The following is a 55,480-nucleotide window of genomic DNA, read 5'->3' on the forward strand; positions in this document are numbered from 1 at the left end:
AACTGCGCGAGCTGCACATCAAGCTGCGCAATGTGACACCCGCCGCGCAGTGACGCACTGAGCCGCTGTCAGCAGAAAACGGTATAACGCCAAGGTCTTCGGACTTTGGCGTTTTTCATTTTCGGGAGCCTGTAAGTTGCGTTGAGATTTTGTGAGGAAATGATTGCATGATGATTTCAAGCGATATGCGCAGCCTGCCGCGTAGCGCGCTGGCGGCGGGCCTCTGCGTAGCAGCGCTGTTTGCCTTGTCGGGCTGCGGCGAGAAGAAGACCGAGCTCGGCGAGGGCAGTTCGGAGGTGACCGGTTCTGCCGGCCCTGCGGGCGCGCGCAATCCCAATCCGACGCTGGAGCGCTGCGAACAGCCCATCGCCACCGTCGCGCTTCTGGAAAATCCGCGCGGCTACCTCATGCCGTCCACGGTGAATCTGCCGCCCACGCCGGTGCCGCTCGTGAAGCTGCTGATGCAGCAAAGCGGGTGCTTTCGCGTGGTGGATCGCGCGGGCGGCCTGCAAGGCACGATCCGCGAAGGCGAGTTGCGCGATTCGGGCGTGCTTCGTCCCAACGGCACGGTCCAAAAGGGCAAGGGCTACGAGGCGCAGTACACGATGACGCCCAGCCTTACCTTCAGCGAGCAGGACGCTGGCCGGGGCTCGCGGGCATCATCGCGATGATCCCGGTGCTGCGCGACATCGCGGGTCTCGCGGGTGTTGCCGAGCAGGTCAAGTTCAAGGAGGCGCAGACGGCGCTGTTCCTGACCGACAACGAGACGACGGAGCAGGTGGCAGCGTCCACCGGCTCCGCGCGCGCGACCGATCTGGGCATGGGCGGCTTCGTGCTCGGCAAGATCGGAGGAGGCGCGGGCATGGGCTGGAGCAACACCAACGAAGGCAAGGTCATTGCGGCCGCATTCCTGCACTCGCACAACCAGTTGGTGCACCAGTTGCGACTGCTTCAGGAAAAGCAGATGCCGCCGCCCGTGCCGACCAAGGCGGGGGCCAAGGGATGAGTGCCCGGTCTACGTGGCAATTGTCCCGCGATGGCATCGACTGACGACATGCAGCCGCGCTGGAAAATCCCGCAATCGGTGCTGGTGGTGATTCACACCGCGCAATTGCAGGTGCTCCTGCTGCGGCGCACGCAGGGCACGGGCGAAACCGGCGAAGGCGCGCGCACCGATTTCTGGCAGTCGGTCACGGGCAGCAAGGACGCGCTCGATGAGCCGTTCGAGGTCACGGCCCGGCGCGAGGTGCTGGAGGAGACCGGCATCGATGCCAGCGCCCCGGCCTGCAGCCTGCTCGACTGGAACCTGGAGAACACCTACAGTATCTATCCGCAATGGCTTCATCGCTACGAGCCCGGTGTGCGAGAGAATACCGAGAGGATTTTCAGTCTCCGGGTGCCCGACGGCACTGCCGTAGCCTTGAATCCCAGGGAACATACTGCATATGAATGGTGGGACTGGCGAGAGGCCGCGGACCGGTGCTATTCGCCGTCGAACACCGAAGCCATTCTTTGGCTGCCAAGATTTGTCGGAAGATGACTACAAACATTCACATCGATACCGAAGACGAACATTCAGGCATCCTGCGTGTTGCCACCTACAACATCCACAAGGGCGTGCAGGGCCTGGGCCCGACGCGGCGCCTTGAGATTCACAACCTGGGCCATGCCGTCGAGCAGCTCGATGCCGACATCGTTTGCTTGCAGGAAGTGCGCAAGATGAATCGGCGCGAGGCGCAGTACTTCAACCGCTGGCCCGAGGTGTCGCAGGCCGAATATCTGTCGCCGGAAGGTTACGAGGCGGTCTACCGCACCAATGCCGTCACGCGTGATGGCGAGCATGGCAACGCGCTGCTCACACGCTGGCCGGTGGTCGGCCACGGTCACGAGGACATCTCGGATCACCGCTTCGAGCAGCGCGGGTTGCTGCACGTGGAGATCGACTTTCAGGGCAAGCGCGTGCACGCCATCGTCGTGCATCTGGGCCTGATCCACGAGAGCCGTATGCGGCAGGTGGCGAAGATCCAGCGTTTCATCGAACGCGAGGTGCCTGCGGACGCGCCGCTCGTGATCGCGGGTGACTTCAACGACTGGGGCTTTCAGATCAAGCGCATGCTCGCGGGATTCGGGCTGTTCGAATATGACGATGGCCCGCGCTCGTTCACCTACCCGGCACGGCTGCCGATTGCCCAGCTCGACCACGTCTACGTGCGTGGCCTCCAGCCCACGAGTCTCTACGTGCCGAACGGGCGCATCTGGTGGCGCATGTCGGACCATCTTCCGCTGATTGCGGAGTTCAGGCTTTGAGCCCCGAAGCGGTCGGCGGTGGCAAACGTGTGGTGTTCCACTCCGGACATGAGGTCCGGTTGCTGCAGGGCACGCAGGAGTTTTTCCCCGCCCTGATCGCCGACATGAACGCCGCCACGCGCAGCATCCAGTTCGAGACCTACATCTTCGATTGCACCGCGAGCGGCGAGCAGATCGCCGAGGCGTTCATCAATGCGGCCAGACGCGGCGTGGACGTGCGCGTGGCGGTCGACGGATTCGGCACCGGCCTGATTCCCGCGCCGTTGCGCGAACGCTTCGAGGCGGCGGGCGTGCAGTTGCAGGTGTTCTCCGCCGTTCGCCAGTTCGCATTGCTGCTGCCCCGGCATTGGCGCAGGCTGCACCGGAAACTGTGCGTCATCGACGACGAGGTGATGTACTGTGGCGGCATCAACGTGCTCGACGATTTCTGGGATCCTAACCACGGCAAGCTCGAAGCGCCACGCTTCGACTTTGCCGTGCGCGCCAAGGGCGCACTGGTCGATCAGGCGTCCGACAACATGGACAAGCTCTGGTGGCGAATGCGCGCGGTGCATGACGCAAGCAAGCGCAAGATTTCCCGCGCCGTAGCCGATCTGCGCGCGGCGCGTGTGGCGCAGAGTGCGGCCAAGCGCTCGGCGGCCAAGGCCAAGGGCATGCGCGCGGCCCTGCTGTTTCGCGACAACCTGCGCAATCGCAGCCGGATCGAGAAGGCGTACCTGCGCGCCATCGGCAGTGCGCGGGAAGAGGTCATCATCGCCAATGCCTACTTCATGCCCGGACGCAAGCTGCGCCGTGCGCTGATTCTGGCGGCCGAGCGCGGCGTGCGCGTGCAGTTGCTGCTGCAGGGGCGCTATGAGTACTTCATGCAGTTTCATGCGTCGCGCCCGGTGTATGGCGCGCTGCTCAAGGCGGGCGTGCAGATTTTTGAATACTCGCCGAGCTTTCTGCACGCGAAGGTGGCCGTCGTGGATGCCTACGGCGACCGGCCCTGGGCGACCGTGGGTTCATCGAATCTGGAGCCCTTGTCGCTGCTGCTCGCGCGCGAGGCCAATGTGGTGGTGGAAGACGCTGCGTTCGCGCAGGACCTGCAGCAGCGCCTCAAGGAGGCCATGGAGCACGCAGGCCGGCAGATGGACCCGGACGTGTTCGCGCGCCGTCCGCTGCGCGAGCGGGTGCTGGATCACGTGGCTGCGGCGATCATGCGGTCGCTGATCTGGGTGACCGGCAACCGGTACTGAATCCGCGTCTGAATGCTATTTGTTTTGTAGCTCGCAAGGGTTGCCCGGCAAGCCATGCGAGAACAAGAGCCGTACCGCACTACGGACTCCAATCGCTGGTACCATGCCGGCATGTCACAAAATCCTGACACCGACTCCCAGAAGGCCGGACAGCCCGACGCCGACGAGGGCACTCCCGTATCCGTGAAGATCCGCGAGCGTCTGGCGGCTGCCCGCAAGCGCTTCAACGCCAACGACAACATCTCCGAGTTCATCGAACCGGGCGAGCTGGAATTGCTGCTCGACGAGGTCGAAGAGAAGATGCAGACCGTGCTCGACAGCATGGTCATCGATACCGTGGGCGATCACAACACCAACAACACCGCGCGCCGGGTGGCGAAGATGTACATCAACGAGGTGTTCCGTGGCCGCTACGTTGCGCCTCCCGCAATCACGGAGTTTCCGAATGCGGAACATCTCAATGAGCTGATGATCGTCGGCCCGATCACAGTGCGCAGCGCATGCAGCCACCATTTCTGTCCGGTCATCGGCAAGATCTGGATCGGCGTGCTGCCCAACGAGCACACGAACGTGATCGGCCTCTCGAAATACGCGCGGCTGGTGGACTGGGTCATGGGCCGTCCGCAGATTCAGGAAGAGGCCGTGGTGCAACTGGCCGACCTCATCATGGAGAAGACCCAGCCCGACGGTCTGGCCGTGGTGATGGAGGCGTCGCACTTCTGCATGTCCTGGCGTGGCGTGCGCGAGATGGACAGCAAGATGATCAACTCGGTGATGCGTGGCGTGTTCCTCACCAACCCCACGCTGCGCCGCGAATTCCTGTCACTGATACCCGGAAGGAACTGAGCCATGCTGGTGCGTTTGCTGTATGTGAGCCGCGCGGTGGACACGTCGCCCGCGGCAATTGAAGCCATCCTCACGCAATCGCGATCGCACAACCCGGCGAGCGGCATCACGGGCGTGCTGTGCTATGGCGGCGGAATCTTTCTTCAGGCCATCGAGGGCGGCCGCTCCACCGTGAGCGCGCTGTTCGGCAGCATTCAGGCCGACGTGCGCCACAAGAACGTCGAGCTGCTGTCGTTCGAGGAGATTTCCGAGCGCCGCTTCGGTGGCTGGACCATGGGGCATGTCAATCTCGCCAAGCTCAATCATTCGATCGTGCTCAAGTATTCGGAGCGCCCCGAATTCGATCCGTACTCGACCTCGGGCAAGGTCTCGTTCGCACTGCTCGAAGAGCTGATGGCCACGGCCTCGGTCATTGGCCGGGCCTGATTCCCGTTTTTTATTGCTCCTGCGCTCCCCGGCGCTCGCCTTGAAGAGCATGCAGACAGTCCTACAACCACACGCAGACCACGCATGTCGCTGACGGCCTTTGGCCTGATCATTCTTGCGGGGCTGATCCATGCGGGCTGGAACATCGCGGCCAAGCGCGCGGGCGGCGATTCGCGGTTCGCGTTCTTCAGTTCAATGCTCAATATGCTGGTCTGGGCACCGCTGGGCTGGTGGCTGGGGCGCGACGTCGTGCCGCTGTGGGGCGTGCGCGAATGGACCTTCGTCGCGCTGAGCGGCCTGCTGCACGTGCTGTATTACGTGGTGCTGCTGCGCGGCTACCGCAAGGCCGATCTCACCGTGGTCTATCCGCTGGCGCGCGGCACGGGGCCGTTGCTGTCCTCGCTGGTGGCGATTCTCTTTCTGGGCGAACACCTGTCCGCGCTCGGCGCACTCGGCATTGCGGGCGTGGTCGGCGGCGTATTCCTGATCGCGGGCGGACCCGGCCTGTTGCGCGCAGCCAAGGAGCCGCTGGCGCGCAAGCGGGTGCACAAGGGCATGCTCTATGGCGTGCTGACGGGCGTGTTCATCGCGTCGTACACTGTGGTCGATGGGTATGCGGTGAAGGTCATGCTGCTGTCACCGATTCTGCTGGACTACATGGGCAATTTCGTGCGCGTCGTGCTGTTGTCGCCCGTGGCCTTGCGCAAGCCCCGCGAGTTGCTGCCACTGTGGAAGGCGCAGTGGAAGTACGCCTTGCTCGTTGCCATGGTCAGCCCCATCGCCTACGTGCTGGTGCTGTATGCCATGCAGCACGCGCCGATGTCGCACGTCGCGCCCGCGCGCGAGGTGTCGATGCTGTTCGCGGCGCTGATCGGCGGGCATCTGCTCAAGGAGGGCGACCGCAAGGCGCGCATTCTGGGTGCCGTGCTGATCGCTGCGGGTGTGACAGCACTGGCGCTTGGCTGACGAAAATGAACCAGCCGCTGCTACAACTCATAGGCTGCGATTTTTCGAGCCGCCCGAGCCGCCGCAAACCCATCGTGCTGGCGCTCGGTGAGTGGCTGGTGCAACGGCAAGGCCGTGATCCGTGGGTGGTCGGGCTTGCGGACATCGAGACGCTGCCAAGCCTCGCCGAATTCGGCGCGTGGCTCGCCGAGCCGCGAGTCTGGGTCGGCGGTTTCGATCTGCCGTTCGGACTGCCTCGCGAGCTGGTCGCGACATTGGCGTGGCCTGAGCGCTGGGATGAGTGCATGGCGCACTACGCATCGCTTGGCCGCGGCCAGATTCGTGAACTATTCGCCGCGTTCTGTGCGGCGCGGCCTGTGGGGCCAAGTTCGCGCATCGCGCCACCGATGGCCCGGCGGGCTCTAGTCCGTCGATGAAGTGGGTCAACCCGCCTGTGGCCTACATGATGCATGCCGGTGTTCCCCTGCTCAGGAACGCGGGCGTTCATCTGCCGGGCCTGCACGCCGGAGACCGCAATCGCGTGGCGCTCGAAGCCTACCCGGGCTGGTTGGCGCGGCAACTCATTGGCCGCGTGAGCTACAAGAGCGATGACAAGGCCAAGCAGACCGCAGAACGCGCAATCGCCAGAAGCCAACTTGTGAGCCGGATTGCAAGGCCGCTTCCCATGCTGGATGGAGTGTGCGTGCGCTTGAGCCGATCACAATGCGAACGGCTTGTCGCGGACGCCAGCGGCGACACCGTTGACGCGGTGCTGTGCATGCTCGTGGCCGCATGGGCGCACCGTCAGCATCTCGCAGGGCACGCCAACTACGGTCTGCCGCCACAGATCGATGGTCTGGAAGGCTGGATCGCAGGCGTTTAGGGCTATTCCGAAACGTGATCTGCGTGCGCTGTGTGAACAGCCTTAGTCGAAGTAGACGATCACGGAGCGCGGCGTCGGGAATTCAATGCGGCTTTGCAGTTGCTCTGCCAGGCATTGCAGGCCATTGCGGTCGATGGGGGCGTGTGGACAGGGCTGGGTGCGCCTGCGAAGTCGGGCAGGCCCAGGGGCGGCGCCTGGCCTTCGCTCAGGATGCGGATGCGATGCGCGTCGGGTTCGGCGATGATGCGCTGCGGTGTGGTATCTGCGCCTTCGGCCAGGTGGTAGATCGCTGCAAGCGCCACATACATCAGCGGCTGCGGCTTGAGTGCCAGCGCCGACCAGACTGCGCTTTCCTGCGGTAGCGGTGTCTGCTCGATGTTGCGAAGCAGCAGGAACGGTCGCGACAGTTCCCAGATTTCGCCCAGCAACACCGGAGCCACGATCCGCTCGTCGGTCGGCTTGTCCCAGTGCCGGAGACGGCGCAAGCCATTGCTCAGATCGGTGATGCCGGTTTCCAGCGACGAAGTGCGCTGCAGGATGGCCTGGCAATCGACCGTGTCGCCGCTGGTTTCGAGCTTGCGCGTGATCACCGCGAGCGCCATGCGCAGCACCGACACGGATCCGGCCAGATCATGGCGCAATGCGGGCATGGTGCGCGCAAGGACTGCGTGTTGGATGCCTGCTGCGATCCAGGCGGAGGGGTTGCTCGGGCGGTCTGACTCATCGGATGGAAATGCGGAAAGGAAAGGCGGGCTTGTTGCCGCATGTAACATGCACCGCGGTATTTTGCGGGATGGCTTCGCCCGGGGCAATAGCTCGAGCCGAATGCCCGCGCTTGTCCTACATGGCGCGCCGCGCGCGATTCAACCGATGAGCGCCAGATAGGCCGAGCGAGTTTCGGGCGAGACCGATTGCACGAGTTGCTCATGCGGTGTCTTGTTGCGCGACAGCATGCGCGCCGACGCGACCGACCTCGACTTGCAGTACCAGTGGCAGGTGTGCTGCATGAGCAGGATTTCGGCGGTCATCATGAAGGCCTTGTCGCGCGGCGTGCGGCCCGCGTCATTGCGTGCGACGCGCTCGAACCCCTGTGCGTGGATCTGCATTGCGCGCCGCATGTCGAAGGTGCTTGCGGGCATGAGCTGCGTGGCAAACGGCAGGCTTACCGGCAGCTTGGTCACGCGTGCCATGGGCTCGCTGACCTTCTGGATCGATGCCGCGAAACGGCCGAACTGGCTGACCAGCGATTGCTCACTGTCCGAGAGCAGCGCGAGCACCTGAAGGCGGCGCTCGTCGTCCTTCTCGCCCATGGCGCGCAGATAACCCTGCGTGAGCGCTTCGATGTGCTTCTCGATCTGGAACGGCTGCAGATGCTCGGCGAGCACGGCGATGCGCTGGCGTTGCTGTTTGGCGTTGATGAAGAAAGTGGCCGTTGCTGCGAGCAGCACCAGAAGTATCGGATCCATGGGCGAGAGATGTGTGAGGTGACTTGCGCTGCGGTTGCGCTTGCCGGGATGCCGGCTCGGCGCAGGGGTCTATTGTGCGACGTTTGGCGGCGCCTCTGTCCACCGGATCGGTGCAGAATGTGGGATTATTGCCTGCGCCTTCTCCGCGCGCCATCGACCTCTGCCATGCCGTCCCTCGAAACATTGTTCACCTTCTTCGGCGTTGCCGTTTTGCTGGGGCTGAGTCCGGGGCCGGACAATCTTTTCGTGCTGCTGCAATCGGCGCAACGCGGCTGGCGCATGGGCATCGCGGCGGTCGTGGGCCTGTGCCTGGGCATCATCGTTCACACCACCGCCGTCGCGCTGGGACTGGCGGCGGTGTTTGCCGCATCCGAGACGGCGTTCACGGCGCTCAAGTGGTGCGGCGCGGCCTATCTGGTCTACCTTGCGTGGGGTGCGTGGCGCGCACCGGTGGGCGTGAGCGCTCATGGAGCGGTGAATTCGGCGGGCAGCCCGTGGCGGCGACGGCGGGCGATTTTCTGCGCATGGTCATGCGCGGCGTGGTGATGAACCTCACCAACCCCAAGGTGCTGATCTTTTTTCTGGCGTTTCTGCCGCAGTTCGCCAATCCGGCGCTCGGCCCCGTCGCGCCGCAGATTTTCGCGTTCGGCGCGGTGTTCATCGTCGCCACGTTTCTGGTCTTCGGCTCGATAGCGGTGTTCTCCGGCGTGTTCGGCAGGCTGCTGCTTCAATCCGTGAAGGGCCGCTGGTGGCTCAACAAGATCACCGCCGTGGTCTTCGTGGGACTGGCGGTCAAACTCGCGACGTCGCAGCGCTGAGGATGGCGATCAATGCGCCGCTGGCGGCTCGGGCCAGGCGCGCTGCGCGCCGCGCATCTGCTCGAACGCACGCGACGCCTTGAGCACGCCCAGATCGTCAAAGCGCGCACCTACGATCTGCAGGCCGATCGGCAGGCCATCGCGCGTGTAGCCACAATTCACGGACGCTGCCGGTTGCTCCGACATGTTGAACGGCACCGTATAGCCGATGTGTTCCAGCGCCGTGTCCGGATCGTTGGTGGGCGAGGGCCACTCCGCCTTGAACGCCACATGCGGCGCGACCGGCGAGATCACGAAGTCGTAGGGATTGCAGGCACGCACCGTTGCCACGCGCGTGAGGTGAAACTGCTGGCTTGCATCGAACACCTGTCTGCCCGACAGATCCGCCGCGCCCTCTGCCCACGCGCGGATATAGGGCAGCACCTTTGCGCGACGCTCCGCAGGCAGCGACTGCATGTCGGCAAACGAGCGCATGCGCCAGAAGAAATCCATGCCCTGCAGCATCTCGCGCGTCATGAACGGCCTCATCGGGCTGACCTCGGCCCCTGCGTTTTCGAGCAACGCGGCGGCGGCGTTTGTGGCCGCGCGCACCTCGTCGTCCAAGGGCAGGCCGCAGCCGGTATCAAGCAGCAGTCCTATGCGTTTGCCCTTGAAGAAATCGGGCGTTGCCGACGGTGCCTCGTGCCAGGCGATGCTCTGCGCAGGCAGACTCATGCTGTCCCGCGCATCGGGTTGTGACAGCACCTGCATCATGAGCGCGGCGTCGGCCACGCTGCGTGTCATTGGCCCGGCAGCGCGACCGGTGTAGGGCGGGTCGATGGGCACGCGTCCGAGGCTGGGCTTCAGGCCGAAAACGCCGCACCAGCTTGCGGGCAGACGGATCGAGCCGCCGATATCGGTGCCGATGTGCAGCGGCCCGTAGCCCGCAGCCGCTGCCGCTCCCGCCCCGGCGCTCGATCCGCCCGGCCCGGTGCTCAGATCCCACGGGTTGCGCGTCAGTGCGTGAAAGCTCGACAACCCGAAGACAACATGCCGTAGTCGGGCATCGTGGTCTTGGAGTACAGCACCGCGCCCGACTCGCGCAGACGCGCTGCGGCGGGTGAATCCGTCATCGACGGAAACAGTTCCGTTGCGGCCGTTCCGAGCGGCGTGGGTTCACCCCGGGTGGCGATGTTTTCCTTGATGGTGACGGGCACGCCGTCAAGCAGACCGGCGGGCGCATTCCTCAGCCACCGGGCCTCGCTCGCACGCGCCTGCGCGAGACCGCCCTGGGGATTGAGCAGATAGGTGGCGCGCAGTTGCGGCTCCCATTGCGCAACGCGGTCAAGCACGGATTGCATGACCTCGACGGGCGAGAGCTGGCGCGAGCGGTAGGCGGCCAGCATGTCGCTGGCGCTGAGTTCGTGGAGGGCGGCAGACATCAACCAGATCTATTCAAATGGGTACGTCGAAACGACGCGGAACAAAACACGTCGCAACAGGGCGGGGAGCGAGTGATGCGCCCCATCAGATTGTCGCGAACATCTCATGCCCACGACAACGCGGACAGGTCGTTCACGAACACCGGCATGTCCTTCCACAGACCGCGCAGGTTCTTGCTGGCGACGGTGACCCACTGCGGCTGGTAAAGGTAGACGCTCGGCACATCTTCGGCGAGCATGCGCTGCGCATCACCGAGCAGGCGCGCGCGGTCGGCGGGGCGCTCGGCGGTCTGGATCTTTTCGTAGAGCGCATTGAACTTCTCCGACTTGTAGCCCCAGTAGTAGTCGGGTTTGGTGTGGTTGTTCAGATCGAAGGGCTCGACGTGGGAGACGATGGAGAGGTCGTAGTTCTTGTTGGTGTAGGTGCCCGAGAGCCACTGCGCCCATTCGACGTTCTGCGTCTTCACGACGATGCCGATCTTTGCAAGTTCGGAGGTGATGACCTCGCCGCCCTGACGCGCGTACGGCGTGGGCGGTAGTGTCATGGTGAGTTGCAGCGGCGTCTTCACGCCCGCTTCGGCCAGCAGCTTCCTGGCCTTTTCGACGTCATACGGATTGATGCCCGTGGTGTCGATATAGCCGAACGCGCCAGGCACGTAGTAGCTGCCGATGGGCGCGCCGAGCCCATCCGCCGCACCCTGGATCACCGCCTTGCGGTCGATGGCGGCGGCGATGGCGCGCCGCACGCGCACGTCGTCGAGTGGCTTGCGCGCGTTGTTCATTGCGAGAATGGTCTTGGCCCGTGAACCGCTGATCACCACCTGAAAGCGCGGGTTGCTCTTGAACTGCGCGACGCTGCGCGGCGTGATGCGCGGGAACGCATCGACGTCTCCGGCAAGCATGGCAGCGACCTGCGCCGCCGGATCGGGAATGAAGCGGAACGTCGCGCGCTTGATCTTCAGCGCCGATGGCTGGCGGAACGTGGGCGCCGCGCCGAGCGTGATCGATGAGCCACGCGCCCACGCATCGAGCTTGTAGGGACCGGTGCCGACGGGCTTGGTGGCATTCGTTGCGGCGCTCTTGGGCTCGACGATGATGGACGTGGCCTGGCCCAGCACGAACAGCAGGTCGGGATCGATCTCGCTGTTGATCAGCACGACGGTGGTGTCATCGATCACCTTGGTGGACAGGCCTGCAAACGTGCGCTTGTCCTTGTTGGTGCTCTTGTCGCCGCCCGCACGGTCGAACGAGAACTTCACCGCATTGGCGTTGAAGGGCTCGCCGTTCTGGAACTTCACGTTCTTGCGCAGCTTGAAGGTATAGGTCTTGAGGTCGGGAGACACGTCCCAGCTCTCGGCAAGCAGCGGCGAAACGCTGCCGTCGGTGTTGATCTTGGTGAGCGTCTCGTAGATGTTGTAGAGGGTGATCTCGGCAATCGACGAAGCCGCGCCAGCCGTCGGGTCGAGGCCCGGCGGTTCGAGCACGAGTGCCAGCGTGACCGAGTCCTTTCTCGCCTGCGCGAGTGCGGACAGCGGGGTCATCAAGGGCACGGCGGCCACGGCGCCGGAGGCCAGAACGGAGCGACGATTGAGCATAGAAGGAGGTCTCCAGAAGGTTGCACGCAGATGCGGGGCACGCGCGCGCTGCGTATCAACCGTGTTTTACTACATAGTGGTACTGCGCATATCTTGCCACGGCAGCGCGACGGTGGCGCGGCGACTCTACGCGCTGCCTCGGGCCGCACGCCGCGCGCGTGCCATGCCGGGCGCGATGCGCGGAACGGCGGCTATCAGGCTCTGCGTGTACGGGTGCTGCGCGTTCGTGAACAGCTCGGAAGGCGTGCCGCGCTCGACGATCCGGCCCTGATGCATCACGACCACCTCGTCGCACAGATGACTTACGACCGCGAGGTCGTGGCTGATGAGCAGATAGCTCAGGCCCGATTGCTGCTGCAGGTCCTGCATGAGGTTCAGCACCTGCGCCTGCACGGACACGTCGAGCGCACTGACCGGCTCGTCGGCGACGATCAGGCGCGGGCGCGTGATCAGTGCACGCGCGATCGCAATGCGCTGACGCTGCCCGCCCGAGAATTCGTGCGGAAACTTTTCTGCGTCGGTTCCGCGAAGCCCGACCTGCGCGAGCACGTCGGCGGCCCGTGCCTTCATCTCCGAGCGGCTCGAGCGCTCGAGTGCGGCCAGCGGTTCGGTGATGATGCGCTCGACGCTCTGGCGCGGATCGAGCGAGCCGTATGGATCCTGAAACACCATCTGAAAATCGCGCCGCGCCGCGCGCAATTCTGCGGGAGCCAGGCGATGCAGATCGCGACCCTGCAATCGCACGCTGCCGGACGTCGGCGTATCGAGGGCCATGACGAGGCGCGCCAGCGTCGACTTGCCCGAGCCCGATTCGCCGACCACGCCCAGGCTTTTACCCGCTTGCAGCGCGAAGCTGACGCCACGCAGCGCGTGCACCTGATCACGTGGACCGAAGAGCTTCGCGCGCGGCAGGTCATAGCTGCGCGTGAGCTCGTCCACCTGCAGCAGCGGTGTGTCGCTGGCGACGTGGTTCCGGTGTGCGCTCTGGTTCATGCGGGAACCGGATCTGCGGCTGCCAATGCCACGTCGCGCAGGCAGCGCACTTCATGATGGGGCTCGATCTCGCGCGCCTGCGGACGCTGGCTCCAGCAGGCGTCGGCGGTGAACTCGCAGCGCCCCGCAAACGGACAGCCCGGCGGCAGATCGACGAGTTCGGGCACGGTGCCGCGAATGGTCCTGAGGTGTGTCCTTGCCGCGTTCGCCACACCGGCGATCTGCGGGCGCGCTGCGAGCAGGCCGCGCGTATACGGATGCGCCATGTGGTCGAACACCTGCTGCGTCGATCCGCTTTCGACGACCGTGCCGCCATACATGACCAGCATGCGATCCACGTTCTGCGAGATCACGCCGAGATCGTGCGAGATCAGGATCAGCGACATGCCGCGTTCGTCCACCAGATCGGCAATCAGATCGAGAATCTGCTGCTGCACGGTCACGTCGAGCGCCGTGGTCGGCTCGTCGGCGATCAGCAGTTCGGGATTGCACGCAAGCGCCATTGCAATCGTGATGCGCTGCCGCTGGCCGCCCGAAAACTGGTGCGGATACGCGTCAAAGCGTTGGGCGGCCTGAGGAATGCCGACGCGATCAAGCAGCGCCAGCGCGGCCTCGCGCGCCTGCCCTGGCGACAGCCTTTGATGCAGGCGCAGCGGCTCGGCAACCTGCCTGCCGATGCTGTGCACCGGGTTCAGCGCCGTCATCGGTTCCTGAAACACCATGGCCATGCGGTGACCGCGAAGTGCGCACATCTGTTGATCGCTCAGACCGAGCAGGTCCTGACCATCGAAGCGCACGCTGCCCTGTGTTTGCGCGCTCTCCGGCAACAGGCCCATGATGGCGAGGGCGGTAATGGATTTGCCGCTGCCCGATTCGCCGATCAGGCCCAGGGTCTCGCCGCGTGCGAGTGTGAAGCCCACGTCGCGCACCGCCTGCGCGGGCCCGCGATGCGTGTCGAGCGTGATGCCGAGGCCCGAGACTTCCAGCAGTGGTCTTGCGTCGTGATTTTTCATGAAGACGTGCCTCAACGTTGGCGCGCAAGACGCGGATCGAGCAGATCACGCAAACCGTCGCCAAGCAGGTTCAGACCCAGCACGGTGAGCGCAATGGCCGCCCCGGGCCAGACGGAGAGCAGCGGGTTCTGGAACATCAGCGTCTGCGCTTCGGCCAGCATGCGGCCCCATGAGGGCTCGGGTGCCTGCGTGCCAAGCCCCAGATAGGACAGGGCCGCCTCGGCCAGAATCGCGAGAGCGAACTGGATCGTGGCCTGCACGATCAGCGAGGGCAGCATGTTGGGCAGCACGTGTTCGATCGTGATGCGCGAGGAACCCTTGCCGCATGCACGCGCGGCGAGCACGTAGTCGCGCGACCAGATCTGGTTGGCCGCTGCGCGGGTCACGCGCGCGAACGTGGGGATGTAGAAGATGCCGATGGCGATGATGGCGTTGCGAATACTCGCTCCGTACACCGCCGTGAGCATGATGGCGAGCAGCAGCGCCGGAAACGCGAAGGTGAAGTCGGCAATCCGCATGACCAGTTCCTCGATCCAACCACGGCGCGCGGCGGCAAGCAAACCGAGCGCCGTGCCGACGAGCAGACCGATGCCGACGGCGATCACGCCGACCATGATGGAACTGCGTGCGCCCACGAGCAGCAGCGAGACGATGTCGCGGCCATAGGCATCGGTGCCAAGCCAGTGCGTGGCGTCTGGCGGCTGGAGCGCGGCATTCATGTCCACGTCGTAGGCGGAGTGCGGGGTCCAGAGAAATGACAGCGCCGCCATGCACAGCACCAAGAGCGTGAGCGCGGCACCGATCACGAATGCGTGACTGCGCCTCGCGCGGTTCCAGAATCCGGGCGCGGCGCGGGCGGCGGTGGTGGGGGCGGGATGGCCGTGTCGTTCATGCTCATGATTCACCGGCCTTCACGCGGGGATCGATGACGGCGTAGAGCACGTCGACCACGAAGTTCACGAGCACCACCATCGCGGCCAACAGCAGCACGCAGTTGCGCACGACGATGAGGTCGCGGTTGGCGATCGACTGGAAAATCAGCCGGCCAAGGCCCGGAAGGTAGAAAACGCTCTCGACCACGATGGTGCCCGCAAGCAGATTGGCGAACTGCAGGCCCATCACGGTGATCACCGGAATCATGGCGTTGCGCAGCACATGTTTCCAGAGCGCCGCGCGCTGCGAGAGCCCCTTGGCACGCGCCGTGCGCACGAAATCTTCCCGCGACACGTCAAGCACCGCCGAGCGCGTGATGCGCGCGAGAATCGCCGCCTGCACGACCGCCAGCGCTATCGCGGGCAACAGCAGCGCCTGTAGCGCGGGGAAAAAACCGCCGCCACTGTCGGCGTGCCAGCCGGGAATCCGCCCGCAGAGAACCATTGCAGCTTGACCGAGAAGACGAGGATCAGCAGGATCGCGAACCAGAAATTCGGAATGGCGATGCCGATCTGAGCGAGCCCCATGACGCCCACGTCGCCAAGGCGGTTATGGCGCGATGCAGCGTAGATACCGGCAGCGAGCGCGATCAGCGTGGTGATGATCATCGCGACGATGGCGAGCGGCACGGTGAGCGCGAGCCGCTCAAGAATCAACTCGCGCACCGGCGAGCCGTAGGCATAGCTTGTACCCATGTCACCATGCAGCAGCAGCCCGCCTATCCATTGGAAGTAGCGTGTGATCGCCGGCTGGTTCAGTCCCATCTGGTTGGCCAGCTCGGCCACGGCTTCGGGTGACGCGTCCGGCCCGAGCGCCACCTGCGCGGCATTGCCCGGAAGGATTTCAAGCACGACAAACACCACGACCGACGCGGCAAGCAGCGTCGCAGCCAATGTCAACAGGCGCTTGAGGAGAAAGAAAGCCATGGGGTGCGAGCATAGCGGCAAAAACCGCAACCCGCCTCAGGCCATGCGGGCGGGATGCGTGCGTTGCGCCACGGCATTGGATAATCGGCGCATGGTCAAGCCCGGATTGTTTGTTCGCTGCTCTCGTGATTGTTGCTCTGTCGTCGCCCTTGCAGCGGCAGTGGTGGAGGCCTTGCCATGGCTTTGATGATTACGGATGAGTGCATCAACTGCGATGTCTGCGAGCCCGAGTGCCCTAACCACGCGATCTATCTCGGAGAAGTGCATTACGACATTCATCCGGACAAGTGCACCGAATGTGTGGGGCACTTTGAAGAGGCGCAGTGCGTGGCGATCTGTCCTGTGGCTTGCATTCCCGTGAATCCGGGGCATGTGGAGAGTCGGGAGACCTTGATGCAGAAGTATCTGCGGCTCCAGGAGTCCGATGCATCGGAGCCTTGACGCGTTCGGACAACCATGGCGGGTCGGTTACGCCGCGTCTGGTGCCGTTGGCCTTGGCGGTTTGGGGCGTTGGGGTTTGTTGGTGTGGACCTGCATCGTGGCTTTTTCCATGTCGCCTTCGACCATGGCGGGCCATGATTTGAGCGAGTGAATGATGCTGTCGTCGATGAGCTTGCGCTGATCGGGCGATGGTTTCTTGAGCACCCAGTTCACGACTTCGGATTTCACGCCGGGTGACCGATGCCGACGCGCAGGCGCCAGTAGTCGGATGAGCCGAGCTGGGCGTGTATATCGCGCAGGCCGTTGTGGCCGGCGTGGCTGCCGCCGCGTTTGAGTTTGACCTGGCCGGGGGAATGTCGAGTTCGTCATGCACCACCAGAATTTCCTCGGGGCTATCTTGAAGAAGCGGGCGAGGGCGGCGACCGATTTACCCGAGACGTTCATGAAGGTCTGCGGCTCGAGCAACCAGATGGTGTTGCCGGATACGTTGGCACGCGCCATCAGTCCGAAATAGCCGCGCTCGGGAACCAGATTCACCTTGAGATCGCGCGCGAACTCGTCAATCCACCAAAAGCCGGCGTTGTGCCGTGTGGCTTCGTATTCGGGGCCGGGGTTGCCGAGGCCGACAAACAGTTTGATCATGGGTTGGATTATCCGGTCAATGGGCGCGGCACAAAGCAGAACGGCCCACCGAGGTGAGCCGTTCGTTGGCTGCGGACCTGGGGCCAGTCTCGCGATCTGCCCCAAGCCTGCATCGTGAAGAAAAAAGAGTGCTTACTTCTTCTTCTTGGCGTCAGCGGCAGGAGCGGCGGCGGCAGCAGCAGCATCGCCTTCGGCGGCCGGAGCAACTTCTTCAACTTCTTCCTCTGGCGGCAGGTTGACGGACAGCAGAGCGGGATCGCTCTTGTTGCCACGCTGGACCAGCGTCACACCCTTGGGCAGCTTGACGTCGCTGATGTGCAGAGGGGCGTTCTTTTGCAGGCCGCTCAGGTCCACTTCCACGAATTCGGGCAGGTCCTTGGGCAGGCAGGTGACTTCGAGTTCGTTCACCAGAATGGTCACGAGGCACTTGTCGACCTTGACTGCATCCGATTCTTCTGCGCCGTTGAAGTGCAGTGGCACCTTCATGTGCAGCTTGGTCTTGGCGTCCACGCGTTGGAAGTCAACGTGCAGAACCAGTTGCTTGTAGGGGTGGAATTGCACGTCACGCAGCAGCACCTTGCCAGCCTTGCCGTCGACTTCCATGTCCAGCACGGACGCGTGGAAGGCTTCCTTCTTCAGGGCGTGCCACAGGTTGTTGTGGTCCAGCTCGACCAGTTGAGGCTGGCCTTCACCACCGTAGACGATACCGGGCGTGCGGCCCGAAATACGCAGACGGCGGCTCGCACCCGTGCCTTGCTTTGCGCGCTCAAAAGCGACGAATTTCATAACAGACTCCTATTTGGATCGGCCGCGACCAGCCTGATCCGATTACAAAGAACCGTTGCCGGTTCGCCAGATTGTCCGTCTCCGGACAACACACAAGCCTCCCGAAGGAGGCTTGGTGGTTTTGATGCGCGGCCTTGTGGGCCGCAGGCATCAGAAATTGTTGTTCTGTTCCGAGAACAGGCTCATCACCGACTCGCCCGTGTTGATGCGCTGGATCGTCTCGGCGATCAGCGGTGCCACGGATAGTTGGCGAATCTTGCTACAGCCCTTGGCGGCATCGCTCAGGGGGATGGTGTTGGTCACGACCACTTCGTCGAGCGCCGAGCCCTTGGCGATGCGCTCGATGGCGGGGCCGGAGAAGATCGGGTGCGTGCAGTAGGCGTAGACGTTCGTCGCGCCGCGCTCCTTGAGCACCTCGGCGGCCTTCACCAGCGTGCCGGCGGTGTCGATCATGTCGTCCATGACCACGCAGTTGCGGCCTTCGATGTCGCCGATCACGTGCATCACCTCGGAGACGTTCGCCTTCGGGCGGCGCTTGTCGATGATCGCGAGGTCGGTGCCGAGTTGCTTGGCCAGGGCGCGGGCACGCACCACGCCGCCAACGTCGGGACTGACAACGATGAGGTTCTCGTACTTCTGCTGGTTCAGATCACGCAGCAGAACGGGCGATGCGTAGATGTTGTCGACCGGAATGTCGAAGAACCCCTGAATCTGGTCGGCGTGCAGGTCCATGGTGAGAACGCGGGCGACACCCACGGTCTGCAGCAGGTCCGCAACCACCTTGGCCGAAATCGGCACACGCGAGGAGCGCGGGCGGCGATCCTGGCGGGCGTAGCCGAAATACGGAATCACGGCGCTGATGCGTTCGGCAGAAGCGCGCTTGAGCGCATCCACCATGATCAGCAGTTCCATGAGGTTTTCGTTCGTGGGCGCGCAGGTCGACTGAACGACGAACACGTCGCGGGCGCGAACGTTCTGTTTGATTTCGACGGTGACTTCACCATCGGAGAAGCGACCCACATCCATCGCACCAAGATTGGTGCCAAGATGCTTGACGATTTCTGAAGCCAGGCCAGGATTGGCATTGCCCGTGAAAACCATGAAGTCGGGGTTGTTGGCGTGCATGAGATGCTCAGCGGTCTGACTTAAATCCCGTGGGGACAATTTAATTGGCAGGGGAAGAAGGATTCGAACCTTCGCATGCCGGAATCAAAATCCGGTGCCTTAACCAGCTTGGCGACTCCCCTACACGGGTCGACTGCCGAAGGCAATCAACCTGGATTCTTGTCTGAAGCCCACCCCGTCAGAGGATGAACGTTCAGATTGCTGCATACCTTGATCTGCCAGGCGCCGGGCGCATCGGTCAGATCTACTGCATACGGCATCTGTGCAAACACTGCACTTCCTGAGCCCGTCATTCTAGCATGCAAACCCTTCGATTCCAAAAAGTCGATGACTTTTTTCACATCGGGGCAGAGCGCCTGAGCGACCGGCTGCAAGTCGTTACTTCCAAATTGGTAGTGTGCTGCAGCAAAGTCTTCGATTGTAGCATGCTTTGAATCACGTCTCAGAAGAGGACTCGAGAAAATTCCCTTGGTATCCAGTCCTGCTTCCGGCTTGATCACGACAAACCGGGTTTGCGGTGGTAGCTGCTGCGAATCGAGAGGTTGGATTATGTCACCGATTCCACTCACAAAAGCCGTTCTTCCGGACAAAAAGAACGGAACGTCGGCACCCAGTTTCAGGCCGATGGCCAGCAGTTGTGATAGCGGAAGATGCAGGTCCCACAAGCGATTGAGCGCCAAAAGAGTGCTTGCAGCGTCCGAGGAGCCGCCGCCCATGCCCGCCTGCGCCGGCACGCGCTTGGCGATGCCGATGTGCGCGCCCAAAGACCTGCCGCCAGCCTGTTGCAGTGCATGTGCGGCGCGGGTGCACAGGTCGTCGGGCGGCAGCGCGACGGTAAGGTCTTCGCGCGTGATCCGGCCATCGCTGCGGACTTCGAAATGCAGCGTATCGTGCCAGTCGATGAGCGTGAACACCGACTCGAGCAGGTGGTAGCCGTCGTCGCGGCGTCCCGTGATGTGCAGAAAGAGATTGAGCTTGGCCGGGCCGGCACGTCGTAGATGGCCTGCATGGCGCTTCTCTAGCGATTGAGGACAATCCGCAGCACGGCTACCGGTTGCGGCGAGAAGCGCGTGGCGACGAGGCGCCCGCTGTCGATGCGGCTCAGATCGGCCGTCCAGCCGGTGGCCTTCACGTCGACGCCCCGCAGCCAGCCGAACAAGGCCTGGATCGGTAGATCGTTGCCTGTGAGCTGGATGAGCAACTCACCCAACGAGTCGGATACGAGCCGCTGGTCCGGTGAATCCAGCGTGGCCGTTCCTGGCGACCACTTCAGCTTGGCAAGCACGTTGCCCAGCGGGTTGTAGAGCGTGAGGTCGCCGCGCTGCGCATCGCCCGACAAATCAAACGCGGCGCTGAAGTTCTTCTCGGCACCTTCCTCGATCTGCAGGCCGAGACGGCCACTCCAGAAGTCTTCCCCATTGATGGATTGATCGGGTTTGAGCCTGGGCCGGGTGCACGCGCTGAGCAGCGCAGCCGTGCCCAGCACCATGATCGAGCGGCGATGCAGGCCCTGCCTCAAGGCTTGACCCCCAGACGCTTGAGCGTCTCGAGCAGCGTCTCGTTGTCGGGTTCGCTTTTCAGGCCCTTGCGCCAGACGTCCTTCGCCTTGGCCTGATCGCCCATGCTCCACAGCACTTCGCCGTAGTGAGCAGCGATTTCCGCGTCCTGCTGGCGGGCGAAAATCTTCTCGAAGATGCGTGCGGATTCTTCCTTGTTGCCGAGGCGGAACTCGACCCAGGCCTTGCTGTCCATGATGAATGGATCGTCGGGCGCGTATTTGAGCGCCGAATCGATCAGCGACCGGGCCTCTTCGAGATTCACGCCGCGCTCCGCGAACGAGTATCCGAGCGCATTGCGTGCGTGGTAATAGTCGGGCTGGCGGTCGATGATCTTGCGCAGCAGTTGCTCCATCTGCGTGATGTTGCCGGCCTTCTCGGCCAGCATGGCCTGTTCGTAGAGCAGATCGTTGTCTTTGGGCATCAGGGCCGCGGCCTCGCCCACGATTTTGGCGGCTTCGTCGTATTGCTTGGCTTCCTTGAGCAGTTGCGCATCGGCCAGCATCTTGCGCTGGCGCTCCTCATCGGTATTGGCGGGCAGGGCCTGCACGAGCGCGCGCGCTCCGGACAGGTTGCCTTGCTTGGCCAAGAGCGTGGCACGCTGGTTGCTCACCGAAAAATCGCCGGGCGAGACCTTGTCGGCCTTGACGAGCCATTCCTCGGCCTTCGCATACTGGCCGCGATCCATGGCGATCTGGGAGACCATCAGGTAGGCGCGCGACAGCGCCTTCGCGACCGTGGGGCTGCTCGCATTGGGTTCAGACAGCGCGATATAGCGTTGCAGCGCGACATCGGCCTCGTCGATGCGTTTGCCCTGCACGTCGAGCGACGCGAGCACCAGCCAGGCGTCCGCCAGTTCGGGGTTGCTCTTGGTGAGCGCAGCGAGTTGCTCTCGTGCCTCGTCCGAGCGACGCTCCTGCAACAGGTAGCGCGCATAGTTCATGCGTACCTCGGGGCTGGGGTTGCCCGCCAGATAGGTCTTGAGCAAATTCTGGGCACCCGGCACTCCGGCATCCACAAGTTGCAGCGCCAGCGTGCCGGCGCCGTCGTCCGAGGGATCGAGCTTCATGGCCTGCTGCATCGCCTCCAGCGCGCCGCTTGGATTGTCCGCCGCCAGACGCATGCGCCCGATGGTGGTCCACGCGGTGGGTCCGGTGGCCGGATTGCTGAGTTCGCCTGCGGTCGCGTTCTCGACCACCTTGGCAGCCAGCGCCTTGTCACTGACCCGGCCATAGACCTGCGGCAATGCCTTGAGCGTGAGCAGCTTCACGCGCTGATTGGACAGCGCAAGTTCCTGCTTGAGCGGGCCCGCGGTGTCTTCGACGCGGTTGAGAATCACCAGAATCTGCAACAGATAGCGGTTGGCATCGCGCGAATTGGGGAAGGCGTCCTTCCAGGCATGCGCGGCGATCAGCGCGCTCTCGGCCGAGCGCGATTGCAGCGCGATCTGCGTCGCACGCTGATAAAGCTGCTCCTGGCCACTGCGGCGCGCGGCGTCCAGCATCAGCGCGTAGCCCGATGCCGGATCCCCTTGACCGGTGGTCATCTCGCCGATGAGAAGTTCGTAGAACAGCTCCGCGTCGACCGCCGCCTTGTCGTCGCTGGACGACTCCTCGTCTGCGGGCAGGGCCGTGTCGGAATCGGGCACGGCCGGTGCCTGCGCCCAGGAAATGTGGGCGTGCATGACCATGGCCGCAGCCAAGGCAACTGCCCGTAAACGATGAATTTGCACCATCAGATCATAATAATCCATGCTTGGGCCTGTTCGAGAATCCTCTGTGCGAATCAGGCGTCGGGCAGATGGCGCGGAACGGGATGAACGCAAGGGAAGGTGATTGTCGATATGCCAGAGTTGCCGGAAGTGGAAGTCACGCGGCGCAGCTTTGCTGAACAGATCAGCGGCGCGCAGATAAGTTCGGTGTTTCTTGGCAAGCCGCTGCGCTGGCCGCTGGGCGTGATGCCGCAAACGCTCGTCGGGCGGTCGGTGCTCGAGGTGCGTCGGCGTGGCAAGTATCTGCTCGTCGATTTGGATCGCGGCATGCTGATGATGCACCTCGGGATGTCGGGCAGTCTGCGGTTTGCCGCCGAATTGCCGCCGCTGGGATCGCACGACCATTTCCAGCTCACCACCACCCACGGACTGCTGCGCCTGCATGACCCGCGCCGCTTCGGGGCAGTGCTTGCCGTGGAAGGCGAGGATGCCCCGCTCGCCGTCAAGCTGCTCGCGAGGCTCGGCCCCGAGCCACTGGCCGAAGATTTCAGGCTCGATGCGTTCAAGCTGGGGCTGAAGGCGAGCCGCCTGCCGATCAAGCAGTTGCTGCTCAGCGGAAAGATCGTCGTGGGAGTGGGCAACATCTACGCGTCGGAGGTGCTTTTTCTCTCAGGCATACGGCCGACGACACCGGCCCACAAGATCGGGCCGATGCGTGCGCAGAAGCTGCACACCGCGATCCGCGAGGTGCTTGCGCGCGCGGTGGCCACGGGTGGCAGCACGCTGCGCGATTTTTCTGCGGCCGACGGAAACGCCGGACATTTTCAACTCGAGGCCAACGTCTACGGTCGCGAGGGACAGCCCTGCAAGGTGTGCGGCACCGCGATCAGGATGCTTCGCCAGGGCCAGCGCAGCACGTTTTTCTGCCCGCACTGCCAGAAGCCGTGACAAGCCAGGCTCCCGGGCGCGCCAGGTTGCGATGTCGCGACAAGATGGTCTCATTGCTTTGACGACTGACTATTGGGCGATGCTATATTGCGTAAGTCACACAACCTTCGCAGCAACCGTCCACCAATGGTTGACGCGATATAACGAACAATAAGCAGATCTACCGTGGGCCCTTCATTCAACGAACAGTTTGATCAGCATGGCGTGTGGAAGCGCGCGTTTGCCCAACAGCTCAAGCAGTTGGCTGAATGGATGAACGCGCACGAGCTGATGGATGCGTCCATCGAAGAGCGGCTCAAACGTCTCGAAGAACAGGTGCGCAGCGACAAGGTGATGGTCGCGTTCGTGGCCGAGTTCTCGCGCGGCAAGTCGGAGCTGATCAACGCCATCTTCTTTGCCGACTATGGCCGCCGCATCATGCCGGCCAGCGCCGGTCGCACGACGATGTGCCCGACCGAGCTGTCCTACGAGGCCGACACCGTCGCCTGCCTGCGCCTGTTGCCCATCGAGACGCGCCTGCAACCCCAGGGGCTGGCCGAATGGCGGCTGAAGCAGCAGCAATGGACCGAGATCGCGCTGGAAATCGAAGATGCCGACCAGATGGCCGCGTCGCTCGCCAAGGTGTCCGAAGTGCGCACCGTGTCGATCGACGAGGCACGCGCGCTGGGCTTCTGGCACGACGAATCGCCCGATGACAATCCGCTGGTCGATGCCAAGGGCATGGTCGAGGTGCCCATGTGGCGCCACGCGCTCATCAACGTGCCGCATCCGCTGCTCAAGCAGGGTCTGGTGATCCTGGACACGCCGGGTCTGAATGCCGTGGGCGCAGAGCCCGAATTGACGATCAACCTGATTCCGCAGGCGCACGCGGTGGTCTTCATCCTCGGCGCCGATACGGGTGTGACGCGCTCGGATCTGTCGATCTGGCGCGAGCATCTCGGCGCGACTGCCGAAACCAACGAGACGCGACTGGTCGTGCTCAACAAGATCGACACGCTGTGGGATTCCCTGAGCACGCCCACGCAGGTTCAGGAGCAGCTTGACCAGCAGTGCCGCAACTCGGCCGATATTCTGGGCGTGTCGCTGAGCCAGGTGGTGCCGGTGTCGGCGCAAAAGGGGCTGGTTGCGAAGATCACCGCCGACGACATGCTGCTTGAGGCGAGTGGCCTGCCGCATCTTGAAGAGGCGCTGGGCGAGGGCATTCTCGGCCGCCGCCAGTCGATTCTGCGCGGCGTGGTCGCCAACGGTGTTCATGGCCTGCACGCCGAGACGCGAAGAGTGCTCAATATTCGCCGCCGGGACCTCGACGACCAGATGTCCGAGCTCAACAGCCTGCGCGGCAAGAACGCCAACGTCATTCAGGCGATGCGTGGCCGCATCGAGCTTGAGCAGCGCGATTTCGATTCCAGCGCGGCCAAGGTGCAGGCGCTGCGCGCGGTGCATCTGAAAATGATGCGCGATCTGTTCCATCGGCTCGGCTCGCGAGCGCTCAAGGCCGAGATGGCGCCGTTCGCCGACGCATTGCAGGGCAGCGTCTTGAAGCTCGGCCTGCGCAAGGTCTATGCGGACACGATGATGCGCGTGCGCGGGCTGCTGGAGCAGGCGCAGGCTTCGGGAGCCGAGATCCGGGACATGCTCGGTGGAACCTTCCGCCAGCTCAACGCGGAGTTCGGCTTTTCGCTCCAGGCACCGGCTGCGCCGCAGTTCGAAGCCTATGTGGCCGACATGCTCGAGATCGAGCGCCGCCATGAACAGTACATCGGCATGGGCAATACCTTGCGCCTCGCGCAGCCGGAGTTTGCCCAGCGCCTGCTGCGCGGCCTCACGCTGCGACTGCGTGCCGTGCTCGACAGCGCATCCAACGAACTGGAACTGTGGAGCAAGTCCGCCACCGCGCAACTCGATGCCCAACTGCGCGAGCGCAAGCGCAGCTTCGCACGCCGCATTGAAGCAGTCGATCGCATACAGACAGCCGCGAATGGTCTGGCCGAGCGCATCACGGAAATCGAGTCGGCGGAGGATCACCTCAAGGAGCTTGAGCAGCGCCTGACCAGTCTCACCGACCGTCTCGTGCACACACCGCTCGCGCCACAGGAGCGCATGGCGCAGCATCGGGAAGTCGATCTGCTGTTTGAATGAGCCCGACGGACTTGCGAATGACGACGATGCGGACCGGGCCGGCGTGGCGCAATCCGGTTGTCGGTGTGAACAGACTCTGGTGATCGCGCACCGATGACAAGCGCAATTCCGGAAATTGCCACGCGCGTCGTGCGATGGCAGAAGGAGCATGGCCGCAACCACCTGCCATGGCAGAACACGCGGGACGCCTACCGCGTGTGGCTCTCCGAGATCATGCTGCAGCAGACCCAGGTCGCCACGGTGCTGGACTACTACGCGCGCTTTCTCGAACGATTTCCCGACGTGAAGGCGCTCGCCGCCGCGCCGCAGGACGAGGTCCTGGCGCTGTGGAGCGGACTGGGCTACTACAGCCGCGCGCGCAATCTGCACAAGGCCGCGCAGCAGGTGGTGAGCGAATTCGGCGGCGAGTTTCCGCATACCGTCGAGCTACTGTCTTCACTGCCGGGCATCGGTCGTTCAACGGCCGGTGCGATTGCCTCGTTCTGCTTTGGTGAACGGTCCGCGATTCTGGACGCCAACGTGCGGCGCGTGCTCACGCGTGTGCTGGGTTTTGACGCGGACCTTGCCGTTGCCAGCAACGAGCGCAGGCTCTGGGCGCTGGCCGATCAGCTTCTGCCGGTTGACGATCTGCAGAACAATATGCCGCGCTATACCCAGGGCATGATGGATCTGGGCGCGGGCATATGCACGCCCCGGTCGCCCGCATGCCTGCTGTGCCCGCTGGAGTCCGTGTGCGTGGCCCGGCGAAACGGCCACCCGGAAAATTACCCCGTTCGTACGCGCACGCTCAAGCGCAGTGCGCATTCGTGGTGGCTGCTGCTTGCGCGCGACGAAGCGGGGCGGCTCTGGCTGGAGCGCAGGCCGCAGACCGGCATCTGGGCGGGACTGTATTGCCCGCCGGTCTTCGACGAGCGGGCATTGCTCGAGCATGCTGCGGGAAGCGCAGCGCAGCTTGTGGACCTGCCGGTGGTCACGCATGTGCTCACGCACCGCGATCTGTATCTGCATCCCGTCGTGGCCGAGGCGTCGGCGCGCCCGCCGCGCGTTGGCGAAGCGGTCGAAGGTGCCGGTTTCTTTGCGCCTTCGGCATGGGCCGACCTCGGTCTTCCGGCTCCCGTGCGCAAGCTGCTCGCAACGCTCTGACCAAGGGCGCGAGGAACGCCCGCGAATCTTATCGGCCGCTTGCGCGTGCATCCATTTCGCGGTGGCGGCGCAGCGTGTTCCACTTCGGGCTGAAGTGCTTGGCGAGCCGCTCGACCAGATAGACCGAGCGGTGTTGGCCGCCCGTGCATCCAATCGCAACCGTCACATAGCTGCGATGGTTTTCGGCCAGCGCATCGAGCCAGCTTTCAAGGAATTGCGAGATCTGCTCTTCCATCTGGTTGACGGCCGGTTGCTGCTCGAGAAACTCGGCCACGGGCGCGTCTTTTCCGGTCAGCTCGCGCAGCTCGGGTTCGTAGTGTGGATTGGGCAGCATGCGCACGTCGAACACATAGTCCGCATCGACCGGCACGCCGCGCTTGAAGGCGAACGACTGGAACACCAGAATCATGCGGCTCGGAGGCACGGCCATCAGGCTTTTCACATAGCCCTGCAACTGCGAGGCGCGGATGGCGCTGGTGTCGATCACATGCGACTGCTCCCGCAGATCGGCCAGCAATTCGCGCTCCAGTTCAATGGTCTGCAAAAGCGCGCTCTGGCCCTCGCGCAGTTCGTCCTTGGAAAGAGGGTGACGGCGGCGTGTCTCCGAGAATCGGCGCACCAGCGTTTCGGTGGAGGCGTCCAGAAACAGGTATTGCACGCGAATGCCTTCGCCGCGGATTCGCTCGAGTTGCAGCGGCACCAGCGGCAGGGCCGTGGCGCTGCGCACGTCCATGGCAATCGCGAGCCGGTTGCCATGATTCACGTGCTCCAGCGCGATGAACGCCGACAGCAGTTCCGGCGGCAGATTGTCCACGCAGTAAAAACCTGCATCTTCGAGAGCATGCAGTGCCACCGATTTACCTGAGCCGGACATCCCGGTGATCAGCACAACTTCGAGCGCCATGACTACTTATCCTCTGCCTCAATTTCCTGAGCAGGCATTCATTGAACCGGTTGCGGTTGTTCCAGCATTTCGCGCGCGTGGGCCAGCGTGGTCGCCGAGAGCTTCTCGCCACCGAGCATGCGTGCGATTTCCTGAACCCGTGCATCATCTTCTGCGGGCTTGACCGAGCTGCTCGTGCCACGTGCGCTCTTGTGTTTGGCCACCACCAGATGATGATCGGCGCAGGCCGCCACCTGCGGCAGGTGCGTGACGGTCAGCACCTGACGAGCGCGGCCCAGTTGCTGCATGAGCCTCCCGACGGTCTCGGCGACTGCGCCGCCCACACCCGAATCGACCTCATCGAAGATCAGCGTCGGCGCTTCGCCCAGCTCGCTCGTCGTGACCGAAATCGCCAGAGAAATGCGCGATAGCTCCCCGCCCGAAGCCACCTTGCCAATCGGCTTGGGCGTCATGCCGGGGTGGCTGCTGACGAGAAAACTCACGTGGTCCACACCTGCCGGGCCGGGTTCGGCTCCGGCGTCGATCTCGACCACAAATTGCCCACCGGCCATGCCCAAAGTCTGCATGGCCTGGGTGACGGCAGCCGCCAATTGCGGGGCGGCCTTCGAGCGCTTTTGCGACAACGCCCGCGCGGCCTTTTCATAGGCCGCGCGGCTGGTGCTTTCGGTCGCCGCCAGAGTATCCATGTCGGCCGCCGTGTCGAGGGCCTTGAGTTCCGTCTTCCAGCCGTCCCACAGCGCCGGTAAATCCTCGGGCTGGCGCTTGTAGCGGCGCGCGAGCGAAATCCATTGCGACAGGCGCGCGTCCAGTTCGGCCAGGCGCTGTGGCTCAAGCTCGGTATGGCGCAAAAAACCCTGTAGCGAACGCACCACGTCTTCGGCCTGCGCGAGGCTCGCCGAAAGCACTTCGCCCATCGAGCGAAAGGCATCATCTACATGTTCGTAGCTTTGCAGCAGATGCTGCGCCTGCGAGAGCCGGGCGAGCGCGCCCGTGTCCTGATCCTCGTCCTCGAGCGCGCGCAGTGCTTCGTGCGCATTGTCGAGCAGCGATTGCGCGTTCGACAGCTTGGCATGCTGGGCGTTGAGGTCGTCCCACTCGTCGGCGCGCGGCGAGAGCTTCTGCAATTCGGCGATCTGCCATTGCAGGCGCTCGCGTTCCTGCTGCAGCGTGTCCTGCGCGGCGCGCGCGGTTTCCAGCGCCTTGAGCTTTTCCCGCCAGTCGCTCCACAGTGCGCCGAGCGTCTGAGTCTGCACGCCCGCGTAGGCATCGAGCAGTGCGCGCACGCTGTCGTGGCGCGTGAGACTTTGCCAGGCATGCTGACCGTGGATGTCCAGCAGATGCTCGCCGAGCACGCGCAACTGCGCGGCGGTGACGGGCGTGCCGTTGATCCATGCACGGCTCTTGCCCTGGCTGTCGATGGTACGGCGAATCAGCAGCACATCCTCCTGCTCGATGCCTGCATCCTCAAACCAGGCGGCGAGCTGCTTTGGTGGATCGAACTCCGCGCACAGCTCGGCGCGCTCCGTGCCTTCGCGGATCACGCCGGTGTCGGCGCGCGCGCCCAGCAGCAGTTGAAGTGCGTCGATCAGAATCGACTTGCCCGCGCCGGTCTCGCCGGTGAGCGCGGTAAAACCGGTTTGCAGGTCCAGATCCAGCGACTGCACGATCACGAAGTCGCGCAATGCAATGCGCTTGAGCGCCATATCAGGAACCTCCCTCGTTCCAGCGCAACTTCTTGCGCAGCGTCGCGAAATAACTCCAGCCTCGCGGATGCAGAAAGCGCACCGAGTGCTCTGCCCGCGTCACCAGAATGCGGTCGCCATGCAGAAGCCTGGCAATCGACTGCATGTCGAAATTGGCGGAAACATCGCGACCGCCGACCACCACGATGGCAATCTCGGCAGAATCCGACAATACGATGGGGCGGTTGGACAGGGTGTGCGGCGCAATCGGCACCATCACCCAGCCACGCAGCGACGGATGCAGCATCGGCCCCCTGCGGAAAGCGCGTAGGCGGTCGATCCCGTAGGCGACGCGACAATGAGCCCGTCGGCACGCTGGTTCGAGACGAACACGCCGCCGACTTCGACGCGCAGCTCCACCATGCCGGAGGTCGATCCACGATTGACCACCACGTCGTTGAGCGCCAGCGCCTCGAACATGCATTCCTCGCCGCGAATGACGCGTGCGCGCATCATCGGGCGCTCGTCTTCCTCGTAGTCGCCATGCAGGATAGGCGCAAGCGCGCTGCGGTAGTCCTCGAGCGCAATATCGGTCACGAAGCCCAGGCGGCCGCCGTTGATGCCGACCAGCGGCGTCCGGTAGCGCGCCAGTTCGCGGCCCGCGCCGAGCATGGTGCCGTCGCCGCCCACCACCAGTGCCAGTTCGGCATGCATGCCGATCTCTTCGGTGGTCGCCACCTCGTAGCCGGTCAGTCCGGTGTTCTCGTAGCTCTCGTCCTCCAGCAGCACCTCGCAGCCCTGTTCGATGAGGAACTGCCCGATGTCCTGTAGCGCCAGCCGAGACTTCTCGCGCGCCGCGGCGTCGGATGCCAGACGCTGGTACTTGCCAATGAGGGCTACTTTGCGGAAGGTGGGATTCATTAGGAAATTACATCATGAACTGATGTGACTCGAGTGACTCCGCGTGTTCGCGAAAGGCGCATGCATGCGGGAAGTCAGGGCAATCGTCACACCGAAAATGCTTCAGATGCTTGTATATCATGCCCGCGAGTCGTGCCAGCGCATTAGCACCAAGTGTCGGCACGCGGTTCGAGGGTTAAGGGCCACGCGGGCCACGCGCTGCGCATACCGGCGCGCCGCACCTTAGAATGGCCCAATGCTTGATGACCGTGCCAAGTTACTGTTGAAAGCGCTTGTCGAGCGATACATCGCCGACGGCCAGCCCGTGGGCTCGCGAACGCTTTCGCGCGCTTCGGGACTGGAGCTGTCGCCCGCGACCATCCGCAACGTCATGGCCGACCTTGAGGAACTGGGCCTGATCGCGAGCCCGCACACTTCGGCCGGCCGCATCCCGACCGCGCGCGGCTACCGGCTGTTCGTGGACACCATGCTCACCGTGCAGCGCGATGAACTGCCCGCGATGCTGATCATGCCCGAGCAACCGCAGAAGGTGATCGCCAACGCGGCCAATCTGCTGTCCAATCTCTCGCAGTTCGTCGGTGTGGTGATGTCGCCGCGCCGCCAGTCGGTGTTCAGGCACATCGAATTTCTCAGGCTTTCCGAAAAGCGCTTGCTGGTCATCATCGTCTCGCCCGATGGCGACGTGCAGAACCGCGTGATCTTCACGCAGGCCGATTACTCGCAATCCCAGCTCGTCGAAGCAGCGAATTTTCTCAACGCCAACTACTCGGGACTCGCGATGGAGCAGGTGCGCGAACGGCTGCAATCCGAGGTCGAGGCGCTGCAAAGCGAAATCGGCGCGCTGATGCAGGCAGCGGTCAACGTCGGCACGGAAGCCTTGTCCGACACGGCGGACAGCGTCGTGATCTCCGGCGAGCGCAACCTGTTGTCGGTGAGCGACTTCTCAAGCGACATGGGCAACCTGCGCCGCGCCTTCGATCTGTTCGAGCAGAAAACACAGATCCTGCGCCTGCTCGAAAACTCCAGCAAGGCCGAGGGTGTGCGCATCTTCATCGGCGGCGAAAGCCAGGTCGTCCCGTTCGAGGAACTCTCCGTCGTGAGCGCGCCCTACGAGGTCGACGGCCAGATCGTCGGCACGCTGGGCGTCATCGGCCCGACACGCATGCCCTACGACAAGATGATCCAGATCGTCGACATCACTTCAAAATTGGTCTCGAACGCCCTGAGCCATAGAAGTTGAGGGGCTTGAAGCCATTACAATGCTCTCTTTTTGCCGCCTGACGCGCGGCAAACGAGCAAAAGAAATTTCCCCGGGGCCTTAGCTCATGCTTGGTTAGAGCAGTGGACTCATAATCCATTGGTGCCCAGTTCGACTCTGGGAGGCCCTACCAGATGCAAAGCGCCACAGGTACTTTCAACGTGCCTGTGGCGCTTTTGTTTGCCGACGATGCCGACCCCTGCGCTTCAATCGTTTTTTGCCGGGGAACTCAAGGGAAGGCGCAGTTGCATGCGCAGTCCGCCCAGTGGGGAGGGGAGCGCGGTGATCTCGCCGCCGTAGGTTTGCGCGAGGTCGCGCACGATGTCGAGGCCGAGGCCCGATCCGGGGCGCTGTTCGTCGAGTCGTACTCCGCGTTGGAACGCCAGCCCGCGCTGCTCGGCGCTGAGTCCGGGGCCGTCATCGTCGACGTTCAATTCAAGCCGCTGCGCATCGATGGCGCGCGCGCTGATTTCGACCTGGCTGCGCGCCCATTTGCCTGAGTTGTCGACGAGATTGCCCATGAGTTCGTAGAAGTCCTGCTCCTCGCCGCGAAATGCGAGTTGCGCAGGCACCTCGCCGAGCGTGAATTGGAGATGCCGGTCTGCGTGCAGCTTTTCCATCGTGCGCAGCAGCGCCAGCAGGTGCTCGCGAACCGGCGTGCGCAGGCCCGTGGCGCGCGCAGCCGATGCGGCGCGGGCGCGTGCGAGGTGATGGTCGATCTGCCTGCGCGCGACAGCCGATTGATCGCGCACCAGTTGGGCGAAAGCGGTGTTCTCGCACTCAGCCGCGTTGCTCATGATGGTCAGCGGCGTGTGCACCGCGTGCGCGAGATTGCCTGCCTGCGTGCGCGCACGCTGCACGATCTCGGCATTGGTGTTGAGCACCTTGTTGAATTCGCTGACCAGTGGTTGTAGCTCCCGGGGAAACCGCCCTTCGAGCGTTCGCGTGTCTCCACTGCGCACGGCGGCAAGGCGTTGGCGCAGCGACTGTAGCGGCCTGAGCGCCAATTGCAACTGAATCAGCACCGCAATCGCGAGTCCGACCGCAAGCGCGGCCAGCGTGAGCACCAGCATGGACGTGAAGTGCTGCAATGGTTCTGCCGTCAGCATCTGATCGGCCGCTACCGTCAGGCGCAGCGGCGGTGCCTGGGTTTCGGGCAATTGCAGATTGCGGGTCACGGCGAGCAAGGTGCGGCCCTCGCCATCGCTGAGTGTCGTGGTGCGGTAGTTCCGGCCAGTCTCGGCGGACTCTGCGACGCGCGTCAGCGCCAATGCCTGATCCCACAGCGAACGTGATCGCGCGACGGCCTCGCGTTTAACCTCGGGCTGCTTTTGCGCGTTGATCTCCAGTTCGTCGACCTGCCAGTACATGCCGGAAAGAGGCTTGTCGAACAATGGCTCGCCGCCCAGCATGGCAACGGCGAGCGTGCCGTCCGGCCCAACATTCACAGCCACGCTGAGCTGATTGAGATGCAGCAGCAGACGCGCTTCGAGTTGCTGATGGACATGTTCCTTGAACAGGTTGCGCAGACCCCAGCCCGTCAGCGCGAGTGCGGCAATGATCCATGCGAGCGAGGCGATCAGCAGACGTGCACGCAGCGAACCCGATGAAGGCGCCGTTGCGGCCGATGCCTGTGGGTCTAGAGGCTCGCTCATTCGGCTTGGCGCGTCGGATCGACGATTCGGTAGCCGAGCCCACGCACGGTTTCGATGCTGGCGGGCGGCAGCTTCTTGCGCAGGCGGCCTATGAAAACCTCGATGGTATTGGAGTCGCGGTCGCTATCCTGCGGGTAGATGTGTTCGGAGAGTTCGGTGCGTGACAGCACTTCGCCCACGCGCTGCATCAGCAGCGACAAAATCTTGAACTCATGGCTGGTGACCGCGAGCGGCTGTCCGTCGATCAGCACGCGTGCCTGTCGCGTATCGAGCCGGATCGGCCCACACTGCCATTCGGCGCTCGACTGATTGCCGAGCCGCCTGAGCAGCGCGCGCAGACGGGCCAGCAACTCCTCCATGTGAAACGGCTTGGCGAGATAGTCGTCCGCACCTGCGTCCATGCCCGCAACCTTTTCGTGCCACGCGCTGCGGGCCGTGAGAATCATCACCGGCATGGTGCGTCCGGCCGAGCGCCAGGCGCGCAGCACGGTCAGGCCATCGATGACCGGCAGGCCGAGATCGAGAATCGCCGCGTCGAAATCTTCGACCTCGCCGAGATGTCTGGCGTTCAAGCCATCACTTGCCGTCTCGACCGTGTGACTGACCTGGGTAAGCGCCTGGACCAACTGCGCCTGTAGCGTGGGCTCGTCTTCGACCACCAGAATGCGCATCAATGCCGCCCCTTTTGTTTGCTGCGAAGCACCTTGCCGGTGGCCGCATCAATCTCCAGTTTCATGAGCCGTCCGTCCGTTCCAAGCAGCTTGATTTCGTAGAGGAACATGCCGTCGTCGCGTTCGAGTTCGACCTCCAGCACCTGCCCCTGGTAGTCGCGCTCCACCTGTTCGAGCACCGCGCGCAGCGGCAGTACCTTGCCCTCGCGCAGCGCTTTGCGGGCCAGTTCGTGATCGTGTTCGCCTGCCTCGGCGATCCTCGCCAACGTGCCCGGCGACGCGCATAGCGCAAGCACCAGCGCGAACCGGCTCACCGCGCCGAGCGCGCGGCGCGGCAAGCGTTTGTGTCGTGCTTGGATGTTCATTTTTTGTCTGTGCCTGCGAAAAACGCGTTGAACGAGTCGCCTTGTTTTAGCCCCTTCGCGATGAACGCTCGATGAACGCACGGTTCAGATTGGCTTCATGGGCGGTTTTCAACAATGCAGTCAGGCACCGAATGCACCACGGCGATCAGCAGGTGTCTGCCAACGATCCAATCCATCAACCAACTCGCCTGTTCAAGGAGTCTCTTATGTCTTTCACTGCTCATCGTACCGTCGTTCGCAAAATGGCCGTACGTGTTGCCGCACCCTTTGCCGTAGTGCTTGCCGTTGGTGGCGTGGCGTCTCTGGCGTCAGCGCAGGGCAGCGCCAACCAGGGCGCACCGGCAGCCTCCGCCGCATCGACGACGGCCCGCGCGGGGCTGAACATCCGGCAGATATATGACCGCATCGAGGCCGCCGGTTACCGCGATATCGTGGAAATCGAGTGGGACGACGGGCGCTACGAAGCGAAGGCCCACAACGCGCAGGGACAGCGCGTCAAGCTCTACATCAACGCAACCTCCGGCGCGGTGGAAAGCACCCAACAGAATCGCTGAAATACGGGGAGTACGTCAGCACATGAACGCAGAATCAGAATCACGCAGAGGGCAGCATGCGCAAGCACATCACACTGGGTTTCCTTCTTACCGCCATCACGGTTTTGTGGATGGCGGCCGCGCCGCCATCGTGGCGGATTCTTCCGCTTGAAGCGCAAGGCGCTGCGCCCGGCTGGTGGGCGTTGCGTCAGCATGCGCTGCATCTGAGTGGATTTCTCGCAGTCGGGCTCATGACGCTGTGCATGGTGCTGGCATTGCGCCAGCCATGGATGGAGCGTCCGCTGGGTGGCATGGATCAGGTCTACCGCCTGCACAAGTGGGCGGGCATTGGCGCGGGCGTGGCTTCCATTGCGCATTGGCTCGCGAAGGAGTCCGGCGGCTGGATCAAGGACCTGTGGGGCATCGCTGGACGACCGGCGCGGGTTGCCGCGCTGCCCTGGGCCGAGGGGCTGCGCTCGTCCGCCAAGGACATCGGCGAAATCGCCTTCTATATTCTGCTCGTCCTGCTGGTCGTGACGCTCTGGCAGCAACTGCTCAACTATCGCAACTGGCGCTGGACGCATCGCGTCATGCCGTTGATCTATCTGGCGCTCGTCTGTCATTCCGTGGTGCTGATGCCTGCGCCGTTCTGGGCCACACCGCTCGGATGGATGTCGGCGCTGCTGTATGGCGTGGGCAGTGTGGCGGCGGTGGTCTCGCTGTCAGGGCGTGTTGGGCGGTCCCGCACGCATGAGGCGCGCGTGCAGGGCCTGCGGGTTCTGGGCGCCGAGCGCGACGTGAATGCGGACGACGTGCGGCCACTCGAAATGATCTGCGCGATGCCACCGAGCTGGCCTGGACACAGGCCCGGTCAGTTCGTTTTTCTGACGATCAACCGCGCGGAGGGCGCGCATCCGTTCACCATTGCAAGCGCGCCCGAGGCGCTCGGTCGCGGTCCGGGCGGCGAGCCTTTGCTGCGCCTCGTGATCAAGCCGCTCGGTGATTGCACGAGCGCGTTGCCATCGCTGTTGAAGGCGGGGCAGCGAGTGTGGATCGAGGGGCCCTATGGTCGCTTCGACGCAAACGCAAACGCAAACGCAGGCCGCAGTCAGGTATGGATTGCGGGCGGCGTGGGCATCACGCCGTTTCTTGCCTTTCTCGAATCGCGCCAGTCTGCCGCAAGCCATGCGCAAGCCGGGATGGAAAGCGATCCGGTGCACATGCACTACTGCACGCGCAATGCCGCGACGGATCCTCTGCTTGCGCGCGTGCGCCAGCTTTGCGAACACGCGTCTCCGCCGGTGCAGCTCACCGTCCATGACGCGGCGTCCGGCAACTATTTCGAACCCGGTGCGCTGGCGCGGCATGGCACGCGTCCGCTCGATATCTGGCTCTGCGGGCCGAGCGGACTCGCTGATGCCGTGCGCGCTGCGCGCTGGCGAATCGGTGCAGGGCGGTGGCGGCTGCACAGCGAGCAGTTTGCGATGCGTTGAATGACTCGATGCGCGATGCTGCCATGGTTACGGTTGATCACTCCGCTGGTGTCCGCATCGGTTAAGGTCTGGCCCTGATTTCCACGGAACCCTGATCTAAGGAGTGTCGGCAATGCGTTCGTTCTCATCGATTTTTCTCGCGCTCGGTACGGCCTTGGTGGTGGCCGGATGCTCGAATCTCGCGCCGCAACAGACGGCGCCTGCGGCACCCGCTGCGACGACCACCGCGCCGCCGCCATCGGCACCGGAGCCGATTGGCAAATCGACCGCGCCTCCAGGTGACATCTGCAATACACAGGCCGCGCAATGGGCCGTCGGCAAGACACCGACCGTGAAGGTGACCGAGGATGCGCGCGTGCGCTCGGGAGCGCGCATGGCGCGCGTGCTGAGGCCGGGGCAGGTGGTGACCAAGGAGTTCGATCAGCAGCGCCTGAATCTCGAGATCGACGCGGGCGGAAAAATCATCGCGGCGCGTTGCGGCTGAGCTTCCGCCGCCAGCGCGCTGCTGCGATCACGACGATCACGGCGCGAGAAACAGCGCCTGTAGATCGCTCAGGAAATCAAAGCCGCGCTCGGTCGGTTGCACCATGAGACCCTTGCGCGTGATGAGCCCGCGCGCCTCGGCTTCCTTCAGGCCCGCATCAATCGTGGATAGCGGCGTGCCGGTGCGTTCGACATAGTCCTCAAGCGAGAAGCCGTCGCGCAGGCGCAGGGCGTTGAGCATGTATTCGAAGGGCAGGTCGGCGCGCCGTACGTCATCGTCCTGCGCCACGGCCAGGCCCGCAAGCGCAGCGTCCATGTAGCGTTGGGGATCCCGCAAACGCACCTGGCGCACGACACGATGCGCAAAGCTCAGCTTGCTGTGCGCGCCCGCTCCGATGCCGAGATAGTCGCCAAACTGCCAGTAGTTGGTGTTGTGATGGCACTCATGGTGAGGACGCGCGTAGGCCGATATTTCGTAGCGCTGCATGCCGGCCGCGCCCGTCAATTCGGTGATGCGATCCAGCATTTCATAGGCCGTGTCGTCGTCCGGAATTACGGGCGGGTATTTTGCGAAATAGGTGTTCGGCTCGATCGTCAGGTGGTAGACCGAAAGATGCGGCGGCGCGAACGACAGCGCGGTCTGCAGGTCACGCTCGAGATCCAGCAGGCTCTGGCCCGGCAGCGCGTACATGATGTCGAGATTGAAGGTGTCGAACGATGCGGCGGCCTCCTGCACGGCCGCCAGCGCCTGGGCTCGGTCGTGCACGCGGCCAAGCGCCTTGAGGTGGCGGTCGTCAAAGCTCTGCACGCCAATCGAAAGGCGCGTGATGCCTGCCGCACGATAGGCGCGAAAGCGGTCCTTCTCGAACGTGCCGGGATTGGCCTCCATGGTGATTTCGCAGTCGGCCTCGAGGCGCAGGCGCGCGCGCACGTCGCTCAAAAGCTGATCGATGGAACCGGGCGAGAACAGGCTCGGCGTGCCACCGCCGATGAAGATGCTGTGCACCGGACGACCCCAGATCAGCGGCAGCGCGGCTTCGAGGTCGGCCATCAACGCGGCGAGGTATTGTTTCTCTGGCGCGTTGCCGTTCGATGAAAATTCACTTCGCACTTCATGTGAATTGAAGTCGCAATAGGGACACTTTTTGAGGCACCACGGCAGGTGGATGTACAGCGACAGCGGTGGCAGGCTTTTGAATTGCAGCACACCGGGGCGCATGTAGTCCTGAATGCCACGAAGCGGCTTGCCGACCGCAGGGCTCGCGGTGTCGGCGGAAACGATGGGGATGCTCATGGTCGAATGAATCTTGAGCCGTGCTCAGAACCAGTTTTCACGTAGCATGTCGAGCATTTGCTGGGTGGCGCGGCCCCGGTGGCTGTATGAATTCTTCACCACGGGCGGCAATTGAGCGAAGGTGTTTCCAAGCTCCGGAATGAACATGATCGGATCGAAGCCGAATCCGTTCGTGCCCTTGGGCTCGCGCAGAATCTCGCCGCGCACGCGGCCCACGGCAATCAGTGGCTCGGGGTCGAGCGCGCTGCGAACGGCGACCAGCGTGCTCACCATCGTGGCGCGGCGGTTGTCGATGTCCTGCATTTGTTCGAGCAGCGCGCGCACGTTGTTGGCATCGCTTTTTTCGTAGCCGAACTGTGTGCAGTAATACGCGGTCTGCACGCCCGGCAGGCCGCCGAACGCCTCCACGCACATGCCGGCGTCATCGGCAATTGCAGGCAGGCCGGTTCTTTCTGCGGCGAAGCGGGCCTTGGCGAGCGCGTTTTCGACGAAGGTGTGGTACGGCTCTTCGGCCTCGCCCGCGAAGAGTTGCGACTGCGCAATCAACTCGACGCCAAGCGGCTCGAGCATGGATTGCAGCTCGGCCAGCTTGCCCTTGTTGTTCGACGCAAGAACGATTTTCATGGTCTGCCCCGATCAAGCCAGAGACTGCTTCTGCAAGGCAATCAGCTCACGGATGCCTTTGTCCGCTAGGTCGAGCAGTTGCTCCATTTCATTGCGCGAGAAAGCCGCGCCTTCGGCCGTGCCCTGGATTTCGATGAAATGGCCCGCGCCGGTCATCACCACGTTCATGTCGGTGTCGCAGGCGACGTCTTCGCGATATTCGAGATCGAGCATCGGCTGTGCGCCCACGATGCCCACCGAGATCGCCGCTACTTCCGCGATGATCGGGGACTCGGTGATCTTGCCCGTAGCCAGCAGTTGCGTGACTGCGTCATGTGTCGCCACCCATGCGCCCGTGATCGCCGCCGTGCGCGTGCCGCCGTCGGCCTGGATCACATCGCAATCGAGCTGGAGGGTGCGCTCGCCGAGCCGCGAGAGATCGAACGCGGCGCGCAGGCTGCGGCCGATGAGGCGCTGGATTTCCTGCGTGCGGCCCGTTTGTTTGCCCCGGGCGGCTTCGCGGTCGGAACGTGAATGCGTGGCGCGCGGCAGCATGCCGTATTCCGCGGTGAGCCAGCCTTCGCCGCTGCCGCGTTTGTGGGCGGCACGCGATCTTCCACCGATGCGGTGCAAAGAACCTTGGTGTTGCCGAACTCGATCAGCACCGAACCCTCGGCATGCATGGTGTAGTGGCGGCTGATGCGCACCGGACGCAGCGCGTCATTGGCGCGGCCGATGCGGGTGAACTCACTGGTGGTATTGGTGTTGGTGGTCATTGCGTAGTGCTCCGGCGGTCCGGTCCCTGTGCAGGCAGGAATGGCGAACCGCTTCGGGTTGAATGCTTTGTGCAGTACCGACGCGGCACCGCGAGCGGGCTCCGGGGCGGGCGCCCGCGTCCGTAGAACCGTCGATTGTCCGCTTTTCAGGCCTTGCGCGCTGCGGAGCTGCGGCGAATGGCCTCGTTGATCTCGGCAATCGAACGCTCGATGGCTTCGTCGTCCAGATCGTCGATGTCGTCGTGAAAGCCCGCGCCGTCCATCAGCCCGGCCTGTATGGTGGAGGCGAACACGTCTTCGTTGATGTCGTCGGTGGAGATGCCCATCGTCGATGCGAATTGATCCGGTGTTTCCCATTCCATCGCCACCACGGTGACGTTGTCGCTCGATGAACCTGCCTCGCGCAAAGCCTCCTCGACCAGATTGGGAACGGATTCGGCAACCGCATGCCGACCGAGTTCGTCGGCAATGCGCTCGTCGCTAAGCGATCCCCAGAGACCGTCGGAGCACAGCAGCAGCCGGTCGCCTTGCTCCAGCATCACCGGGTCGCTGATGTCGTAGACCGGCTTGGAAGGCGAGCCAAGGCAGGTGAACAGCACATTGCGGTTGATGTTCTCAAGACCCTGGAACGACGCATTGCGCAGTTCAAGGTACGAGTGATCTCGGGTGCGCGTGACCAACTGGCCCTCGCGCACCATGTACAGGCGCGAGTCGCCGCAGTGAATCCACCGCGCCCGCCCATCCTGCACGACGGCCGCGACGATGGTGGTGCGTGGCGAGTCGCCCAGCGACTTGTCGCTGGTGTAGCGAAGGATCTGGTGGTGCGCGGTCAGCAGGGCTGCGGTCAGAAAGGTCGGTACGTCGGCGAGCGCCGGTTTGGCCTCGCGCTGAAAGAGCGCAGACACGGTCTGGATGGCGATCTGCGCGGCGACCTCGCCGTCGGGGTGGCCGCCCATGCCGTCCGCGAGCACGAACAGCCCGGATTCGCGCGTATAGCAGTAGCCCATGCGGTCTTCGTTTTTCTCGCGACCGCCCCTGCGGCTGACCTGGAAGACGGAAAATTTCATTGGATCTTTCCTGTGCCGCTGCCTGCTTTCAGGACGTTGTGGCGTGTATCAGCGACGAGTGTGTCGATTTGCAGGCGCATTTTCTCCGCGACCGTGAGTTTGGTGTAACGACGCTCGCCTTCGCGACTCAGTTCCTTTTGCAGCGCAAACACCGACTGCGGGCGCGACAGCGGGTCAAGCGCCATGCACCATTCGACCACCTCGATGAGATTGTCGGAGTACAGGCCGCGCATCTTGGCGAGCGCGGCGGTGAGGCGATCCTTGTCCGAACGCTGCGTGGCTTCGGTGGGCGGATAGCCGTGCATGCAGGCATAGATGCAGGCGCCGATGGCGTAGATGTCGGTCCACGGCCCCATCTGCGAATCGCGGCGATACATCTCCGGCGCGGCAAAGCCCGGCGTGTACATGGGACGAATGAAGTTGCCTTCCTTGGACAGCACTTCGCGCGCGGCGCCGAAGTCGATCATCACCGCGCGGTCATCGTCGGTGATGAAGATGTTGGCGGGCTTGATGTCCAGATGCAGCATCTTGTGCTGATGCACGATGCGCAGGCCGCGCAGCACCTCGTCGAACAGCGAGCGGATGGTCGATTCGCGAAAGATCTTCTGCGCCTTCTGGTCGCGCGCGGTGATGATGAAGTCTTGAAGCGTTGCGCCTTCGAGGTAGTTCATCACCATGTAAACGGTTTCATTCTCGCGAAAGAAATTCAGCACGCTCACCACGGAAGGGTGGGAAATCTGCGCGAGCGAGCGGCCTTCTTCGAAGAAGCTCTTGAGCCCGAGGCGATACAGCGACAGTTTCTCGGGCGCAACCACGGGCGCGAGTTCGCCCGGTGCGCGCGAGGCCAGCGAGGACGGCAGGTATTCCTTGACCGCGACCGGCTGATCGTCGGTACCAATGGCCTGATAGACCACGCCGAAGCCGCCAGCGGCGACGCGGCGAACGATTCGGTATCCGCCGACGACGGTGTCCGGGGGCAGTGAGGAGGGTTTGATTTTCGACATATGGCAGTGGATGCAATCACGGGTCGGTCAGAACCCGGATAATCGCCGGATTGCAAGCAACCAATCACCGAAAAGTCCAATGGCAGTTTACAGCATGACAGGATATGCCAGCGCACAGCTGGAAGCGCCAGTGAGCGAAGAGCGGCAAAACGCGTCGCACAGGCAACTGGGGCTGGAGATCAGATCGGTGAACAGCCGCTTTCTGGATCTTTCTTTTCGTCTGGCCGAGGACTTGCGCGCGCAGGAGCCGATGCTGCGCAGCCTGCTCACGGCCAGGCTCAAGCGCGGCAAGGTCGAGGTGCGGGCATTTTTCGTCGACGCCAACGACAGCGCTGCGCTGCCGGATCCGTCTCCACAAATGCTGCAGCGCCTGTGTTCGCTACAGGACACCGTGACGGCCTGGCTTCCCGATGCCGCGCCGCTCAGCGTATCGGATGCGCTGCGCATGTGCGCTGCGGGTTCGGGCGCGGGGCTCGACTGGAGCGAGCCGCTCAAGAAGCTCGCCCAAGGCACCTTGAACGATCTGACCACCGCCCGTGAGCGCGAGGGCGAGCGCCTAGCAGCCACCTTGCTTGATCGTATCAGCCAGTTGCGGGTGCTGGCCCGGCAGGCGGTTCCGCTCGTGCCGAGGCTCGTCGAGCAGCAGCGCCAGCGCTTCATGGAGCGCTGGAAGGAGGCCATGGAGCTGGCCGAAGGCAGCGTGGCCCCGGAGGCGGCGCAGGATCGCGCACTCACCGAAGCCACGGCCTTTGCCATTCGCATCGACGTGGCTGAGGAGATCACGCGCCTTGATTCGCACCTCGACGAGATCGAGCACCTGCTCAAAAAGGGCGGCGAGGTCGGCAAGCGCCTTGATTTCCTGATTCAGGAACTGCACCGCGAGGCCAACACGCTGGGCTCGAAGTCTGCGGCGATGGAGCTGACAAAAATAAGTGTGGACATGAAGGTGTTGATCGAACAAATGCGCGAGCAGGTGCAGAACATCGAGTGATAATTCTTCCGTTTTGTCAGCGCAGCTAGCGCTCCAATCTATGGACTATCCAGGTAATCTATTTGTAGTGTCTGCACCGAGCGGGGCAGGTAAATCCAGTCTGGTGAAGGCCTTGCGCGAACTGGACACGCGAGTGCAGCCTTCGGTTTCGCACACCACGCGCGCGCCTCGCGGGCAGGAAAAGCATGGCCGGGAATATTTTTTCGCGTCGGATCAGGAGTTCGACGCCATGGTGGCGGCCAACGGTTTCGTCGAGTGGGCCAATGTGCATGGTCGCCGCTATGGCACGTCCAAGCGGGCAATCGAGGATCGCGTGGGCAAGGGCGGCGACGTCATCCTGGAGATTGACTTTCAGGGCGCGATGCAGGTCAAGAAGACCTTTGCCAATGCCGTGCTGGTGTTCATTCTGCCGCCAAGCTGGGAAGAGCTGCGCTCGCGTCTGGAACGGCGCGGTGAGGATGAGCCCGAGGTCATCGAAACGCGTCTCGTCAACGCGTCCGACGAGATGTCTCAGGCATGCAATTTCGACTTCGTTATAATCAACGAAGTTTTTGAACATGCGCTTTTCGACCTGAAAACCATCGTTCACGCACAGCGTCTGAAGTACGCCGCCCAGCGAAGAGCCCGGGCTGATACTTTCGAATCGCTCCATATTCCTTGAACTGGATCCCCGGAGAATCACATGGCCCGCATCACTGTGGAAGACTGCCTCGAGCAAATCCCCAACCGTTTTCAACTGGTTCTGGCAGCGACCTATCGTGCCCGCATGTTGAGCCAGGGCCATTCGCCCAAGATTGAGAGCCGCAACAAGCCCGCCGTCACCGCGCTGCGCGAGATCGCTGCCGGCAAGGTGGGTCTGGAAATGCTCAAGAAGGTTCCGGGCTGATTTTTTGCAATTCATGTCCCTTGGGTCATAGGCGCGAGCCATTGGCCTGCAAACCGGAAAAGCGCCGTCTGACGGCGCTTTTTTTGTGCCTGAGGTATCGTTGACTCACGGCGTGGCTTGGTTGCCGCAGACTTTTCATCACCATCCTCGGTTGGCGATTGAGATTTTTCTCTCAGCCATACAGTTTTTCGCATCAAAATCAATCGCTGATGCGCTCTGACAACGCTGGCGCTTAATGCGCGCGTCGTGGGATGTTTATCATGGGGCTTGTTGCGGTGCAGCATCGGCCCTCCGGGGCCGCTTTGCGGGGCAAACGGGCTGGAGAGCGGCGACTCCATTGCATTGATGGAGTCCCTACAAGGCCACGCAAGTTCTATAGCACCTTATAGTCATATTCTTTTGCACACGCTACATTTGGGGCATGAACGTAGTGTCTAACCAGACATCCGCTACATCGTCGAATATCAGCCCTCCGGTCAAGGTTCCCGGCGGCTCGTCTGCGGCTGCTGCCAATGCGGCGGCGGCAAGCTTTGCCGCGCTTCTGGAGAAACTCGACTATCTCGACGATGCGAGCATCGAGCTGGTGCGCAAGGCCTACCGTTTCGCGGATCAGGCCCATCTGGGCCAGATGCGCAACAGCGGCGAGCCCTACATCACGCATCCGATTGCCGTGGCCGGGCTGTGTGCGAGCTGGAAGCTCGATGCCCAGGCGCTGAGCGCCGCGCTGCTGCACGATGCCATGGAGGATTGCGGCGTGACCAAGGCCGATCTGGTCACGCGCTTCGGCGCTTCGGTCGCCGAGATGGTCGACGGCCTGACCAAGCTCGACAAGCTGCAGTTCGACACGCGTGAGGAAAACCAGGCCGAGTCGTTCCGCAAGATGCTGCTTGCCATGGCGCGCGATGTGCGCGTCATCCTGATCAAGCTGGCCGACCGCACGCACAACATGCGCACGCTCTCGGACATGCCGCGTTCCAAATGGCGCCGCATCTCGTCCGAGACGATAGAAATTTACGTTCCGATCGCGCATCGCCTCGGGCTGAACCAGACGTTTCGCGAACTTCAGGATCTGGCGTTTCGCCACCTGCATCCATGGCGCTACGCGACGCTCTCCAAGGCGGTGAACAAGGCGCGTGGCCGCCGCCGCGATCTGGTCGCCAAGGTCCAGGGCGAGATCGATCTGGCCTTCAGCCGCATGGGAATGGCCGTGCGGGTGGCCGGTCGTGAAAAGACCATGTACTCGATCTACGAGAAGATGACGGAGAAGCATCTGAGCTTCGCCAAGGTGACCGACATCTACGGTTTCCGCGTCATCGTGCCCACGGTGACCGACTGCTACACGGCCATCGGCGTGCTGCACCAGATGTACAAGCCGGTGCCCGGCAAGTTCAAGGACCACATCGCCATCGCCAAGGCCAATGGCTATCAGTCGCTGCACACCACCTTGGTGGGCCCTGCGGGCGTGAACATCGAGTTCCAGATCCGCACGGAAGAGATGAATGTCGTGGCCGAGGCCGGCGTGGCGGCGCACTGGCTGTACAAGGAAGTCGGCGGCGCAGGCGCGTCGTCCGTCGAGCGCATGGGCACGAAGTGGTTGCAGTCGCTGCTCGACATCCAGAACGAAACCCGCGACGCGGCCGAATTCTGGGATCACGTGCGGGTCGATCTGTTCCCGGACGCGGTCTATGTGTTCACGCCCAAGAGCCAGATCATGGCGTTGCCACGGGGTGCCACGGTCGTCGATTTCGCGTATGCGGTGCATACCGACGTGGGCGATCATGCAGTGGCGGGCAAGATCAACGGCGAGCAGGTGCCGCTGCGCACCGAGCTCAAGAACGGCGACGTGGTGGAGATCGTCTCCATGGAGGATTCGCATCCAAATCCCGCGTGGCTGGCGTTCGTTCGCACCGGGCGTGCGCGTTCCAAGATTCGCCACTATCTCAAGACGATGGAACTGACCGAATCGGCCAGCCTCGGCGAGAAGCTGCTCACGCAGGCGGTGCGTGCCGAGGGCATGGAAAATCTGCCCGACGAGGATTCGCAGGCGCCCATCTGGGAAAAGCTGCTGCGCTTTACCGGCAGTCGCACGCGCTCCGAGCTCATGACCGATATCGGCCTTGGCAAGCGCGTGGCCAGCATCGTCGCCAAGCGCATGGCGCTGTTGATGTCCGAGGATGGCCAGCGCCCCGATGCCCTGCTGCTGACGCGCGAACGCTACAGCTCGCACGAAACCATCTCGCAAGGCGGAATCACGCTCGATGGCAGCGAAGGCGCGTCGGTGCAGTACGCCCAGTGTTGCCGCCCGGTGCCCGGCGATCCGATCACGGGCTATCTGGGTCGCGGCGAGGGGCTGGTGGTGCACAACGTGCGTTGCGCGGTCGCGATGAAATTGCAGGCCAAGGATGGCGACCGCTTCATTGCCGTGGACTGGGCCGAGGAGCCCGCGCGCTCGTTCGAGACCGGCATCGTCGTCACGGTCACCAATGGCAAGGGCGTGCTCGCGCGCGTGGCCGCTGAACTGGCCAATTCCGAGGCCGACATCGTGCGCGTGGAAATGGAGGGCGAGGCGATGGAGGAAACCATCGATCTGCGCTTCCTGATCCAGGTGCGTGATCTCGCGCATCTCGAATCGGTGCTGCGCAATCTGCGGCGCACGAATTCGGTCTTGCGCGTGCTGCGCGAAATCCCGCTGGCGACCTGAGACACGGCCTGCTTGCTTTGGCCAAGCGCCAAAACGAAATGCCAGCCGTGTCGCTGGCATTTTTCATTGCGCGGGCGCTACGGCTTCGGAGCGGGTGGGTAGCGCACTTCGACAATTTCCAGCGTGCGAATTCCCGCAGGCGTCTGCAGGGTCACCTCGTCGCCCTCGCGCGACTTGACGAGCGCGCGCGCCACCGGCGAGACCCAACTGATCTGCTGCTGCGCGTTGTCCGCCTCATCCACGCCCATGATGGTGACGGTGCGTTCCATATCATCAAGGTCATCGACATAGGTCACCGTGGCGCCAAAGAACACCTGATCGCTGCCCTGGTGCTGCGATGCATCGACCACTTCGGCAATTTCAAGGCGCTTGGTGAGGAAACGGATGCGGCGGTCGATCTCGCGCAGCCGTTTCTTGCCGTACAGATAGTCGCCGTTTTCCGAGCGATCACCGTTGCTTGCGGCCCAGTGCACGATGTCCACGATCTGCGGGCGCTCCGTATCGATCAGGTGCATGAGTTCCGCACGCAGCCGCGCGTAGCCGGAGGGCGTGATGTAGTTCTTGCTGCCCGCAGGGATACCGGTGGCTTGCGGCAGGTCGTCCTCGTCGTCATCTCCGTCGGATTCTTTGGTGAAGGCCTTGTTCATGGCGTTATCTTGCCTCAGAACGGCAAGCACGAGCGAGAAGGCCATTGGGGCGGCGCAGAAACGAAAAAGCCTCAGAGCGTTTCCACTCTGAGGCTTGTCGTTTTGGTGCGGCTGGCAGGAATCGAACCCACGACCCTTGGTTCGTAGCCAAGTACTCTATCCAGCTGAGCTACAGCCGCCAAGCTTTGGATTCTAGCATGGAAATTTCGGTGTTTCGGGGAATATTCAAAATCCCGGGAAGTCTGGCGTATTGGTCCGCATGATGTGCGTCTTTTACCTGCGCGTGTAGCCCGCGCAAGCCCCGGCATTTGGCAGGCCCTGGCATTCTCTGTAGAGTCGTTTGTCTCTCTCGGTCTGTGACTCGCTCGAATCGCTTTTCTCGATCTTGATCTTCGTGCGCTGCGTTGCCGATGCCCTGGACTCCTTGGTTTTCCTGGTGGCGTGGCCCGGCGTTGACAGAGTGATGCCGACCAAGGCGATGCAGAGTGCGGCTCCGAAAAGATGCTGGCGCATGAATGACTCCCTTTGTGTGTGGATGGGGTTCGTCATCTTTGAGCCTTGCGGGCGGCGCGTCGATGAGCCATGTCAGTGGCGTGCATATTGCCGCAGCCGGGCGCGCCAGAGCCGTGGCGGACGCGTTTTGCTATAATCGTCGGGTTTTGCATGGTGCAGGACGCACGCTGTTGACCGTTCCAGCCGACAGCGCAAGTAATCAAAGGACTTTGATGCTGCAAGTTTTGTAGCTCATCCGGGTCCCGTTCCAAGGAAAAAATCATGATCGCATCTACCATCAAGGCTGAGGTCGTCAAGGCCAATGCCCGTTCCGCAACCGACACAGGTAGCCCAGAAGTGCAAGTGGCTCTGCTGACCGCTCGCATCAACGAACTGACTCCTCACTTCAAGCAACACGCCAAGGATCACCACGGTCGTCGTGGCCTGCTGCGCATGGTGAGCCGTCGTCGCAAGCTGCTGGATTACCTGAAGTCCAAGGACGCTGAACGTTACACCGCGCTGATCGCCAAGCTGGGTCTGCGCAAGTAATTGCACTGGCATGAAAAAACGCCTGGGTTAGCACGCTAGCTCAGGCGTTTTTTACTTCGGAGCAGCAATAAAGAGCGAAGCTGTGTCATTCCAATGGCCCTGGCCGACAGGCACACAGGGCAGGTTCACTGGAATGGCATCGTGTTCTGAGTTGCCCTCCATCCCATGCGGAGACCGGGTTCTCCGCTTCCAAAATACAAATGGAGTTCATTCAATGACCATGTTCAACAAAGTGACCAAGAGCTTCCAGTGGGGCGACAAGACCGTCGTCATGGAAACCGGTGAAATCGCGCGTCAGGCGTCCGGCGCGGTGCTCGTCAACATCGACGACACCGTGGTTCTGGCCACCGTCGTGGGTTCCAAGAATGCCAAGGCCGGTCAGGACTTTTTCCCGCTGACCGTGGACTACATCGAGAAGACTTATGCCGCTGGCAAGATTCCCGGCAGCTTCTTCAAGCGTGAAGCCAAGCCCAGCGAACTGGAAACCCTGACCAGCCGCCTGATCGACCGCCCGATCCGTCCGCTGTTCCCCGAAGGCTTCTACAACGAGGTGCATGTGGTCATCCACACCATCTCCTTGAACCCGAAGTCGACGCCGACATCGCCGCGATGATCGCCGTTTCCGCCGCGCTGTCGATCTCCGGTATCCCGTTCAGCGGCCCGATTGGCGCCGCACGCGTTGGCTACATCAACGGTGAATACGTGCTGAACCCCGGTCAGACCGCCCGCAAGGATTCGCAGATGGATCTGGTGGTGGCCGGTACCGAAGCCGCTGTGCTGATGGTGGAATCCGAAGCGCAGCAACTGCCTGAAGAAGTGATGCTGGGCGCGGTGGTGTTCGGTCATGAGCAAGGCAAGATCGCGATCAACGCGATCCACGAACTGGTGCGCGAAGCAGGCAAGCCCGTGTGGGACTGGCAAGCTCCCGCCAAGGACGAAGGCTTCATCGCCAAGGTCACGCAACTCGCCGAAGAAAAGCTGCGCGCTGCCTACCAGATCCGTTCCAAGCAGGCCCGCACGCAGGCCCTGCGCGAGGCCACCGCTTCGGTGCTGGCTTCGCTCAAGCAAGAGGGTGTCGAGTTCGACGCGGTGAAGGTCGAAGGCCTGCTGTTCGACATTGAGGCGAAGATCGTTCGCAGCCAGATCCTGGCCGGTGAGCCACGCATCGACGGTCGTGACACGCGCACCGTGCGCCCCATCGAAATCCGCAACTCGGTGCTGCCGCGCACTCACGGCTCGGCGCTGTTCACGCGTGGTGAAACCCAGGCGCTGGTGATTTCCACGCTCGGCACCGAACGCGACGCGCAGCGCATCGACGCGCTGGCCGGCGAGTTCGAAGACCGCTTCATTTTCCACTACAACATGCCTCCCTTTGCCACCGGTGAAGTGGGCCGCATGGGTTCGACCAAGCGCCGCGAAATCGGCCACGGTCGCCTCGCAAAGCGCGCGCTGATCGCCGTGCTGCCGACCAAGGAAGAGTTTCCCTACACGATCCGTGTGGTGTCGGAAATCACCGAGTCCAATGGTTCTTCGTCGATGGCTTCGGTCTGCGGTGGCTGCCTGTCGATGATGGATGCGGGCGTTCCGATGAAGGCGCACGTGGCCGGTATCGCCATGGGCCTGATCAAGGAAGACAACCGTTTCGCCGTGCTGACCGACATTCTGGGTGACGAGGATCACCTGGGCGACATGGATTTCAAGGTTGCTGGCACGACCAACGGCATTACCGCGCTGCAGATGGACATCAAGATCCAGGGCATCACCAAGGAAATCATGCAGGTCGCTCTGGCGCAGGCCAAGGAAGCGCGCATGCACATTCTGGGCAAGATGCAGGAAGCCATGGGCGAGGCCAAGACCGAAGTCTCGAACTTCGCTCCCAAGCTCTACACCATGAAGATCAACCCCGAAAAGATCCGCGACGTGATCGGCAAGGGCGGCGCGACCATCCGTGCGCTGACCGAGGAAACCGGCACGCAGATCAACATCGAGGAAGACGGCACCATCACCATCGCGGCCACAGACGGCGCGAAGGCGGATGAGGCCAAGCGCCGCATCGAGCAGATCACCGCAGAAGTGGAAATCGGCAAGGTCTACGAAGGCCCGATCACCAAGATTCTCGACTTCGGCGCGCTGATCAACCTGCTGCCCGGCAAGGACGGTTTGCTGCACATCTCCCAGATCGCCCACGAGCGTGTCGAGAAGGTGTCCGACTATCTGCAGGAAGGCCAGATCGTCAAGGTCAAGGTTCTCGAAACCGACGAGAAGGGCCGCGTCAAGCTGTCCATGAAGGCTCTGCTGGATCGTCCTGCTGGCGACAGCGGTCGTCCTGCGCCGCAAGAGCGCGGTGATCGTGGCGAGCAACGTGGCGACCGCCGCGAGCGCCGCGATGATCGGGGCGAGCGTCGTGAGAACCGCGACGACCAGCAGCAGCAACAACAGCAATAAGCGATAGCGGCTGGTGCCGCCGGCCTTTCGGGCGGCGGCATGTTTGTTTCAGGAAAAAGTGCGCGGGCGGGTTTCTGTCCGTGCACGCGGGTCCGGATGCCGGACGCCAAAACCTTGGATCGTGAAGGATGACGTCGACAATGCGTGCCGTGGAAATCACGGCCTTTGGCCCGCCTGAGGGGCTGAAAATCTGTGAGCGTCCCATGCCGCAGGCCGGCAAGGGCGAATTGCTCATCCGCGTGCGCGCGAGCGGCATCAACCGCCCCGACGTTTTGCAACGCAAGGGCGCGTATGCGCCGCCAGCGGGCGCATCCGATCTGCCGGGGCTGGAAGTGGCGGGCGTGGTCGAGGCGGGTGATGCCGAGGCCATGCAGGCCGCTGGTCTCCAGATCGGCGACCGTGTCTGCGCACTGGTTGCCGGAGGCGGCTATGCCGAATGGTGCGTTGCGCCAGTCGCGCAGTGTCTGCCGGTGCCCGAGGGTTTCAGCGACGTCGAGGCGGCGTCTCTGCCCGAGACCTTCTTCACGGTATGGAGCAACGTGTTCGACCGAGGCCATCTGGCTGCGGGCGAGACCTTGCTGATCCAGGGCGGCAGCAGCGGCATTGGTGTGACGGCGATCCAGCTCGGCAAGGCCTTTGGTGCCACCGTGATCGTGACTGCCGGAAGCGACGAGAAGTGCCGCAACTGCCTCGAATTGGGTGCGGATTTCGCCATCAACTACAAGACCCAGGATTTCGTGGCCGAGGCGCGTCGCATCACCGGGGACAAGGGCGTGGATGTGGTGCTCGACATGGTGGCGGGCTCGTATGTCGCGCGCGAGGTGGAGTGCCTGGCCGAAGATGGCCGCATCGTCATCATCGCGGTGCAGGGCGGCGTGAAGTCGGAATTCAATGCGGGTCTCGTGCTGCGCAAACGGCTGACCATCACCGGCTCGACCCTGCGTCCGCGTTCCGGGGCTTTCAAGGCTGCGATTGCCAGGGCGTTGCGTGACAAGGTCTGGCCGCTGCTTGCCTCAGGCAAGGTGCGGCCCGTGATCCACAGCACCTTCGCTGCGGAAGATGCAGCCAAGGCGCACGAACTCATGGAATCCAATCAACATACAGGCAAGATCGTTTTGACTTGGGATATATGAACAACAAGAAACTCATCGCCGGTAACTGGAAAATGAATGGTGGCCTGGCTGCCAATGCGGCGCTGCTGAACGCGCTGAACGAGGCCGTCGGTGCCCGCGCGCTCTGCGACATCGCGGTGGCCGTGCCGGCTCCCTATCTCTCGCAGGTGCAGCAGCTTCTTGCCAACTCTCCGATTGCGCTGGCCGCACAGGATGTGTCGGCGCACGAGTCGGGTGCCTACACCGGAGAAATGTCGGCCGCCATGCTCAAGGAATTCGGCACGCGTTACGTGCTCGTGGGTCACTCGGAGCGCCGCCAGTACCATGGCGAGACCGATGCCGTCGTGGGTGCCAAGGCGCAGCGCGCTCTCGCCGCTGGCATCACGCCGATTGTCTGCGTGGGTGAGACGCTGGCCGAGCGCGAAGATGGCAAGACCGAGGCGGTCGTCAAGCGCCAACTGGCCGCTGCCATCCATGCAGTCACGCATTGCGTGAGCGAAATCGTTGTGGCCTACGAGCCCGTCTGGGCCATCGGCACGGGCAAGACGGCCACGCCCGAGCAGGCGCAGCAGGTACACGCGGTGTTGCGCGCCCAGTTGGCGGCGGCTTCGCAAAAGGCGGACGTCATCAAGCTGCTGTACGGTGGCAGCATGAATGCGGCGAACGCGGCGGAGTTGCTCGCGCAGCCAGATATCGATGGAGGTCTGGTCGGCGGCGCTTCGCTGAAGCCGGCCGACTTCCTGCAAATCATTTCCGCAGCCCAGTGATCCGCACTGGTGACTGCAACGATCCGAACAATTTAGGAGTTTGAACATGGGTATGGTTGTCAACATTATTCTTGCGGTGCAGATCCTATCCGCGCTCGGCATGATCGGTCTGATCCTCGTGCAGCATGGCAAGGGCGCCGACATGGGCGCGGCCTTTGGCAGCGGCAGTTCGGGCAGTCTGTTTGGAGCGTCGGGTAGCGCCAACTTCCTGTCGCGCTCGACCGCAGCGCTGGCCACGGTGTTTTTCGTATCGACGCTGGCCCTGGCTTATTTCGGAAACGCGCGCAGCGCGGGCACGGGCAGCGTGCTGGAAGGCCCGGCCGCTTCGATTCCTGCGGCAGTGCCCGCGAGTGCCGCGTCGGCTCCCGCCTCCGCAGTGGTGCCCCGGCGGTGCCAGCCTCTGGTGCTGCTGAAATTCCGAAAAACTAAAAAGACTTCGAAAAATCCTGCTCTCTTTGTTGTTGCAGGGTTTTTCCGGAGTAGAATCGCGCTCTGTCTGGAAAGCCAAAACCCCTCACACGGGTTCCTCATGCCATCCGGACACAGTCAAAAGCCGTCGTGGTGAAATTGGTAGACACGCTATCTTGAGGGGGTAGTGGCGAAAGCTGTGCGAGTTCGAGTCTCGCCGACGGCACCAATACACAAAGACCAACCCAGGCTTGTCCGGCAAGCGGCAAGTCTGGGTTTTGGACTTCTGCGGTGAGCGCCTCCGATGAACCTCGATCAATACCTCCCCGTCCTCTTGTTCATCCTGGTGGGGATCTCCGTAGGCGTCATACCTCTGGCTTTGGGGTATGTTCTGGGCCCCAATCGCCCTGACGCTGCAAAAAACTCCCCCTATGAATGCGGCTTTGAGGCCTTCGATGACGCCCGAATGAAGTTCGACGTGCGTTATTACCTCGTCGCCATTCTCTTCATCCTGTTTGATCTGGAAATCGCCTTTCTTTTCCCGTGGGCGGTGACTCTGCAGGACGTCGGCATGACAGGATTTGTGGCAGTGCTGGTCTTTCTGGCCATTCTGGTCGTGGGTTTTGCCTACGAGTGGAAAAAAGGCGCTCTGGACTGGGAATAACCGGTCGCAACAAGGACAAACACGATGATTGAAGGTGTGATGAGCAAAGGCTTTGTCACCACGAGCTATGACTCCGTGGTGAACTGGGCCAAGACCGGATCGATTTGGCCGATGACATTCGGCCTCGCCTGTTGCGCGGTGGAGATGATGCACGCCGCTGCCGCGCGTTACGACATCGGCCGCTTCGGCGCCGAGGTGTTCCGCGCCAGTCCGCGCCACTCCGATTTGATGATCGTCGCCGGTACCCTGTGCAACAAGATGGCACCCGCCATGCGCAAGGTGTATGACCAGATGTCCGAGCCGCGCTGGGTGATCTCCATGGGTTCGTGCGCGAATGGCGGCGGCTACTACCACTACAGCTATTCCGTGGTGCGTGGCTGCGACCGCATCGTGCCGGTGGATGTTTACGTGCCAGGCTGCCCTCCAACGGCCGAAGCGCTGATCTACGGCATCATCCAGCTGCAGCAGAAAATCCGCCGCACGCACACCATTGCCCGCGTCTGAGAAGGTGCACATGACTGTCAACGCAATTCATCCTGAAATCCTGAAGGACAACCTCGCCTCTGTCATGGGCGACAAGGTGCGTTCCGTGAAGGTGACGCTCGACGAAGTGACGATCGAGGTGTCGGCGGAACACTATGTCGACGTGATGCGGCTTTTGCACGAGGCTGCGGGCTGCAGGTTCGAGGTTCTGCTGGATCTGTGCGGCGTGGACTATTCGGCCTACGCCGGTGTGGGCACCGATGGCCCGCGTTTTGCCGTCGTGTCGCATTTGCTGTCCATCAGCCTGAACCAGCGCGTGCGCGTGCGCGTGTTCTGCGCCGATGATGATTTCCCGGTGCTACCCACGGTCTCCGATATCTGGAGCGGTGCCAACTGGTTCGAGCGCGAAGCCTTCGACCTCTTTGGCATCGTGTTCGACGGGCATGAAGACCTGCGCCGCATTCTCACGGACTACGGCTTCATCGGTCACCCGTTCCGCAAGGATTTCCCGGTTTCCGGTCATGTCGAGATGCGCTACGACGCCGAGGCGGCCCGCGTGGTCTACCAGCCGGTGACGATCGAGCCTCGCGAAATCACGCCGCGCATCATCCGGGAAGACAATTACGGAGGCCTGCACTGAGAGGCGCCCTGGGCGCCTTTTTGACGGAAGAACATGCCTGAAATCAAGAACTATTCCCTGAACTTTGGACCGCAGCATCCGGCGGCGCACGGCGTGCTGCGCCTGGTGCTGGAGCTGGACGGCGAAGTCGTGCAACGTGCCGACCCGCATATCGGCCTGCTGCACCGCGCTACCGAAAAGCTGGCTGAAAGCAAGACCTACATCCAGTCGCTGCCCTACATGGACCGACTGGATTACTGCTCGATGATGTGCAACGAGCACGCCTACTGCCTGGCCATCGAGAAGCTGCTCGGCATCGACGTGCCGATTCGCGCGCAATACATCCGCGTGATGTACTCCGAAATCACGCGCATCATGAATCACTTGATGTGGCTGGGCTCGTCGGGCAATGATGCGGGCAGTTCCACGATCCTGATCTACACGTTCCGCGAACGTGAGGATCTGATGGACATGTACGAAGCGGTGTCGGGTGCGCGCATGCACGCGGCCTATTTCCGTCCGGGCGGTGTCTACCGCGACCTGCCGGAATCCATGCCGCAGTACAAGGCCAGCAAGATTCGCAACGCGCGTGCCATCGAGGAAATCAACAAGAACCGTCAGGGCACGCTGCTCGATTTCATCGACGATTTCACGGCCCGCTTCCCGAAGAATTGCGACGAGTACGAAACCCTGCTCACCGACAACCGCATCTGGAAGCAGCGCAATGTGGACATCGGCGTGGTCAGCGCCGAGCGCGCCATGAACCTCGGCCTGACCGGTCCGATGCTGCGTGCATCCGGCGTGCCATGGGACATGCGCAAGTCGCAGCCCTATGAAGTCTATGACCGCATGGATTTCGACGTGCCGGTGGGCACCAAGGGCGACTGCTATGACCGCTACCTGGTGCGCGTGCAGGAGATGCGTGAATCCAACCGCATCATCAAGCAGTGCGTCGACTGGCTCAAGGCCAATCCCGGCCCGGTCATCACCGACAACCACAAGATTGCGCCGCCCGATCGCGAAGGCATGAAGAGCAACATGGAGGACCTGATCCACCATTTCAAGCTGTTCACCGAAGGCTTTCACGTGCCCGAGGGCGAGGCCTATGCGTCTGTCGAGCACCCCAAGGGCGAGTTCGGCATTTATTTGGTGAGCGACGGGGCCAACAAGCCTTATCGCCTGAAGATCCGTCCACCAGGATTCGCGCATCTGTCCGCCATGGACGAGATGTGCCGCGGCCACATGCTGGCCGACGCTGTGATGGTGCTGAGCACCCTGGACATCGTGTTTGGAGACGTTGACCGATGATTACCGAAGCGACCAAAGAACGCTTTGCGCGTGAGGTGGCCAAGTACCCGGCCGACCAGAAGCAGTCCGCCGTCATGGCGTGCCTGTCCATCGTGCAACAGGAGCAGGGCTGGGTGAGCGCCGAGAGCGAAGCCGTGATTGCCGAAGTCCTCGGCATGCCCGAGATCGCGGTGCACGAAGTCACCACCTTCTACAACATGTACAACCAGCAGCCCGTTGGCAAGTACAAGCTGAACGTCTGCACCAACCTGCCTTGCCAGTTGCGCGACGGCTACAAGGCGCTGCATCACCTTGAGCACCGTCTGGGCATCAAGATGGGCGAGACCACGGCGGACGGCATGTTCACACTGCAGCAGTCCGAATGTCTTGGCGCCTGCGCCGACTCGCCCGTGATGCTG

48 protein-coding genes, 4 tRNA genes and 12 pseudogenes (2 of these 64 cut by a window edge) are annotated in these 55,480 nt (G+C 63.0%); 34 read left to right on the forward strand and 30 right to left on the reverse strand.

Annotation, left to right across the window (positions count from 1 at the left end):
- The 9 genes and pseudogenes from aspS to H9K75_RS18335 form a co-directional block, all read left to right on the forward strand.
- Positions 1 to 53 (forward strand): annotated as a pseudogene (aspS, locus tag H9K75_RS18295) (aspartate--tRNA ligase); it begins 1,745 nt to the left of the window's first position.
- Between the two features lie 132 nt (positions 54 to 185).
- Positions 186 to 1,006, forward strand: a pseudogene (locus H9K75_RS18300) (CsgG/HfaB family protein).
- A 30-nt stretch (positions 1,007 to 1,036) separates the two neighbouring features.
- Positions 1,037 to 1,540 (forward strand): dihydroneopterin triphosphate diphosphatase, encoded by a 504-nt coding sequence (gene nudB / locus H9K75_RS18305; protein WP_404826361.1) that lies wholly within the window; start codon positions 1,037 to 1,039, stop codon positions 1,538 to 1,540.
- Complete coding sequence (locus H9K75_RS18310; RefSeq protein WP_187723698.1) at positions 1,537 to 2,307, forward strand: endonuclease/exonuclease/phosphatase family protein; 771 nt, start codon at positions 1,537 to 1,539, stop codon at positions 2,305 to 2,307. The genes nudB and H9K75_RS18310 overlap by 4 nt, the downstream gene beginning before the upstream one ends.
- Positions 2,304 to 3,545, forward strand: a complete 1,242-nt coding sequence (clsB, locus tag H9K75_RS18315) for a cardiolipin synthase ClsB (protein WP_226858304.1) — start codon at positions 2,304 to 2,306, stop codon at positions 3,543 to 3,545. The genes H9K75_RS18310 and clsB overlap by 4 nt, the downstream gene beginning before the upstream one ends.
- 111 nt (positions 3,546 to 3,656) lie before the next feature.
- Positions 3,657 to 4,391, forward strand: a complete 735-nt coding sequence (folE, locus tag H9K75_RS18320; RefSeq protein WP_187723699.1) for a GTP cyclohydrolase I — start codon at positions 3,657 to 3,659, stop codon at positions 4,389 to 4,391.
- A 3-nt stretch (positions 4,392 to 4,394) separates the two neighbouring features.
- The gene (locus H9K75_RS18325) at positions 4,395 to 4,817 is read left to right on the forward strand and encodes a BLUF domain-containing protein (protein WP_187723700.1); all 423 of its coding nucleotides are present in this window, start codon (positions 4,395 to 4,397) and stop codon (positions 4,815 to 4,817) included.
- 84 nt (positions 4,818 to 4,901) lie between these two features.
- On the forward strand, positions 4,902 to 5,783 hold the full coding sequence (locus H9K75_RS18330) for an EamA family transporter (RefSeq protein WP_187723701.1): 882 nt from the start codon (positions 4,902 to 4,904) through the stop codon (positions 5,781 to 5,783).
- Positions 5,784 to 5,788: 5 nt separating this feature from the next.
- Positions 5,789 to 6,645: pseudogene (locus H9K75_RS18335) on the forward strand (DUF429 domain-containing protein).
- Positions 6,646 to 6,704: 59 nt separating this feature from the next.
- On the opposite strand, the gene H9K75_RS18340 reads toward H9K75_RS18335, so the two are convergent.
- On the reverse strand, positions 6,705 to 7,295 hold the full coding sequence (locus H9K75_RS18340; protein WP_187723702.1) for a hypothetical protein: 591 nt from the start codon (positions 7,293 to 7,295) through the stop codon (positions 6,705 to 6,707).
- Between the two features lie 213 nt (positions 7,296 to 7,508).
- Positions 7,509 to 8,111, reverse strand: a complete 603-nt coding sequence (locus H9K75_RS18345; protein WP_187723703.1) for a hypothetical protein — start codon at positions 8,109 to 8,111, stop codon at positions 7,509 to 7,511.
- Positions 8,112 to 8,276: 165 nt separating this feature from the next.
- Between H9K75_RS18345 and H9K75_RS25625 the strand changes: the two are divergent.
- Positions 8,277 to 8,929, forward strand: a pseudogene (locus tag H9K75_RS25625) (LysE family translocator).
- A 9-nt stretch (positions 8,930 to 8,938) separates the two neighbouring features.
- On the opposite strand, the pseudogene H9K75_RS18355 reads toward H9K75_RS25625, so the two are convergent.
- The 6 genes and pseudogenes from H9K75_RS18355 to H9K75_RS18380 all read right to left on the reverse strand — a co-directional run bounded on the left by H9K75_RS18355 (position 8,939) and on the right by H9K75_RS18380 (position 15,810).
- Positions 8,939 to 10,350, reverse strand: a pseudogene (locus tag H9K75_RS18355) (amidase).
- Positions 10,351 to 10,454: 104 nt separating this feature from the next.
- Positions 10,455 to 11,945: an ABC transporter substrate-binding protein gene (locus tag H9K75_RS18360; RefSeq protein WP_187723704.1), complete on the reverse strand. Its 1,491-nt coding sequence runs from the start codon at positions 11,943 to 11,945 to the stop codon at positions 10,455 to 10,457.
- Between the two features lie 126 nt (positions 11,946 to 12,071).
- Positions 12,072 to 12,938 carry an ATP-binding cassette domain-containing protein gene (locus tag H9K75_RS18365; RefSeq protein WP_187723705.1) on the reverse strand — a complete coding sequence of 289 codons (867 nt, stop codon included), beginning with the start codon at positions 12,936 to 12,938 and terminating at the stop codon, positions 12,072 to 12,074.
- The gene (locus H9K75_RS18370; protein WP_187723706.1) at positions 12,935 to 13,951 is read right to left on the reverse strand and encodes an ABC transporter ATP-binding protein; all 1,017 of its coding nucleotides are present in this window, start codon (positions 13,949 to 13,951) and stop codon (positions 12,935 to 12,937) included. Before H9K75_RS18370 ends, H9K75_RS18365 begins: the two co-directional genes overlap by 4 nt.
- Positions 13,952 to 13,962: 11 nt before the next feature.
- Positions 13,963 to 14,856, reverse strand: coding sequence for an ABC transporter permease (locus tag H9K75_RS18375; protein ID WP_226858305.1), 894 nt, complete (start codon positions 14,854 to 14,856; stop codon positions 13,963 to 13,965).
- Positions 14,846 to 15,810: pseudogene (locus tag H9K75_RS18380) on the reverse strand (ABC transporter permease). The gene H9K75_RS18375 and the pseudogene H9K75_RS18380 overlap by 11 nt, the downstream one beginning before the upstream one ends.
- A gap of 177 nt (positions 15,811 to 15,987) precedes the next feature.
- On the opposite strand from H9K75_RS18380, the gene H9K75_RS18385 reads away from it, so the two are divergent.
- Entirely contained in the window at positions 15,988 to 16,251 is a 264-nt protein-coding gene (locus tag H9K75_RS18385; RefSeq protein ID WP_187723707.1) for a YfhL family 4Fe-4S dicluster ferredoxin, read from the forward strand.
- Between the two features lie 27 nt (positions 16,252 to 16,278).
- Here the strand turns inward: H9K75_RS18385 and pth are convergent.
- From pth to H9K75_RS18420, 7 genes and pseudogenes are all read right to left on the reverse strand, one after another.
- A pseudogene (gene pth, locus H9K75_RS18390) lies at positions 16,279 to 16,893 on the reverse strand (aminoacyl-tRNA hydrolase).
- A 132-nt stretch (positions 16,894 to 17,025) separates the two neighbouring features.
- A complete protein-coding gene (locus tag H9K75_RS18395; protein ID WP_187723708.1) occupies positions 17,026 to 17,679 on the reverse strand; it encodes a 50S ribosomal protein L25/general stress protein Ctc in 654 nt (217 codons plus the stop codon).
- 150 nt (positions 17,680 to 17,829) lie between these two features.
- Positions 17,830 to 18,804 carry a ribose-phosphate pyrophosphokinase gene (locus H9K75_RS18400; RefSeq protein ID WP_187723709.1) on the reverse strand — a complete coding sequence of 325 codons (975 nt, stop codon included), beginning with the start codon at positions 18,802 to 18,804 and terminating at the stop codon, positions 17,830 to 17,832.
- A gap of 45 nt (positions 18,805 to 18,849) precedes the next feature.
- Positions 18,850 to 18,926: transfer RNA gene (locus H9K75_RS18405), tRNA-Gln, on the reverse strand.
- Positions 18,927 to 18,950: 24 nt separating this feature from the next.
- Positions 18,951 to 19,813 (reverse strand): annotated as a pseudogene (ispE, locus tag H9K75_RS18410) (4-(cytidine 5'-diphospho)-2-C-methyl-D-erythritol kinase).
- Positions 19,814 to 19,822: 9 nt separating this feature from the next.
- Positions 19,823 to 20,323, reverse strand: coding sequence for a lipoprotein insertase outer membrane protein LolB (locus H9K75_RS18415; protein ID WP_226858306.1), 501 nt, complete (start codon positions 20,321 to 20,323; stop codon positions 19,823 to 19,825).
- Complete coding sequence (locus H9K75_RS18420; RefSeq protein ID WP_319016840.1) at positions 20,320 to 22,050, reverse strand: tetratricopeptide repeat protein; 1,731 nt, start codon at positions 22,048 to 22,050, stop codon at positions 20,320 to 20,322. Before H9K75_RS18420 ends, H9K75_RS18415 begins: the two co-directional genes overlap by 4 nt.
- Before the next feature lie 153 nt (positions 22,051 to 22,203).
- On the opposite strand from H9K75_RS18420, the gene mutM reads away from it, so the two are divergent.
- The 3 genes from mutM to mutY all read left to right on the forward strand — a co-directional run bounded on the left by mutM (position 22,204) and on the right by mutY (position 26,301).
- Positions 22,204 to 23,019 carry a bifunctional DNA-formamidopyrimidine glycosylase/DNA-(apurinic or apyrimidinic site) lyase gene (gene mutM, locus H9K75_RS18425; protein ID WP_187723711.1) on the forward strand — a complete coding sequence of 272 codons (816 nt, stop codon included), beginning with the start codon at positions 22,204 to 22,206 and terminating at the stop codon, positions 23,017 to 23,019.
- A 165-nt stretch (positions 23,020 to 23,184) separates the two neighbouring features.
- Positions 23,185 to 25,158 (forward strand): dynamin family protein, encoded by a 1,974-nt coding sequence (locus H9K75_RS18430; RefSeq protein ID WP_187723712.1) that lies wholly within the window; start codon positions 23,185 to 23,187, stop codon positions 25,156 to 25,158.
- A gap of 93 nt (positions 25,159 to 25,251) precedes the next feature.
- Positions 25,252 to 26,301 (forward strand): A/G-specific adenine glycosylase, encoded by a 1,050-nt coding sequence (mutY, locus tag H9K75_RS18435; protein WP_187723713.1) that lies wholly within the window; start codon positions 25,252 to 25,254, stop codon positions 26,299 to 26,301.
- Positions 26,302 to 26,329: 28 nt separating this feature from the next.
- On the opposite strand, the gene rapZ is transcribed toward mutY, so the two are convergent.
- From rapZ to H9K75_RS18450, 3 genes and pseudogenes are all read right to left on the reverse strand, one after another.
- Positions 26,330 to 27,205 carry an RNase adapter RapZ gene (gene rapZ / locus H9K75_RS18440; protein WP_187723714.1) on the reverse strand — a complete coding sequence of 292 codons (876 nt, stop codon included), beginning with the start codon at positions 27,203 to 27,205 and terminating at the stop codon, positions 26,330 to 26,332.
- A gap of 38 nt (positions 27,206 to 27,243) precedes the next feature.
- Positions 27,244 to 28,908, reverse strand: coding sequence for a DNA repair protein RecN (recN, locus tag H9K75_RS18445; protein ID WP_187723715.1), 1,665 nt, complete (start codon positions 28,906 to 28,908; stop codon positions 27,244 to 27,246).
- Position 28,909: 1 nt separating this feature from the next.
- Positions 28,910 to 29,808 (reverse strand): annotated as a pseudogene (locus H9K75_RS18450) (NAD kinase).
- A 235-nt stretch (positions 29,809 to 30,043) separates the two neighbouring features.
- Here H9K75_RS18450 and hrcA point away from each other — a divergent pair.
- Both hrcA and H9K75_RS18460 read left to right on the forward strand, forming a co-directional pair.
- Positions 30,044 to 31,048 carry a heat-inducible transcriptional repressor HrcA gene (gene hrcA / locus H9K75_RS18455; protein ID WP_187723716.1) on the forward strand — a complete coding sequence of 335 codons (1,005 nt, stop codon included), beginning with the start codon at positions 30,044 to 30,046 and terminating at the stop codon, positions 31,046 to 31,048.
- 72 nt (positions 31,049 to 31,120) lie between these two features.
- Positions 31,121 to 31,199, forward strand: a tRNA-Ile gene (locus H9K75_RS18460).
- Positions 31,200 to 31,272: 73 nt separating this feature from the next.
- Here H9K75_RS18460 and H9K75_RS18465 read toward each other — a convergent pair.
- From H9K75_RS18465 to H9K75_RS18475, 3 genes are read right to left on the reverse strand one after another with little or no spacing between them, the layout of a single operon-like run.
- Entirely contained in the window at positions 31,273 to 32,721 is a 1,449-nt protein-coding gene (locus H9K75_RS18465) for an ATP-binding protein (RefSeq protein WP_187723717.1), read from the reverse strand.
- On the reverse strand, positions 32,718 to 33,392 hold the full coding sequence (locus H9K75_RS18470; RefSeq protein ID WP_187723718.1) for a response regulator: 675 nt from the start codon (positions 33,390 to 33,392) through the stop codon (positions 32,718 to 32,720). Before H9K75_RS18470 ends, H9K75_RS18465 begins: the two co-directional genes overlap by 4 nt.
- On the reverse strand, positions 33,392 to 33,757 hold the full coding sequence (locus H9K75_RS18475; RefSeq protein WP_187723719.1) for a PepSY domain-containing protein: 366 nt from the start codon (positions 33,755 to 33,757) through the stop codon (positions 33,392 to 33,394). Before H9K75_RS18475 ends, H9K75_RS18470 begins: the two co-directional genes overlap by 1 nt.
- A gap of 242 nt (positions 33,758 to 33,999) precedes the next feature.
- Between H9K75_RS18475 and H9K75_RS18480 the strand changes: the two genes are divergently transcribed.
- The 3 genes from H9K75_RS18480 (at position 34,000) to H9K75_RS18490 (ending at position 36,267) form a co-directional block, all read left to right on the forward strand.
- Positions 34,000 to 34,311: a PepSY domain-containing protein gene (locus H9K75_RS18480; RefSeq protein WP_187723720.1), complete on the forward strand. Its 312-nt coding sequence runs from the start codon at positions 34,000 to 34,002 to the stop codon at positions 34,309 to 34,311.
- A gap of 56 nt (positions 34,312 to 34,367) precedes the next feature.
- Complete coding sequence (locus tag H9K75_RS18485) at positions 34,368 to 35,783, forward strand: ferredoxin reductase family protein (protein WP_187723721.1); 1,416 nt, start codon at positions 34,368 to 34,370, stop codon at positions 35,781 to 35,783.
- A 112-nt stretch (positions 35,784 to 35,895) separates the two neighbouring features.
- Positions 35,896 to 36,267 (forward strand): I78 family peptidase inhibitor, encoded by a 372-nt coding sequence (locus tag H9K75_RS18490; RefSeq protein ID WP_187723722.1) that lies wholly within the window; start codon positions 35,896 to 35,898, stop codon positions 36,265 to 36,267.
- A 36-nt stretch (positions 36,268 to 36,303) separates the two neighbouring features.
- Here H9K75_RS18490 and hemW read toward each other — a convergent pair whose 3' ends face one another.
- The 5 genes and pseudogenes from hemW to H9K75_RS18515 form a co-directional block, all read right to left on the reverse strand.
- Positions 36,304 to 37,560: a radical SAM family heme chaperone HemW gene (gene hemW, locus H9K75_RS18495; RefSeq protein ID WP_187723723.1), complete on the reverse strand. Its 1,257-nt coding sequence runs from the start codon at positions 37,558 to 37,560 to the stop codon at positions 36,304 to 36,306.
- 24 nt (positions 37,561 to 37,584) lie between these two features.
- Positions 37,585 to 38,184: an RdgB/HAM1 family non-canonical purine NTP pyrophosphatase gene (gene rdgB / locus H9K75_RS18500; RefSeq protein WP_187723724.1), complete on the reverse strand. Its 600-nt coding sequence runs from the start codon at positions 38,182 to 38,184 to the stop codon at positions 37,585 to 37,587.
- 12 nt (positions 38,185 to 38,196) lie between these two features.
- Positions 38,197 to 38,939: pseudogene (gene rph / locus H9K75_RS18505) on the reverse strand (ribonuclease PH).
- A 146-nt stretch (positions 38,940 to 39,085) separates the two neighbouring features.
- Positions 39,086 to 40,006 carry a PP2C family protein-serine/threonine phosphatase gene (locus H9K75_RS18510; protein ID WP_187723725.1) on the reverse strand — a complete coding sequence of 307 codons (921 nt, stop codon included), beginning with the start codon at positions 40,004 to 40,006 and terminating at the stop codon, positions 39,086 to 39,088.
- Entirely contained in the window at positions 40,003 to 41,010 is a 1,008-nt protein-coding gene (locus H9K75_RS18515) for a serine/threonine protein kinase (protein ID WP_187723726.1), read from the reverse strand. Before H9K75_RS18515 ends, H9K75_RS18510 begins: the two co-directional genes overlap by 4 nt.
- Before the next feature lie 94 nt (positions 41,011 to 41,104).
- On the opposite strand from H9K75_RS18515, the gene H9K75_RS18520 reads away from it, so the two are divergent.
- The 3 genes from H9K75_RS18520 to rpoZ are packed head-to-tail and all read left to right on the forward strand — an operon-like array spanning position 41,105 to position 42,887.
- A complete protein-coding gene (locus tag H9K75_RS18520; RefSeq protein ID WP_264293857.1) occupies positions 41,105 to 42,001 on the forward strand; it encodes a YicC/YloC family endoribonuclease in 897 nt (298 codons plus the stop codon).
- Positions 42,002 to 42,041: 40 nt separating this feature from the next.
- Positions 42,042 to 42,662, forward strand: coding sequence for a guanylate kinase (gmk, locus tag H9K75_RS18525; RefSeq protein ID WP_187723728.1), 621 nt, complete (start codon positions 42,042 to 42,044; stop codon positions 42,660 to 42,662).
- Positions 42,663 to 42,683: 21 nt separating this feature from the next.
- Positions 42,684 to 42,887 (forward strand): DNA-directed RNA polymerase subunit omega, encoded by a 204-nt coding sequence (gene rpoZ / locus H9K75_RS18530; protein WP_166067109.1) that lies wholly within the window; start codon positions 42,684 to 42,686, stop codon positions 42,885 to 42,887.
- An 11-nt stretch (positions 42,888 to 42,898) separates the two neighbouring features.
- Here rpoZ and H9K75_RS18535 read toward each other — a convergent pair whose 3' ends face one another.
- The gene (locus tag H9K75_RS18535; protein ID WP_187723729.1) at positions 42,899 to 43,171 is read right to left on the reverse strand and encodes a hypothetical protein; all 273 of its coding nucleotides are present in this window, start codon (positions 43,169 to 43,171) and stop codon (positions 42,899 to 42,901) included.
- A 137-nt stretch (positions 43,172 to 43,308) separates the two neighbouring features.
- Between H9K75_RS18535 and H9K75_RS18540 the strand changes: the two genes are divergently transcribed.
- On the forward strand, positions 43,309 to 45,588 hold the full coding sequence (locus H9K75_RS18540; RefSeq protein ID WP_187723730.1) for a RelA/SpoT family protein: 2,280 nt from the start codon (positions 43,309 to 43,311) through the stop codon (positions 45,586 to 45,588).
- Between the two features lie 77 nt (positions 45,589 to 45,665).
- On the opposite strand, the gene greB is transcribed toward H9K75_RS18540, so the two are convergent.
- From greB to H9K75_RS18555, 3 genes are all read right to left on the reverse strand, one after another.
- Positions 45,666 to 46,235 (reverse strand): transcription elongation factor GreB, encoded by a 570-nt coding sequence (gene greB, locus H9K75_RS18545; RefSeq protein ID WP_187723731.1) that lies wholly within the window; start codon positions 46,233 to 46,235, stop codon positions 45,666 to 45,668.
- Positions 46,236 to 46,338: 103 nt separating this feature from the next.
- Positions 46,339 to 46,414 (reverse strand) — tRNA-Arg (locus H9K75_RS18550).
- A gap of 94 nt (positions 46,415 to 46,508) precedes the next feature.
- Complete coding sequence (locus H9K75_RS18555; protein WP_187723732.1) at positions 46,509 to 46,748, reverse strand: hypothetical protein; 240 nt, start codon at positions 46,746 to 46,748, stop codon at positions 46,509 to 46,511.
- Positions 46,749 to 47,009: 261 nt separating this feature from the next.
- On the opposite strand from H9K75_RS18555, the gene rpsO reads away from it, so the two are divergent.
- The 11 genes and pseudogenes from rpsO to nuoE all read left to right on the forward strand — a co-directional run.
- The gene (gene rpsO / locus H9K75_RS18560) at positions 47,010 to 47,276 is read left to right on the forward strand and encodes a 30S ribosomal protein S15 (protein WP_187723733.1); all 267 of its coding nucleotides are present in this window, start codon (positions 47,010 to 47,012) and stop codon (positions 47,274 to 47,276) included.
- 214 nt (positions 47,277 to 47,490) lie between these two features.
- Positions 47,491 to 49,721: pseudogene (gene pnp / locus H9K75_RS18565) on the forward strand (polyribonucleotide nucleotidyltransferase).
- Between the two features lie 128 nt (positions 49,722 to 49,849).
- Positions 49,850 to 50,854 (forward strand): NAD(P)H-quinone oxidoreductase, encoded by a 1,005-nt coding sequence (locus tag H9K75_RS18570; RefSeq protein WP_187723734.1) that lies wholly within the window; start codon positions 49,850 to 49,852, stop codon positions 50,852 to 50,854.
- On the forward strand, positions 50,851 to 51,600 hold the full coding sequence (gene tpiA, locus H9K75_RS18575; RefSeq protein WP_187723735.1) for a triose-phosphate isomerase: 750 nt from the start codon (positions 50,851 to 50,853) through the stop codon (positions 51,598 to 51,600). The genes H9K75_RS18570 and tpiA overlap by 4 nt, the downstream gene beginning before the upstream one ends.
- A gap of 46 nt (positions 51,601 to 51,646) precedes the next feature.
- Positions 51,647 to 52,029, forward strand: a pseudogene (gene secG, locus H9K75_RS18580) (preprotein translocase subunit SecG).
- A gap of 123 nt (positions 52,030 to 52,152) precedes the next feature.
- Positions 52,153 to 52,237 (forward strand) — tRNA-Leu (locus tag H9K75_RS18585).
- Between the two features lie 75 nt (positions 52,238 to 52,312).
- The gene (locus H9K75_RS18590; protein WP_187723736.1) at positions 52,313 to 52,672 is read left to right on the forward strand and encodes an NADH-quinone oxidoreductase subunit A; all 360 of its coding nucleotides are present in this window, start codon (positions 52,313 to 52,315) and stop codon (positions 52,670 to 52,672) included.
- A 24-nt stretch (positions 52,673 to 52,696) separates the two neighbouring features.
- Positions 52,697 to 53,176, forward strand: a complete 480-nt coding sequence (locus H9K75_RS18595) for a NuoB/complex I 20 kDa subunit family protein (protein ID WP_166067101.1) — start codon at positions 52,697 to 52,699, stop codon at positions 53,174 to 53,176.
- A gap of 10 nt (positions 53,177 to 53,186) precedes the next feature.
- Positions 53,187 to 53,795: an NADH-quinone oxidoreductase subunit C gene (locus tag H9K75_RS18600; protein WP_187723737.1), complete on the forward strand. Its 609-nt coding sequence runs from the start codon at positions 53,187 to 53,189 to the stop codon at positions 53,793 to 53,795.
- A 33-nt stretch (positions 53,796 to 53,828) separates the two neighbouring features.
- Positions 53,829 to 55,082: an NADH-quinone oxidoreductase subunit D gene (locus H9K75_RS18605; protein ID WP_187723738.1), complete on the forward strand. Its 1,254-nt coding sequence runs from the start codon at positions 53,829 to 53,831 to the stop codon at positions 55,080 to 55,082.
- On the forward strand, positions 55,079 to 55,480 hold the 5' portion of the coding sequence (gene nuoE, locus H9K75_RS18610; RefSeq protein WP_187723739.1) for an NADH-quinone oxidoreductase subunit NuoE. The gene runs 90 nt beyond the window's last position; the window shows 402 of its 492 coding nt (coding positions 1-402); it begins with the start codon at positions 55,079 to 55,081; its stop codon lies beyond the right edge, outside the window. Before H9K75_RS18605 ends, nuoE begins: the two co-directional genes overlap by 4 nt.

This window comes from Diaphorobacter aerolatus (assembly GCF_014489535.1).
Taxonomy (GTDB): Bacteria; Pseudomonadota; Gammaproteobacteria; order Burkholderiales; family Burkholderiaceae_C; genus Diaphorobacter_A; species Diaphorobacter_A aerolatus.

Excerpts from the sequence above, each read along its gene's own strand:
- H9K75_RS18470 (WP_187723718.1), bottom strand. The coding sequence starts at position 33,392 with ATGCGCATTCTGGTGGTCGAAGACGAGCCCACGCTACAGGCGCAGTTG.
- gmk (WP_187723728.1), top strand. The coding sequence starts at position 42,042 with ATGGACTATCCAGGTAATCTATTTGTAGTGTCTGCACCGAGCGGGGCA.
- H9K75_RS18400 (WP_187723709.1), bottom strand. The coding sequence starts at position 18,804 with ATGCACGCCAACAACCCCGACTTCATGGTTTTCACGGGCAATGCCAAT.
- H9K75_RS18570 (WP_187723734.1), top strand. The coding sequence starts at position 49,850 with ATGACGTCGACAATGCGTGCCGTGGAAATCACGGCCTTTGGCCCGCCT.
- H9K75_RS18345 (WP_187723703.1), bottom strand. The coding sequence starts at position 8,111 with ATGGATCCGATACTTCTGGTGCTGCTCGCAGCAACGGCCACTTTCTTC.
- H9K75_RS18325 (WP_187723700.1), top strand. The coding sequence starts at position 4,395 with ATGCTGGTGCGTTTGCTGTATGTGAGCCGCGCGGTGGACACGTCGCCC.
- H9K75_RS18420 (WP_319016840.1), bottom strand. The coding sequence starts at position 22,050 with ATGGTCATGCACGCCCACATTTCCTGGGCGCAGGCACCGGCCGTGCCC.
- folE (WP_187723699.1), top strand. The coding sequence starts at position 3,657 with ATGTCACAAAATCCTGACACCGACTCCCAGAAGGCCGGACAGCCCGAC.
- hrcA (WP_187723716.1), top strand. The coding sequence starts at position 30,044 with ATGCTTGATGACCGTGCCAAGTTACTGTTGAAAGCGCTTGTCGAGCGA.
- H9K75_RS18605 (WP_187723738.1), top strand. The coding sequence starts at position 53,829 with ATGCCTGAAATCAAGAACTATTCCCTGAACTTTGGACCGCAGCATCCG.
- H9K75_RS18365 (WP_187723705.1), bottom strand. The coding sequence starts at position 12,938 with ATGAACCAGAGCGCACACCGGAACCACGTCGCCAGCGACACACCGCTG.
- H9K75_RS18310 (WP_187723698.1), top strand. The coding sequence starts at position 1,537 with ATGACTACAAACATTCACATCGATACCGAAGACGAACATTCAGGCATC.
- rpsO (WP_187723733.1), top strand. The coding sequence starts at position 47,010 with ATGATCGCATCTACCATCAAGGCTGAGGTCGTCAAGGCCAATGCCCGT.
- tpiA (WP_187723735.1), top strand. The coding sequence starts at position 50,851 with ATGAACAACAAGAAACTCATCGCCGGTAACTGGAAAATGAATGGTGGC.
- H9K75_RS18540 (WP_187723730.1), top strand. The coding sequence starts at position 43,309 with ATGAACGTAGTGTCTAACCAGACATCCGCTACATCGTCGAATATCAGC.
- H9K75_RS18515 (WP_187723726.1), bottom strand. The coding sequence starts at position 41,010 with ATGTCGAAAATCAAACCCTCCTCACTGCCCCCGGACACCGTCGTCGGC.
- rapZ (WP_187723714.1), bottom strand. The coding sequence starts at position 27,205 with ATGGCGCTCGAAGTTGTGCTGATCACCGGGATGTCCGGCTCAGGTAAA.
- H9K75_RS18360 (WP_187723704.1), bottom strand. The coding sequence starts at position 11,945 with ATGCTCAATCGTCGCTCCGTTCTGGCCTCCGGCGCCGTGGCCGCCGTG.
- H9K75_RS18490 (WP_187723722.1), top strand. The coding sequence starts at position 35,896 with ATGCGTTCGTTCTCATCGATTTTTCTCGCGCTCGGTACGGCCTTGGTG.
- H9K75_RS18385 (WP_187723707.1), top strand. The coding sequence starts at position 15,988 with ATGGCTTTGATGATTACGGATGAGTGCATCAACTGCGATGTCTGCGAG.
- H9K75_RS18370 (WP_187723706.1), bottom strand. The coding sequence starts at position 13,951 with ATGAAAAATCACGACGCAAGACCACTGCTGGAAGTCTCGGGCCTCGGC.
- H9K75_RS18340 (WP_187723702.1), bottom strand. The coding sequence starts at position 7,295 with ATGCCCGCATTGCGCCATGATCTGGCCGGATCCGTGTCGGTGCTGCGC.
- H9K75_RS18590 (WP_187723736.1), top strand. The coding sequence starts at position 52,313 with ATGAACCTCGATCAATACCTCCCCGTCCTCTTGTTCATCCTGGTGGGG.
- H9K75_RS18485 (WP_187723721.1), top strand. The coding sequence starts at position 34,368 with ATGCGCAAGCACATCACACTGGGTTTCCTTCTTACCGCCATCACGGTT.
- hemW (WP_187723723.1), bottom strand. The coding sequence starts at position 37,560 with ATGAGCATCCCCATCGTTTCCGCCGACACCGCGAGCCCTGCGGTCGGC.
- greB (WP_187723731.1), bottom strand. The coding sequence starts at position 46,235 with ATGAACAAGGCCTTCACCAAAGAATCCGACGGAGATGACGACGAGGAC.
- recN (WP_187723715.1), bottom strand. The coding sequence starts at position 28,908 with ATGGCGCTCAAGCGCATTGCATTGCGCGACTTCGTGATCGTGCAGTCG.
- nudB (WP_404826361.1), top strand. The coding sequence starts at position 1,037 with ATGGCATCGACTGACGACATGCAGCCGCGCTGGAAAATCCCGCAATCG.
- H9K75_RS18600 (WP_187723737.1), top strand. The coding sequence starts at position 53,187 with ATGACTGTCAACGCAATTCATCCTGAAATCCTGAAGGACAACCTCGCC.
- H9K75_RS18395 (WP_187723708.1), bottom strand. The coding sequence starts at position 17,679 with ATGAAATTCGTCGCTTTTGAGCGCGCAAAGCAAGGCACGGGTGCGAGC.
- H9K75_RS18475 (WP_187723719.1), bottom strand. The coding sequence starts at position 33,757 with ATGAACATCCAAGCACGACACAAACGCTTGCCGCGCCGCGCGCTCGGC.
- H9K75_RS18480 (WP_187723720.1), top strand. The coding sequence starts at position 34,000 with ATGGCCGTACGTGTTGCCGCACCCTTTGCCGTAGTGCTTGCCGTTGGT.
- rpoZ (WP_166067109.1), top strand. The coding sequence starts at position 42,684 with ATGGCCCGCATCACTGTGGAAGACTGCCTCGAGCAAATCCCCAACCGT.
- H9K75_RS18555 (WP_187723732.1), bottom strand. The coding sequence starts at position 46,748 with ATGCGCCAGCATCTTTTCGGAGCCGCACTCTGCATCGCCTTGGTCGGC.
- mutY (WP_187723713.1), top strand. The coding sequence starts at position 25,252 with ATGACAAGCGCAATTCCGGAAATTGCCACGCGCGTCGTGCGATGGCAG.
- H9K75_RS18535 (WP_187723729.1), bottom strand. The coding sequence starts at position 43,171 with ATGCTGCACCGCAACAAGCCCCATGATAAACATCCCACGACGCGCGCA.
- H9K75_RS18510 (WP_187723725.1), bottom strand. The coding sequence starts at position 40,006 with ATGAAATTTTCCGTCTTCCAGGTCAGCCGCAGGGGCGGTCGCGAGAAA.
- H9K75_RS18595 (WP_166067101.1), top strand. The coding sequence starts at position 52,697 with ATGATTGAAGGTGTGATGAGCAAAGGCTTTGTCACCACGAGCTATGAC.
- mutM (WP_187723711.1), top strand. The coding sequence starts at position 22,204 with ATGCCAGAGTTGCCGGAAGTGGAAGTCACGCGGCGCAGCTTTGCTGAA.
- H9K75_RS18330 (WP_187723701.1), top strand. The coding sequence starts at position 4,902 with ATGTCGCTGACGGCCTTTGGCCTGATCATTCTTGCGGGGCTGATCCAT.
- H9K75_RS18520 (WP_264293857.1), top strand. The coding sequence starts at position 41,105 with ATGACAGGATATGCCAGCGCACAGCTGGAAGCGCCAGTGAGCGAAGAG.
- H9K75_RS18465 (WP_187723717.1), bottom strand. The coding sequence starts at position 32,721 with ATGAGCGAGCCTCTAGACCCACAGGCATCGGCCGCAACGGCGCCTTCA.
- rdgB (WP_187723724.1), bottom strand. The coding sequence starts at position 38,184 with ATGAAAATCGTTCTTGCGTCGAACAACAAGGGCAAGCTGGCCGAGCTG.